Below are 57,671 nucleotides of genomic sequence, written 5' to 3'. Positions count from 1 at the left end.
CAGACCGCGGCGGGCCTCTTCGTCGAATGCGATGGTCTTGGCCATGAGTGCATGTCCTTTCTGGACGTCACGTTCCTTGCTGGTGGCTGACCCGCACCGATGCCCGCGACGGACGGCCCGGAACGGGGCCTCACCGATGGACAGGTCCTCCTCCACGGGGGTGCCGGCCGGGGTACGACTGGCAGTCCCACCTTCGGAGTGCTAACCCCATTATGAGCACTCTCCCCGGGAGAGTGCAAAAGGCTGGGGCGTCGTCCGCCCGCATCCGCACCGGGCGGACGACACGAGGACGGCGCGCGGGTCCGGATGCACGCGACCCCCGTGGGCGCCGTCCCCTCAGGGGGTGGCGCCCACGGGGGTCGCACAGCGTCGGCGGACGCGCCGCCGACGGGGTCAGCCGGTGACGACGACGGCGACGCCGTCGACCTGCAGGTTCGGGCTCTGGACGACGGGGAGGCCCAGCTCGCGGCCGACGGCCTCGGCGGCGGCCTTGTCCCCGGAGCGGTTGTACATCACGGTGGAGGCGCCCACGCGGGGGCCGCTCCAGTTCTGGGCGGACACCGACGTGAAGCCGGCGTTCTTGAGCTCCTGCGCGTTGCGGGCGGCCAGGCGGTTGATGCGGGTTGCGTTGTACACCGTCACACGGGTGCTCTTCGCCGCTGCGGCGGCACGGGAGGCCTCGGCCTTGCGGGACGCCTCGGCGGCCTGCGAGCGCGACGCCTCGGCGGCCTGCGAGCGGGAGGCCTCGGCAGCCTGGGAGCGCGATGCCTCGGCAGCCTGGGAACGCGATGCCTCGGCAGCCTGGGAGCGCGATGCCTCGGCGGCGCGGGCGGCCTCGGCCGACGCGGCGGCGGAGCGGGAGGCCTCCGCGTCACGGGACGCCTGGGCGGCGGACTCCTGCGCGGCACGGGAGGACTCGGCGGCCTGCGCGGCAGCGGAGGACTGCTCGGCGGCGCGGGAGGCCTCCGCGTCACGGGACGCCTGGGCGGCGGACTCCTGCGCGGCACGGGAGGACTCGGCGGCCGGGGCGGGCCCGGTGCTCGACGCGTCCGTGGTCGCGGAGGGCGGGGCAGGCTCGGTCGAGGACGCGGCGGCCTCGGAGGAGGAGGCCGGGGCCTCGGTCGTGCTGTCCGTGGGCGCCGAGGAGGACGAGGAGTCCGCCGCGCCGGCCGTCGGGCGGTCGTCCCCGCCGGTGAGCCACGGCAGGATCACACCCAGGAACAGGCCCGCGAGCAGCACGAGCCCGGCGAGCAGCAGCAGCGGGCGGAGAGCGCCCCCGCCTGCGCCGCTGGACGCGGCGGTGGCGCCGGCGGCGGCCGGTGCGAAGGACGCGCGGTGCGCGCCGCGCTGGTCGGTGTACTCGGGGACGTCGTCGAAGCGGTCGGGCCGGTATGCCATCGGTCAGTTCTCCTGGCGGGGGGAAGCGGGAGCGGTGGACGAGGGAGTCACGGGCCTCCTGATCGCCCGTCGCCGGGTGCCGCGCGTGCGCAGCAGGCGACGGACGAGGAGGGGGCGGTAGGCCAGGGCGGCCTCGCGATCCAGCAGTCCGTTCAACACCTGATAGTAGGCGGTCGGCGCCAGTCCGAGGCGCTCCCGGATCGCGTGGTCCTTCGCGCCGGTGTGCCGCCAGGTCGCGGCCTCGAGGTCGAGGACGGCCCGTTCCTGCTCCGTGAGACCGCCGAGGGGCGCGCGGGAGGCGCGCGCGGCGGCGTCGTCGGGGCGGAGATCCGGCTGAGGCATGACGGCCACTGTAGTGACCGTCGCGGCCGTCGGCGCGCGGATACGCTCGGAGCATGGATCTCCTCGCACCCCTGGACCCCGGATGGGAGAGGGCGCTGGCCGCGCAGTCGGACGCCTTCGAGCACGTCGGCGCCGCCCTGCGCGCGCGCCGCGACGCCGGCGAGCACGTCCTGCCCGCACCGGAGGACATCCTCCGAGCCTTCCGCCAGCCCTTCGACGACGTGCGCGTGCTGGTGCTGGGCCAGGACCCCTACCCGACGCCGGGACACCCGATCGGGATGTGCTTCGCGGTGGACCGCCGTGTGCGTCCGCTGCCGCGCTCCCTGGCCAACATCTACCGGGAGCTCCACGACGACGTCGGCGTCACGCCGCCCGAGCACGGCGACCTGACCGCCTGGACGGACCAGGGGGTGCTCCTGCTCAACCGCGTCCTCACGGTGCGCGCGGGCGCGCCGGCGAGCCACCGCGGGATGGGCTGGGAGCAGATCACCGAGGCCGCCGTGCGGGCGCTGGCAGGGCGCGGCACCCCCCTCGTGGGCCTGCTGTGGGGCGCCGATGCCCGGCGCATGGCTCCGGTGCTGCGCGAGGCGGGGTGCGGCGTCGTGGAGTCCCCGCACCCCTCCCCCCTGAGCGCGCAGCGGGGCTTCTTCGGCTCGCGGCCGTTCAGCCGGGTCAACGCCCTCCTCGCCGAGGCGGGCGCGGAGCCGGTGGACTGGCGCCTCCCGGCCTGAGTCGGTCCCGCCCGCCCCGACGACGCCGGGCGGGTCCCGTCAGCGCAGGCGTGGCGGCAGCGCGCGGGGCGAGGAGTCCCGCAGGCGGTCCGTGACGGGCTTGGCCACCGTGTTGCCCAGGGCCACGCCGGCGGCGATCGCGGCGACGATGACGATCGCGTCGACGATCCCGACGATCCCGAGCATCTCCGACTGGGACTCCACGGTGAATCCGTAGAGGGAGCGGAAGATGGTCAGGCCGGGGAGCAGGAAGAGCACGCTGGGCAGCGCGACCACGAGGGCGGGAGCACCGATCCGCTCCGCCACGATCCGCGCCGTGAAGCCGATCGCGGCCGCCGCGATCGCCGGGGCGAGCCGACCGCTCGTGCCCGCCGCGGTGACCGCCGTGAAGACGAGGTAGCCCACCGCGGAGACCGCCCCGCTCGCGAGGATGGCACGACTGCGGTTCTGCTCCACCACCGCGTCGGACATGGACGCCACCGCCACGAGGGCCAGCAGGAGCAGGAACGGGTGGCTCTCCTGCGAGGTCTCGGCGAGGTCCAGCGGCGGCAGCCCGACCATCTCCGCCACCCCCACCGCGAGCATGATCCCTCCCATGATCCCCGCGTAGACGAGCAGGGCGGAGATGAAGCGGCCGGCGGCCGTGACGGGGAACCCGTTGATCGCGTCCTGGGTGGCCGTCACGAACCGCACCGTCGGCAGGAGCATCATGATGCCGCCCGCGGTCACCACGGCGGGGTTGACGGGCACCCGGAGGGCGAACGCCACCAGGGCGATGACCGTGGCGAGGAAGGCGGCGAACATGGCGGAGAAGATCTCGGGGAAGCGGGCCCTGTCCGCCTGGACCTTGAGCCAGAACACCAGCCACGTGGAGACCATGCCCAGCAGAGCGCCCTCCCAGGAGCCGCCGATGAACGGGACGAAGCAGCCCGCGAACACGCCCGCGAACAGGACCTCGAAGAAGGGCGGGAACGGCTTGGGCCGGTGGCGGATCTCCACGAGACGGCGCTGCGCCTCGGAGCGCTCGACCTTCCCCTCGGAGATCTGCTCCACGAGCCGGTGGACGGCCACGAGGCCGTCGAAGTGCGTGGACGAGGAGCGCACCACGCGCTGCAGCGTGTACGGCACCTCGCCGCGGGAGGAGTCGGGCGCGTAGTTGAGGGAGATGGCCTGGTTGGTCAGGTCCACCTCGGTCTCCTGGATGCCGTAGGCCTGGGTCACCACGATGATCGAGGTCTCCACGTCCAGCGAGGTGGCCCCGAAGCTGAACATCGTCTCCCCCAGCTTGAGGGCGAAGTCCAGGGTGGTCCGCGCCTCGACGGAATGGTGCTCGACGTCCCTGCGCTGCTGGAGGGTGGAGCGCATCCTGCGCCCGTACGGCGAGCTCTGCAGACGCTCCACCATGGCGAGGGTCTGCGTGGGCAGGGCCTCCTCGAACACGGCGCGGTCCTGGCGCCCCCGCCGCCCTCGGCGCCGGCCCTTCTTCTCCGGCGGGCCGTGCGGAACCACCGGGTCCGGGACGGTGACGTCCGGTTCGGGGATCACGGCCGGCGCGGGCAGGGCGCCGTCGGCGTCCGCCGGGGAGAGCACCGAGGTGGGCACCTGCTCCGAGAGCGGCGGCTCGGTCAGGGGCGAGTCGGCGGCCGGGGTGGGAGTGGCGTCCTCCGCCCCGTCCGCCTGGACGACGCCCTGGTCCGGGTGCAGGCCGGGGTCTGCCGCGAGCCCGGTCTCGTTGACGGCGTCCTCGTCCAGCAGCAGCGGGTCCAGGTCCACCGCCGAGTCCGGGCTGAGCATCACCGGGGGCGCCGGCCGCCCGGGGGACTCCGCGGCGGCCGCGGGGCGGATCACGGGGATCAGGGTGGGCTCCGCGGCGGGCTCGGGGATGCGCGGGTCGAAGCGCTCCGCCTCCTGGGGGCCGTCCGGGTCCACGCCGTCCACCGTGTCCTTCCTGCGCTCTGCGCCTGGCTGCTCCTCGATCGCGGCTGGTCGCCGGTGACATCCAATCACGCCGGACGCACCTTCGGGCACGCAGAAGGGCCCTCCCGAAGGAGGGCCCCGCTGCGGTGGATCTTACTGGACTCGAACCAGCGACCTCTCGCGTGTGAAGCGAACGCTCTAACCAACTGAGCTAAAGATCCGCGCGCGTCCCGTTCCGCCGTGGCGGACCGGACAACTCGCAGAACTCTACCGGATCCCCCCGGCGGGGGCAAGTCCGCGCGACGGCGGGAGGGCCGGCCGGCCCTCCTGCCGCTCGCCTCACTTCGCGGAGAGCGCGAGGTCGTCGAGGCTGAAGGCCGTCCAGGCGGACGAGTCCTCCACGCCCCGGAACTGCAGGGTCACCGTCCTGCCCGCGAAGCGGGAGACGTCCACGGTGTGCTGCACCCAGCCGCGACCCTTCTCCACGTTGGAGTGGGTCTTGAGGGTGTACGTGCCGTATGCGCCGTCGCGGACCTGCACGGACAGCTTGTCGTACGCGGTGGACGAGCTGGTCTCGGCCGAGTCGACGCGCACCCAGTAGGACAGCGTCGTGGTCGTGCCGGCGGGCACGGCCACGGTCTGCGAGAGGGTCGCGGTGTTCGCGTAGCCGAGGTTGTTGAGCACGCCGTGGTAGACCCCCGAGTGCGGGGAGACGGACTCGTACCGCGACCGGCCGGTGCCGCTCCAGCCGGTGGCCCCCGACTCGAAGCCCGGGTTCACCAGCAGGTTGCCGGAGGGCGCGGGGGCCGGCTCCACGGGAGCAGTCGGGTCGGTCGGCGCCGTCCCGCCGACGGCGGCGACGGCCGCGGTGGCGTCGGCCAGGCCGGCGCCGCAGCCCTCGGAGCAGGTCACGGGCATGGCGCGGGCGGTCGACTTCAGGGTGGACTCGACCTGTGCCGGGGTCAGGCCGGGCTGCTTCGTGAGCATGAGCGCGGTCAGGCCCGCCACGTGCGGGGTGGCCATCGAGGTGCCGTTGTAGGAGGCGTAGCCCGCGCCGGACGGCCGGGTGGTGCCCGTGTTGACCGTGGAGATGATGGAGCTGCCCGGCGCCGTCACGTCCACGGCGCTGCCGTAGTTGGAGAAGGAGGAGCGGCGGCCGGAGGAGTCGGACGCGGCCACGGTGATGGTGTTCTGGCAGTTGGCGGGGCGGGCGTTGGCGGCAGGCTGGTTCTCGTTGCCGGCGGCCACGACGACGGGCACCCCGCGACCCACGGCCGCGTTGATGGCGTTCTGGTAGGTGGTCCCGCAGGTGCCGGAGCCGCCGAGGGACATGTTGATCACGTCGGCCGGGGTGGCGTTCAGGGGGGCGCCGGGCACGGAGCCGCCCGCGGACCACACGATCGCATCGGCGATGTCGGCGAGCGAGCCGCCGCACTTGCCCAGCACGCGCACCGGCTGGATCTTCGCGTTCGGGGCCACGCCCACGACGCCCACCGTGTTCGCCGCGGCCGCCACGGTGCCGGCCACGTGCGTGCCGTGCCAGGAGGAGTTCGACGGGTTGGGATCGCCGCACTCGCCGGCGAGGTACCAGTCGCCCTCGTCGGCGGGGTTGGCGTCACGGCCGTTGCCGTCACGCGAGGAGGTGGTGTTGGAGATGAAGTCGTAGCCGGCCACCACGTTGGCGTTGAGATCCGCATGGGAGGTGATGCCGGTGTCGATCACGGCGACGATCGAGCCGGTGCCCGTGGTGCTGTCCCACGCCCCCGGCACGCGCATGCCGTTCACCCCGGTGAAGCCCCACTGCTGCCCGTAGGACGGATCGGCGGGGGTGAGGCCGCTCGCGGTCATGATGGCGTTCGGCTCCACGGCCTCCACCAGGCTCGAGGCCTTCAGGTCCGCCATGAACGCGGCGGACGCGGAGGGGCTGAGCTTCTCGTCCGTGGCGATCACGTGGGAGCCGAGCGCGGTCTCGCGCAGCTCCTTCACGGACACGCCCGCCTCCTTCGCCGCCTTGCCCCACGCGAGGGCCCTGCCCGTCGGGCGGGAGACGGACGCGGTCTCCTTGTAGGTGACGATGAAGGAGTCGTAGCCGTCCGCGTTCGGGTCCGCGGCGGTGGACGCGGCCGTGCGCGCCGGGGCGGAGACCGCGGGGCGTGAGGCGTCGGGGGCGGCATCGACGGCGACGGCCGGCGAGGCGCCGAGGGCGCTGCCGGCCACGACGGCGGCGGCGAGCAGGGCGCCGAGACGACGCGTGCGGGAGGGGGGAGAGGGCGTCATCGTGCTGCTCCTCGAGGGGACGGGCCACCGCCTGCGGTGGAGTCCGAGGGATCGGGCACCGGGGGTGACGCGGCTCACACTAGGGCACGACGCGCGGAGTTGACCAGCACGGATGCAGAGGTCGTCGCGAGCCCCCTACCGGATTCGAACCGGTGACCCTCTGTTTACAAGGCAGATGCTCTGGCCAGCTGAGCTAAGGGGGCGGGCAGGGGGCCGGGTCCGCGCGGGCGCGGCACCGACCCCCTGAAGGATACCGGGATCAGCCCTCGATCTTGGCGGACGCCCAGTCGCCGAAGGAGTCCTCGGCGCCGTCGATGGCCCAGTTCTTGCCGTCCATGAGGACGGTCGGCGTGCCGCCGACGCCGGCGGCCTTGGCCTTGGCGGTCGCGTACGCCACGGCGGGCCGGTAGGCGTCGTCCTTCACGCAGGAGGAGATGTCCGCGCCGAGCTCCTCGGCGCGGTCCACGAGCTCGTCGTCGGAGATGCCCTTGCCCCCGTGCTGCTGGTAGGCCGCGAACAGACCCTCGACGAAGGCGTTGTAGGCCTCGGGCTTCTGCTCGGCCACGCAGTACGCGGCGTTCGCGGCGCGCGCCGAGTAGTTCTGGTTGCCCGGGGTGCTGAGGAAGTCGACGATCCGGTACTCGACGGTCGCCTTGCCCTCGTCGAGCCACGTGTTCAGCTGCTCGGCGTTGCTCATCTCGAACTCGGCGCAGTGCACGCAGTTGAAGTCGGCGTACACCACCACGTGGTGGGGCTCCCCGTCCGCGGGCGCCTCGGCGCCCGGGACGCTCTCCGGCTGGCCGCCGGCGCCCTCGGGGACCTGCACGTCGGCGGCCTTGACCTCGCCGACGTCCTCCCCGCCGTCGGCGAGCGCGGTGGTGGAGGTGAGGGCCACGCCGCCCTCGGTGTTCGCGACGGCGGGCAGGGGCCCGGCCTCGGCGGCGGCGTCGCGGCCCTGGTTCACCACGAGCGCCACCACGAGGGCGGCCGCGAGCGCGGCGGCGAGCACGGCGCCCCAGATCCAGAGGGAGCGGCGGCGGCGGTCCCTGCGCTGCTGCTCCTCCTGCATGCGGCGGGCGCGCGCTCGGGCGTCGGTCGACGGCGTCGAGGCTCTGCTGCTGGCCAAGGGTCCTCCTGGGGTCGAAGTGTGCGTCCCGGTGCGCTCCGGGCGGCGGGCGCGGGCACCTGCCGGGGCCGGGCTCGCGATGCGCGAGGTGAGCATATCCGCCCAGTCTGGGAGGATCGGCGGCATGGCCCCCCCGGAGACGAACGCCCCCTCCCCCGCCGACCGCCTGACCGTCACCGGCGCCCCGTCCGGCGACGCGACCGAGGACCCCGCGACGGCCCTGCTCGCGCTGCCGTGGTCCACGCCGCTCGAGGAGTGGCCGGAGGACGTCCTCGCCGCCCTGCCACGCGGCATCTCGCGGCACGTGGTGCGCTTCGCCCACGTGGGCGGGAGCATCGTGGCCGTCAAGGAGACCACGGAGGAGCTCGCCTTCCGCGAATATCGGCTGCTGCGCCGCCTCGCGGACCGCCCGCCGCCCTCGGTGGAGCCCGTCGCGGTCGTCACCGGACGCACCCGCGACCACGGCACGCCCCTGCCCGCGGCACTGGTCACCCGGCACCTGCGCTTCTCCCTGCCCTACCGCGCCGTGTTCTCCGAGCGGCTGCAGCGGCCGACCCTCGTGCGGCTCATGGAGGCGCTGGCGACCCTGCTGGTGGAGCTCCACCTGGAGGGGTTCTTCTGGGGCGACGTCTCGCTCTCCAACGTGCTGTTCCGCCGGGACGCGGGCGGATTCGCGGCGCACCTGGTGGACGCGGAGACCGGCGAGCTGCGGGAACGGCTCTCCACGGGCCAGCGCGAGCACGATCTCGAAGTGGCCCGCGTGAACGTGGGCGGTGAGCTGCTGGACCTGCTGGCCAGCGGGCTCGCCGACCCGGACGTGGACCCCGCGGCCACCCCCGACCTCATGGTGGACTCGTACCGCCGGCTGTGGGAGGAGCTGACCGCTCCGGTCGCCTTCCCCCGTGCCGAGCCGTGGCGCATGGACCGCCGATTCCGCCGCCTCGGCGAGCTCGGCTTCGAGGTGGAGGAGTACTCCCTGCGGGCGGCGGAGGCCCCCGGCATGATGACGGCCCGGCCCACGGAGGTCCTCGCAGGGTTCCACCGGCGCCGCCTCGAGCGGCTCACGGGCCTGCACGTGCAAGAGAACCAGGCCCGACGCCTGCTCGTGGACATCGACGCGGCCCGGCGGGCCTGGGACCCGTACCTGGACATGGAGGGGGCCGCCCATCGCTGGGTCGTGGAGGTCTTCGATCCCGTGGTGCACTCCGTCCCACTCGAGCTGCGCGCCAAGCTCGAGCCTGCCGAGATCATGCACCAGCTTCTCGAGCACCGCTGGTACCTCTCCGAGGCGCGGGGCGCGGCCGTGCCCCTCCAGGAGGCCGTGGACTCCTACGTGGACACGATCCTGCGCGCCCGCAGGGACGAGGACGCGCTCGCCCTGCACCCCACCACCACGATGCTGCGGGCCGTGCCCGACCTGGAGCCCGGCGCGAGCTGAGCCGGCTCAGCGCCGCAGCAGCAGGAAGCCCGGCGCGGCCACCTCCACCGGCGCGGCGGCGGGCGCCTCCGCGTCCGCGGCGAGCGGGCCGGCGTCGGTGTGGCCGGCGAGCACGTGCGCGCCCCGCAGGTCCTCCGGGACGGTGAGCGGGAGGTCGCCGAGGGCGGCGAGGAGCACGACGTCGCCGCACGCCGCCTGCTCGGCCCGTCCGCGCTCGAGGCGCACGTGCCGTCGCTCGGGGTCCACCCACGCGCGGGTGAGCGAGCGCCGCGGCTCCGTGAGTGCCGGCAGGGTGCGGCGCAGCCCGATGAGGCGGCGGTACGTCTCCTGCACGCGGGCCCCGCGGCCCTGCCCCGGCTCGGCCCAGTCGAGCACCGCGGAGTCGCGGGTGACCCGGTCCTGGGGGTCGGGCACGTCGGCCGGGTCCCAGCCGTGCGCGCCGAACTCGCGACGCCTGCCCTGGCGCACCGCCTCGCCCAGGTCCTCGTCCGGGAACGAGGTGAAGAACGCCCACGGTGTGCTCGCCGCGAACTCCTCGCCCATGAAGAGCAGGGGCACGTTCGGGCCGGTGAGCAGGAGGGCCGCCTCCGCGGCCAGCGACCCCTCGCTCAGAGTCGCCCCGGTGCGGTCCCCGGCGGCGCGGTTGCCCACCTGGTCGTGGTTCTGGATGCTCACGATGAACGCCTCGTTCGGCACGTCCGCCGGAACGGGACGCCCGTGGTCCCGTCCGCGGAACGTCGAGCGGGTGCCGTCGTGGAAGTACGCCCGCTCCATCACCTTGGCCACCGCCTCCAGGGGCGCGAAGTCCGCGTAGTAGCCGCCCGTCTCCCCCGTCGTCGCGACGTGCAGGGCGTGATGGACGTCGTCGTTCCACGCGGCGGCCAGCCCCAGCCCGCCGGCGGAGCGCGGGAGCACGAGCCGGGGGTCGTTGAGGTCGGACTCCGCCATGAGCGGCACGGGGCGGCCCGCGCGGGCCGCGGCCTCGTCCGCGAGCGCGGCCATCTCCTCGAGGAGGTGCACGGCGCGGGTGTCCCGCAGGGCATGCACGGCGTCCAGGCGCAGCCCGTCCACGTGGAACTCCTCGATCCACATGCGCACGTTGTCCAGGATGTGGCGGCGCACCTCGTCCGAGTCCGGACCGTCCAGGTTGACGCCCTCGCCCCAGCCGGTGTCCCCCGCGGTGAGGTACGGGCCGAAGGCCCCGAGGTAGTTCCCGGCGGGGCCGAGGTGGTTGTAGACCACGTCCTGCACCACGCCGAGCCCCGCGGCGTGCGCGGCGTCCACGAAGCGCCGGTACGCCTGAGGGCCGCCGTAGGACTCGTCCACCGCGAACCACGCGACGCCGTCGTAGCCCCAGTTGCGGGGGCCGTTGAAGGAGTTCACGGGCAGCAGCTCGAGATGGGTCACGCCCAGCTCGACGAGATGGGGAAGCCGCTCGATCGCGGCCTCGAGCGTCCCCTCCGCCGTGAAGGTCCCCACGTGCAGCTCGTACAGCACCGCGCCGCGCAGCCCCCCGCCCTGCGGGGCGGCCGGATCCGCGGGCACGCCGGCCGGCCCGCGCCAGTCCGCGTCCGTCCACGCGAAGTCCGCGCCCTCGACGTCGCGGCGGGAGGGCCCGTGCACCGTGTCCGGCTGGCGGCGCGAGCGCGGATCCGGCACGGGGTCGCCGCCGTCCACGCGGTAGCCGTAGCCGGGGTCGGCGGGGGCCGGGGTGCCGAGCACGGCCGCCGGGTCCTGCGACGGCGTCCACCACCCGCCGGTCGCGCGGTCCATGGCCACCGCGCGGGCGCCCGCCCAGCGGTCCTGCGCGTCGTGCCGCGACCCGGGCACGGCGTCCACGAGCACGAGTTCGACGGTCTGCGCGTGCGGAGCCCAGACCGCGTAGGGGGTGCGCCGCGCCTGGGCCGCGGCCTCCGGCTCCGCACCGGTGGGGTCCACCGGATCGGCCCCGATGCGGCGCAGGCCGAGGCCCGCATCCGGCACGGGGGCGGCGACGACGCCCGCGGCGGCCTGCGGCGCGCGGGAAGGGGCGGTGTCGGGGGCGGTGTGGTCGCGCATGGCGGGTCTCCTGGGGTGGACGGATCGGTCAGGCGGCGGGCACGAGCAGCGCCACCGGGAGGTCGTGCAGCAGCTCGGCGAGCCGCACGGCGCCCCGCTCGTCCGGTTCGACGCGGCGGCCCGTCACGGCGTCCTCCCACGCCCCGGCGGGGACGGTCACGGTGGTCTCCCCCCAGCCGCCGCGCTCGGTGAGCGTGGCGGGCCAGCGGGTGGCCACGGCGAGGGCGCCGCCGCGGCTGAAGGCCACGGCGTGCTCGGCGGCCGGACCGGAGACGTCCAGCGGGCGGTATCCCGTGAACAGCTCCGGTCGGTCGCGGCGGGTGCGCAGCGCCGCGGCGACCACGGCGAGCTTGGCCGCGTCGGGGTCCTGGCGCGTGGGGCGCCACCCCGTGTCGAGGCGGTCGAGGAGGGCGGCGCGGGCCGCGAAGTCCACCGGGCGGCGGTTGTCCGGGTCCACGAGCGAGGGGAACGGGAGCTCGGTGCCCTGGTAGACGTCCGGGACGCCCGGCGCCGTGAGCTGCACGAGCTTGTGGCCCAGCTGCACCGCGAGCCCGGCCTCGGAGATCCGGTCCGCCACCGCCTGCACGAGGCCGCGCGCGGGGCCGTCCGCCGCCGTGACGGCGTGGGCCAGCTCCGCGAGGCGGGCCTCGTAGTCGGCATCCTGGTCCGTCCACGTGGTGTGGACGGCGGCCTCGCGCGCCGCCTTCTGGAGGAAGCCGAGCACGCGCTCGGCGTCCGGCGCGGTGCCGTCCGTGGGCCACACGCCCACGATGGACTCCCACACCAGGCGCGCGGCGTCCGGCTCTCCCAACGGGTGGAGGGCGCACAGCTGCGTCAGATCGGCCGCCCAGCGCTCGGGGTCCTCGGCCAGCACGGCGATGCGGGCGCGCACGTCCTCGCTGCGCTTCGTGTCATGCGTGGTGAGTGTGGTCATGGAGGAGGGCCAGGACGCCTGCCGTGCCTGCTGCGCGGCGTGGAACCCGCTCAGGGTGAGGGCGACGTGCGCGGGATCCCCGCCCACCTCGTTGAGGTTGGCCCACCGGGCATACCGGTAGAAGGAGCGGTCCTCCACGCCCTTGGCCATCACCATGCCGGAGGTCTGCTGGAAGCGTCGGGCCACCGGGGACTCCGGGTCCGAGAGCACCGCGAAGAGGTCCGCGAGCACGGGTGCGAGCTCCGGTCGCTCCACGGCGGCCGCCTCGACGGCCGCCTCGAGGTGGCCCTGTCCCACGGGGAGGTAGGTGCGGTACACGGGCAGCTGGGCGAGCACCTCCGCCAGGCCCGCGGTGAGGGCTTCGTCGTCGTGGGCGCCGAGGACGCCGGCCGCGCGGGCCTCCCGCACGAGGCGCCCGGTCTCGGCCGCGAGCGAGCCGGTGGCCACGTCCTCCTTGGCCTCGGCGATCAGCTCGTGCCATTCCGCGCGGCGGGCCGCGTCCTCCTCGGGCGTCCCCCCAGCGGCGCGGGGCATGAACACGCGCTCGACCTCGCCCAGGGCGTCGTAGCCGGTGGTCCCGTCCGCGTCCCACGCCGCAGGCAGGAGCTCGCCGGGCTCCAGGATCTTCTCCACGACGAGCCAGCCCTGCGGCAGCACGCGTCGACGCAGGAGGCGGAGGTAGCCGGCCGGGTCCGCCAAGCCGTCCGGATGGTCCACGCGCAGCCCCGAGACGAGCCCCTCGCGCACCCATCGGGCGATCTCCGCGTGGGTGGCGTCGAAGACCTCCGGGTCCTCGACGCGGACGCCCGCGAGGGTGGTCACGGTGAAGAAGCGCCGGTAGTTCAGCCCGGCGTCCCCGCGGCGCCACCCGATGAGGCGGTAGTGCTGCAGCTCGTGCACGGCGTGGGCCAGTCGGGCGCGCTCGGGGGTCGGATCGTCCTCGGGGCGGGCGCCGGCGAACACCTCAGCGGCGCGCAGGCCGGTGGCGGCCTCGGCACGCTCGAGCGAGCCGGGGGCCAGCGGATAGGCGGTGTCCCAGTGCAGGAGCCGGCCGGCGTCCGGCCCCTCGCCCGGGACCACCACCAGGCGCTCGATCGCGGCGTCGTCCCCGCGATCGTCTCCCTCAGGACCGTCTTCCAGGACGGGAATGAGCACACGGCCGTCCCCGGCCCCCCAGTCCACGTCGAACCACGCGGCGTGCTGCGCTTCCCGGCCGTGCGCCAGCAGGTCCCACCACGCCGGGTTCGCCTCGGGCGTGGCCACACCCACGTGGTTGGGGACGATGTCCACGAGGACCTTCATCCCCACCTCGTGCGCGGCGCGCGCCACCTCGGCGAGGCCCTCGGCGCCTCCGCGGGCGGGGTCCACGCGGCTGGGGTCCACGACGTCGTAGCCGTGGTCCGAGCCCGGCTCCGCGGCGAGCAGCGGGGAGAGGTAGAGCCAGTCCACGCCGAGCCGGTGCAGGTACGGCACGAGCTCGGCCACGGAGGGCAACGGGAGGTCCGGGCTGACCTGGAGCCGATAGGTGGACGCGGGCACGGGACGCTCTGCGGGGATCACTCCGCCGACGCTAACAGAGGCTCCGGACGCGGCAGGAGGACCGGACGGCGCCGCCCGCGCCGAGGGGGCTCAGCGCCCCCCGGGCACGTCGTCGAAGATGTCCTCCCCCACCAGGGGCTCCCCCGTGGGCTCGAGGAGCACCAGCTCGTCCTCCAGCACCGTGCCGTCCGCGGTGGTGAGGTCGGCCATGAAGCCGCTGCCGGACTGCCGGATGCCCTCCACGGCCGTGTAGCCGTACTTCCGCACGAGGTTCTCCCGGAGGGCGGCGAGCCCGCTGAGGTGCAGCCAGACGCCGAGCCCCAGCAGCAGCCCCGTCACTGCGAGGAATCCCATGCCCACGCGGCGCTGCGTGCGGGTGTCCCGCAGCAGCCTTACGTCCTGGTTGCGCCCCGTCGACGCCGCGAACCGGCGGTGCCGGTGCGCGCGCCACGCCCCCGCGACCACGAGGGCGACGCCCGCCACGGCCGCGACCGCGGCCGCCCAGTAGAGGATCCAGGGCGTCCAGAGGTCCACACGCGAGAAGTCCATGGCTCCATTGTGGGCCATGTCACATCGAGTGCTCGTGCCGCGGGCGCGGACTCACCCGCCCCGGACGGCGGGGTCAGGGCAGGTTCTCGCCTCGCGCGGCGGTCCAGAGCCGATGCCACTGCGCCGCATCCATCGCGGCGGCCACCTCGGGCGCTGCGGCGCACGCCGCAAGTCGGGCGGGGTCCTGGCTTCCCACCACGGGGCGCACGCCCCACGGCAGCTTGAGCAGCCAGGCGAGGACCACGGCCTCCCGCCCCGCGCCCAGCTCCTGCGCCACCTTCGCCACGACGGCTGCCGGCCCGCCCGCCGAGGCCAGTGCGGCGGCCTCGGCGGGGTCGGTGGGCACCGAGCCGTCCGAGCCCGGGGTGAAGCGGCCCTGGCCGAGCGGACCCCAGGCCTGAAGCTCGATCCCCTCCTCGGCGCACACCCGCCCCAGGTCCGCCGCGCCGGCGGTGGCCGGGGCCGCGCCGTGATTGGCGAGGACCTCGGCCTCCACGAGGGTGCGGTGGTGCAGGCCCAGCTCGAGCTGCGCGCAGGCCAGGCCCGTGCCGTCTGCGGCGAGGCGGCCGAGGGCGCGCTGGAACGACAGGAGGCGACCGGTGCCGAGGTTGGACACCCCGAGCCGGCGCACCAGCCCGGCCTCCCGCGCGTCGAGGAACGCCCGCACCGTGTCCTCCACGGGAGTGAGCACGTCCGGGCGGTGGATGATCAGCGTCTCCACCGCGCCCGCGCCCAGGCGGCTCAGCGAGCCTTCGAGGGCGCGGCGCACGTGCGCCGGAGAGGAGTCGTAGCGCGTGGCGCCGCCTCCCGCGGGGTCCTGCCCGGGGAGCACGATCCCGGCCTTCGTCTGCACACGCAGGCGCCCCCGCTCGGCCGGGTCCAGCTCGGCCAGCAGGGCCCCCGTCGTCGACTCGGAGAGGCCGCCGCCGTAGATGTCCGCGGTGTCCAGCACCGTGATGCCGGCCTCGAGGCCAGCGCGCAGCGCGCCGCGCGCCCGCGCCAGGGCGACGTCGGCGCCGGCGCCGGGGCCTGCGCTGTGGGGACCCTCGCCGTCGTCGACGGGGACGCCCCATCCCATGGTGCCCAGGATCAGCGGGGACGCGGCGGCGTGCTCGGCTGTGCTCATGCCCTCAGCGTCTCATGGGGCCCTGTGGTGAGATGGGCGCATGAAGCTCGCCACGTTCCGCCAGCCCGACTCCGACGCCGCCTACCCCGGGGACACCTTCGCCGCCGTCATCACCTCGGTGCACCCGGATGACCCCGAGGTCGCGGTGCGCGCCGTGGCCCTCCCCGGCTGCCGCGACGTCGGCGAGCACCTGACCTCGACGCCGCAGGAGCAGAAGGAGCGCGTGGAGCAGGCACTGCGCGCCGCCAAGGAGGACCACTCCCTCCTGCTGGACACCACGCAGCTGGTGTACGACACGCTCATCCCGTTCCCCACGAAGGTGATCTGCGTGGGGCTGAACTACACGGACCACATCGCGGAGACGGGCCAGCAGCGCCCCGAGCATCCCACGCTGTTCGCGAAGTTCGCGCAGTCGCTCACGGGCGCGCTGGACCCGATCGAGGTCCCCGAGGAGGACCACCGCGTGGACTACGAGGGCGAGCTGTGCATCGTGATCGGCGAGCCCGGGCGGCGCATCGCGGTCGAGGACGCGCGCGCGCACATCGCCGGGTTCGCCGTGGCCGACGACGTCTCGATGCGCGGCTTCCAGGGCCGCACCTCCGAGTGGCTCCAGGGGAAGGTCTGGGAGGCCTCCACCCCCGTGGGCCCGTGGCTCGTCACCCCGGACGAGCTGTCCAAGGGCGCCCGCATCCTGACCCACGTGAACGGGGAGGTGCGGCAGGAGAGCCACGTGGCCGACGTCGTGTTCTCCCCCGAGCAGCTCGTGGCCTACGCCTCGCAGCTGATCACGCTGAACCCGGGCGACCTCATCCTCACCGGCACCCCGGCCGGCGTCGCGCTGGCCCGCAAGGACGAGGAGGGCCGCCGCCCGTGGCTGCGCGCCGGCGACGTCGTGGAGGTGGAGATCACCGGGCTGGGCCGGCAGCGCAACGAGCTCTGCTGATCCGCGCAGACGGCGACGAGCCCTGCGTCGTCGCGCCTGTCCGCGGCGGACAGGCGCGACGACGCAGGGCTCGTCTGGAGCTGAGGGGCCTCAGAGCTTGCCGGGCGCCTTCACGTCCACCCAGGTGAGGCGGTGGTCGGAGGTGGGGAACGGATACTCGCCGGTCAGCTCGGAGCCGGGCTGGCCCTTCTCGGGCCAGAAGACGCCAGCGCCGCGCAGCGGGAGGTTCTTGGACGGCAGCGCCAGGTCCACGCGGAGGTTGCCCGGGGCCGGGCTGTCGTTGAAGTCGGCCGTGTCGAGGCTCGGGTCGCCCTCGTGCGTCAGATTGGCGCCGCCCTGCAGCACGGACGCCTCGGCGCCGCCCGCGGAGGTGGGCTTCGGGTCGCGGATGCGGGAGTGCAAGAGCAGCTGGTCGATCGCGCCGTCCCACGAGTCGCCGTCCACCGGGTCGGCGTTGTAGTCGCCCAGGATGACGAAGCGCTCGCCACGGTCCAGGCCGCCGTGCACGCCGGCGTCGTCGTAGAGGTACTCGGCGGTCTTGCCGCCGGTGACGTAGTCGGCCCACAGGCGGATCTCGTCGTGGTTGCGGCGCTTGTTGCGCATCTCCGGGCCGTCGAAGGACGGCGGGGTGGGGTGCGCGGCGAGGAGGTGCAGCGTCGTGGTGCCGACCTGCACGGGCACGTCCCAGTGGGACTTCGAGGACAGGCGCAGCTGCTCCTGCTCCTCGGGGCTGTAGAAGTCGGTGGGCATGACGTTGCCCGGCATGTCCTGCCAGCGGATGTCCTGGAAGGTGCGGATCTCGTCCTCGAGGATGGGGTGCTGAGAGTAGACGACCATGCCGTACTGGCCCGGGAACAGGCCGAAGCCCCACGCGTCGTCCGGGCCGCCGACCGTGCCGTCGTTGTTCAGGTCCAGGCCCGAGGGGACGCCCGTGTTCACGGGAGCGGTGTAGCGGTACGCGTACTCGATGGGCTCGTGGCCGTTCTGGCCCACGGAGAGGTAGTTCTCCTGGAACAGGCGGGCGCCCTCACCGGCGGCGTCGAAGTCGAACTCGTTGACCAGCAGGATCTCGGGGCGCGTGGTCTGCACGACCTCGGCGATGTTCTGGGCCTGCGCGTTGTCCAGCGTGGAGAGGTCGCGGACCAGCTGGCCCTCGGCGCCGCGGTTCAGGGACGCGTTGTACGTGGCGATGCGCACGTCGTGCTTGGTGCGGGCCTCGACGGCCTTCGCCGGTCCGGCCTCGACGGCGGCGCGGGCCTTGGCGTGCGGGGCGGGAGCCGCGCCGGAGGCGACGGCGCCGGTCACCGCGAGCGCGCCGACGGCGATCGCGGCACTGAGGGTGCGGAGGGGACGCATGGGGAGACTCCTTCGGGAGGGGACGACGACGGCGGCCACGGTACGGCGCGCAGACGCCGGGCCGGTGGCGCGGCGGTGAACAGTCGGTGCGGGGCGGGACCACCTGAGAGACGAGCCCTGGGCTGTGGGGCCCATCGGCGCCGGACGTGGACGACGACGCAGGGCTCGTTCCCTCCTCCCGTGATGGGATGGTCCCATGAGCCCGACGTCCGTGGACCCCGCCCTCCCCCGGTTCCCGCATCTCCCGTCGACCGTCGGGATCCTGGGGGCCGGCCGCGCCGGCACCGCGCTCGCCCGCGCCCTCGCGCGCATCCCCCGGCTCCATCCCTGGATCGCCGCGCCTGACGTCGTCATGGCCGCCACGCGCCGGCCCGCGGCGGTGCAGCGCCACCTCGGCATCTACGCCCCGGAGGCGGTGGCGGTCGCCCCGGAGGACCTCGCTCAGGCGGAGCTGACCGTGGTCGCCGTCCCGCGCGAGGCCCTCGACGACGTCGACCCCGCCTGGTTCGCCGGGCCCGCCACCCGGGCGGTGGTGGACATGACCAACACCTGGGAGGCCGAGCCCCTGCCGGACTGGATGGACCCGCACGACGGCGACCCACGACTCGGCACGGAGCGCCTCGCCGCGCGCTGGGCGGCGGCCGGGCTCACGGCGCCCCTGGTCCGCGCGTTCTCCGAGATCTCGCACCACGACCTGGGCGTCGCAGGCCGCACCGAGGCACCGCGCTGGGCGCTCGCCATCGGCACGGAGCGGCACACCGACGGCGGGGGGCATGCCCTCCCCGGCGGACGGGAGCGGCTGCGCGCCCGGGACACGGTGATCGACCTCGTCCACGCGATGGGCTTCGACGCGGTCGTGTACCAGGGGTTCGAGGAGGGAGTCCGGCTCGAGCCCGGCGGCCCCGCGTTCGGCTCAGGCGGAGACCTCGAGGAGCTGTCCCGCCGCATGAGCTCTTCTCCGGAGTGGCCGGATGCGCGACCGGACGCGTGGCCGCGGGAATGACGCCGACGCCGCCCGCGCCTGTGCGTAGGCTGTCATCGACTGATCACCCGGACCCCGAGAGGACCGCCATGACCCGGCCGACGCCCGACGCTCCGCTCTCCTCCCCGCGCTGCTCGGGCCCGCACCGCACCGCACCTCGCGCGGCCGCCCTGGCCCTGGCTGCCGCCGCGGTGGCCGGTGCGGGGACTCCCGCCCTGACCGCGGGGGCCGTCGCCGGGACGTCCGCGGCCGCGGCCCTCACCCTCGCGCCTGCCGCGAGCGCCGTCCCGGCCGAGAAGGTGGACCTCGCGGACACCGCGGGGATCCTCGACCGGAACCAGCTGCTGCGCGACCTCGCGGAGATCGAGTTCCGCGAGCCCACGCGCGTCGCCGTCTTCACCGAGCGCGGCCCGGACATCCGGGACCTCGACGAGGACCGCCGGTCCCAGGCCTTCAACGGGCGCGTCCTCGACCACGCCCGCACGCAGCGGCCCGACTGGCTGAGCGCGGACGGGCAGAAGTGGGCGGACGGGCTCGTGATCGTCGCCGTGGACCCGGACAACCGGATGCTCGGCGTGTACCAGGGCGAGGACCGCAGGCTCAGCACGGACACACAGGCGGCCGTCCGCGACGACGGCAAGGACGCGGCCCGCGACGCGCGGTGGACGGACGCCGTCGTGGACATCGTGGACTCGGCGGCCTCCCACATCGGGCGGCCGCTGCACGAGGAGCCGGGCCTGTGGTTCGGCGCGGGCGGCGTCGCGGTCGGAGGGGCGGCCGCGGCCGCGGCGGTGATCGCCACCCGGCGATCCCAGCGCCGGAAGGCCGAGGCCGACCTCGACGCGGCCCGCACCCACCTCACCAGCGTGACGATGGACTGGGACGCCACGGAGGTGAACGCCTCCACCGTGCCGACCGACGACCCGTTCGGCGCACGCCTGATGGAGCGGTTCCGGGGCTTCCACCAGTCCACCCTCGACGCGACGCGGCGGCTCGAGGACCTCGACGCCGTGCCGCCGGGCCGCCGTCACGCGAAGTCCTTCAGGAAGGACGCCGGCAGCCTGCGCGACGACGTCGCGGAGCTCGACCGCCTCGACGACGCGATCGCCGATGCGAACACGTTCCTCAACCGCCTCCCCGGCTGGGAGGACGCCTGGGACCGCCAGGCCGGGCCCCTGCGCTCGGACCTGGACCACGTCGGCGACCTGCGCGAGCACCTCGACGGGGTCGCGGGCGCGGCGGCCCCGCTGGGCGCACTCGAGTCCTTCCGCACCGAGGCCCTGGGCGAGCTCGAGTCGACCGGTGCCGGCCTGACCGAGCGGAGGGTCACCCCGCAGGCGGCGCTCGAGTCGCTCGACCGCCTCCGCCGCCGGCTCACCGACCTCCTGGAGCAGGTCGCCCAGGCGGTCTCGCTCGCCCAGGACGACTCGGACGACATCCGGCTCATGGAGGAGGGGCTGGACGAACACCGCCGTCGTCCGCGGGACGCGCGCGGCTCGATCCTCGACGCCGGCGACGGCTGGCGGACGTACTGGACGATCACCTCGTTCGACGCCGGCTACCGCGCCGGCGTCTCCTCCGTGGAGTCGTCCCACCAGAGCTCGACGGGCTCGGGCACCGGCTACGGCTCCTCCGGCGGCTCGTTCTCGGGCTCCGGTTCGTCGGGCAGCTTCTGAGCGGGGCGCCGGCGCCTGCTCCGCCGGGCCTGGCCTGCCTCAGGCGCGGGCGCCGACGTCGTCGCCCTCAGGGACCCACTCCAGCAGATCTCCCGGCTGGCACTGCAGGACCTCGCACATCCGATCGAGGGTGGTCAACCGCACCGCCTTGGCCCGCCCGTTCTTCAGCACCGCCACGTTGGCCGGCGTGATGCCCACCCGCTCGGCGAACTCCCCCACGGACATCTTGCGGCGGGCCAGTTCGACGTCGATCCTCACCACGATGGGCATCAGATCACCTCGTCCATCTCGGTGCGCAGCCGCGTGGCGCGCACCAGGAGGGCCCGCATCACGAGCATGAGCAGCGCCATGGCCAGGCCCGTGGCGACACCGGCGAACAGCAGGAGGAGCCACAGCGGCGGGCCGGCGACGGTGGCGGACTGATAGGTGAGCGTGGCCGCGCACACGAGAGCGCCGCCGAGGAAGGCGCCCACGATGGCGTTCACCCATGGCAGCGCACGGGAGGTGAAGATGCGGTCCGACCGGGTCAGGGCCAACAGGCGGATGGTGCACACGATCCCGCCCTGGACGCACGCCAGGCCGAGGATCGCGAGAACGGTGATGGGCCAGCGCATGTGGGCCTCGGCGGGGAGCTCTCGAGCCATCTCCGCGCCCAGGGCCGGCAGGCCGATCACCTGCAGGAGGAGGATGAGCACCCCGACGGCCGCGAGCAGCGCCTGGAGCACCCAGGTGGTGAGGCGATGTGTCATGACCCGAGTTTCGACTGGAACCTATTGACAGTCAATACCTTTCCGCCGCGCCCCTCAGAGCCACGGCCCCGCCATCCGGATCCTCCCCACGGCCTGCTCAGAGCGGCGCACACCCCCAACGGCACCACACCCCACGCCCTCCGCGTCCTTGTCAGGCGCTGGAAGTGCCCTCACGGCCGGGCCGTCGTCGACCGTTCACCTTCCCGTGGCCGAACGATCGAATCGTCGTCGCCCACGACTGGAACAGTGCGGAAGTCACCCGTCCGTCACCCGAAGGATCACCCATGGCTCCCCTGCCCCACGGATCACGTCAGCTCGTCGCCCTGACGGCTGCCGCCGCCCTCGTGGCCTCGCCGCTCGCGGCCTCGCCCGCCAGCGCCGCGCCCACCTTGCCGGCGCTGATGATCACCGAGATCGCCCCGGACACCGCGGGCTCCGACCACTTCGAGTTCATCGAGGTCCGGAACACCGGCGACACCGCCGTCGACCTGTCGCAGGCCGGTCTCGCCTACATCTACGCGGACAGCGACGACACGTCCCGCGACGTCGCCCTGAAGGTGCCGTCGGGCACGCTGGTGCAGCCGGGCGAGACGGTCGTGCTGTGGCTCTCCTACACGAGCAGCACCGTCGACAGCTTCGCCCGCACCGAGCAGGACTTCCGCGACTACTGGGCCACCGAGGGCGCCGGGACCGACTACCGCCTCGTGCGCGTGGAGGGCCAGCCCGGCATGGCCAACGGCGGTGAGCGGGGCGTTCGCCTCACCCTGCCCGACGGCACGACGACGTGGTCCTTCTATCCCGCGGGCTCGACCTCGGCGGGCCGCAGCGCACAGTTCCGCGTGGACGACGACGGCGACGCCGGAACCGCGCTGCTGGAGGGGCCGGCCGTCCCGACCCCGGGCCAGGTCTCGTCCGACGCGCTCGCCTCCCCGACCCCGGAGCCCGATCCCGGGGAGCCGGCGCCGGTGCCGGATCCCTCGCTGGCCACGGCGCCGCTGCAGATCACCGAGGTCACTCCTGACACGGCGAACGTCGACGGCGCAGACGGCTACGAGTTCATCGAGGTCTACAACGCGACCTCCGAACCGGTGGACTTCGGCGACTACACGCTCGACTACCTCTACCCCGCGGACGATCTGACCAACAACAACGTCGTCACGTGGCCGGCAGATCCCGCCTCCTTCCTCATTCAGCCGGGCGAGACCGTCGTGTTCTGGATCAAGAACGGCAAGAACGACCACCTCACATCGGACGACTTCAACACCCACTTCGGCACCGACCTCGCGGCCGGAACCGAGCTGGTGGAGATCCACACCGGCGGCATGGCCAACGGCAGCCCGCGTGGCCTGCAGATCGTCACGAACACCGGCTTCCCGGTGAACACGGCCTACTACAACCTGAACGGCGCGGACGACGCGATCGCCGACCAGGGCATCCAGTACGCCGTCGACCCGGCTGACCCGAACCGGCAGACCCTCGTCGGCACCGCCCCCGCCTCCCCCGGCAGCGTCACCACCGAGCAGGTCCCCGCCGGCCTCATGCTTCCCGCCGCGGACGCCGCCGGACCCGTCATCGAGGACCGGACCGCCACCGAGGTCGACCCGGCGACGGACTTCCCCATCGAGCTGCACATCGCTGACGACGTCCAGGTCAAGACGGTCACCGTGGCGGTGCGGACCTCCGGCATGGCCGAGCCCGTCACGCACACCCTGCGGGCTGCCGAAGGCGACCTCTACCGGCACGTCATCAACGCAGTCGACCTCACCGGTCAGCGGTGGGTCGAGTACTCCGTCGTGGCCTCCGACGGCACGCACACCACGGAGCTGGAGACCCACCGTGTGCCGGTCGCGGGCGTCGATCAGAGTGGCGTCCGCCTGTCCGTGGCCGAGGGCGAGGTCGTCTCCGGCCGCGAACGGATCACCGCCGGCGGCGACGCCTACCCCTCCACGACCACCGTCGCGGTGGACGGCGTGCGTGTGGAGGGCACCGAGGCCGCACTCGAAGGTCGCCCGGTGTTCGCCTTCGAGGCCACCAGCACCGACGCCTTCTTCCGCAACGGCGTGCTCGTCGGTGACGAGGTGCTGCACATCTTCGACGAGGGCTTCTACGACCGAGAGGTCACCGTGCCCGTCGACGTGCCGCTCGAGCACATCACCGCCGGGGAGCCGCTGACGCTCAGCGTCTATGCGGGCACCAAGGCCCGGCCGAAGATCGACCCGGACGAGAACAACGACGACTTCCAGATCCGCAACCTGCGCCTCGTCCTGCCGGACGGCCGCACCCTGCGCCCGGCAGGCCTCGAGGACGGCACGCAGTGGATCCCCATGGGCGACTCCGCGGGCAAGAACGACTACGTCGACGCCGCCTTCGACCTGCCCCAGGACGCCTTCTCCGCGACCGCGTTCGACTGGGACACCACCACGGTGGCCGACGGCGAGCACACCGTGACGGCGACGGACGGCACCACGACGGTCACCCGGACCGTCACCGTGGACAACACGAGACCGGAGATCAGCACCGACCTGGCCGACGGCGCGGAGGTCCGCGGCGCCCACACCCTTCAGGCCACTGCCTCCGATGCCGGGGCCGGCGTGGACGTCCTCACCGCCGAGCTGGACGGCACGCCCGTCGAGCTTCCCCATGAGATCAGCTCGCTGAGCCTGCCGGCGGGCGAGCACCGGCTCGTGCTCACCGCGCGGGACCTGGCCGGCAACACCTCGACCCGGACGATCACGTTCACGACTCCGGTCGAGCAGCCCGGGGCGACGCCGGTGTCACCGGCGGACGGCGCAGCCGTCGACGGCCCGGACGTGGAGCTGTCCGCGACCGTCACGGACCCCAGCGGCGATGCGCTCGACGTCGACTTCTACGCGGGCCGGGAGGTCGTTCCGGGCGAGGAGGGCCTCGACGTGTGGACCGGTGAGACCACCGTGGCCGCGGCCACCGAGCGGGACGGCAAGGTCGTGGCCGACGCCGCGGCGCTCGAGCTGATGGGTGCCGACGACGGCCGTGAGCACGTCGTGAGCTCGGACGACGCATTCCCGTACCAGCTCCTCGAGGTCCCCGTCGACGACGTCACCGCCGAGGGGAAGGTGCGCGTCACCTGGGACGGCAGCGCCAATCCGGACGCCAAGGTGATCCTCTCGGTGCTGAACACCGCCACCGGTCGCTGGGAGGAGCTCGACCGCGCCCTGACGACCGGGGACAACCCGACGGAGTTCACGCTCGAGGGCCTCGTCGACGTCGCAGACCACGTGCGCGACGGCAGCGTCCAGCTGCTCGTCCAGCACTCGGAGGGCTTCGCCCACACCGACCTGAGCACCCGCGAGTCCGCGGTGGCCGGCGGCCACCCGGAGGACGTGCCCCGCTCCGAGTACGACTTCACCCTCGGCTGGGAGTCGGACACGCAGTACTACAACGAGACCTGGTACGAGCATCAGCTCGCGATCCACGAGTACTTCCTCCAGGCGCGCGAGCGGCTCAACCTGGCCTACGTCTTCCACACGGGCGACATCGTGGACGAGTGGGACAAGCCGGAGCAGTGGGAGCGCGCCGACGACGCCTACCGGATGCTCGACGAAGCCGGTCTGCCGTATGGAGTCCTGGCCGGCAACCACGACGTGGGGCACGCCCTTGAGGACTACGGGCCCTACGGCACGTTCTTCGGCGCGGAGCGGTTCGACGGCAACCCCTGGTACGGCGGGTCGTACGAGGACAACCGGGGCCACTACGACCTCATCACGGTCGACGGCGTGGACTTCATCATGCTGTACCAGGGGTGGGGGGCCGGCGACGAGGAGATCGCCTGGATGAACGAGGTGCTGGCCCAGTACCCCGAGCGCACCGCGGTCCTCAACCTCCACGAGTACATGCTGACGACCGGCGGCCTCGGACCGATCCCGCAGCGGATCTACGACGAGGTCGTGGCGACCAACCCGAACGTCTCCCTGGTGTTCTCGGGTCACTACCACGACGCCTTCACCCGCGTCGACGGGTTCGACGACGACGGGGACGGGGTCGACGACCGTCAGGTCACGCAGGTTCTCTTCGACTACCAGGGCCTCGCGGAGGGCGGCCTGGGATACCTGCGCCTGCTGCACTTCGACAACGAGGGGCAGCGGATGCTCGCCCGGACCTACTCGCCGTCCCTGCAGGACTACAACGCCGATGATCCGTCCCTGGAGCCGCAGCAGCAGGAGTTCGAGGTGTCCTACGCCCAGCTCGGCATCGAGTCGCGGACCAAGACCCTCGGGACCGACGCCGTCACCGTCGAGGTGCTGACCGGCAAGCTCATCGACCAGCAGGCCGACGTGGCCTCCGGCTCCACCGTGAGCTCGACCTGGGCAGGCCTGACGCCCGGCGAGTACGGCTGGTACATCCGCACCGAGGACCCGTACGGCGCCGTCGACCTCAGCGCCGTGCGTGAGTTCGTCGTCGTGTCCCCCACCGAGCCGCCCGTCGAGGTGGAGCCGGGACCTGCCCCCTGGCATCCCGGCAAGGGCAAGAGCATCAAGGACGGCGTCCCCCCGGGACACCGCGACGGCCACCCCGGCAAGGGCAAGGGCCTCAAGGACGGCGTCCCCCCGGGACACCGCGACGGCCACCCCGGCAAGGGCAACGGTCGTCCCTGACGGCCTCAGAACGGGAGGGGCGGGACGCGCGTCCCGCCCCTCCCGCTTGTTCGAGCAGGCAGGCGCGGCCCGGTGGGGCACCGCCGGCCGCCGTGTGGTCGGCACCGTCCACGGCAACGGGGATGACGACGGCTGCTCGGCACCTTGACGGTGCCGACGACGAAGGCCCCCGCTCAGCTGAGCGGGGGCCTTCCCTGTGGTCGGGGTGACAGGATTTGAACCTGCGGCCTCGTCGTCCCGAACGACGCGCGCTACCAAGCTGCGCCACACCCCGTTGGCGGTCGAAGACCGGAATCCAACAGGGAGCCACACTACCACGGTGGAGTGACGGAGCCAAATCAGCCCATGCCCCCGCTCGTCAGGCAGGATGGTCACGACGCCGCCGCCGCAGGTGACAGCAGAGGAGGAGAGATGCACTGGCCGCCCTGGAGGCACTCCTCCCGCGCCGACATGCCCGCTCGCGCCGAGGACCGGCCGCGAGGCGTCCGTGAGAGCCTGGCCCCGAGGGAGGACCTCAAGGCCGCCGCCGACGGCCTCCGCGAGCTGCTGACGCGGGAGAGTGACCGTCTGCGCCCGGACACGTGGAGGGAACTGTGGGACCTCCATGCCGGGGTGGAGGCACTACTTCCCGCCTGGGATCGGATGGCCGCCGCGCGCGCAGCGGAGGCTCTCGACGTGCTCGACGTCCTGCAGCGGCACCTCCCCCGAGCCGTGGACGCGTTCCTCGCCATCCCAGACGACCAGAAGCCCTGGCACGCCGACAAGTTCGCTCGGCAGATCGAGGTCCTGGGCCGGCGGGTCGAAGGATCACGGCGCCGGCTCACGCGTGTCCTGACCTCAGCCCTGGAGGCCCAGGGAGAGCTGCTGGAGGACTGAGGGTTCGGGGCTTCCCCGTGCTCGCCGTGGTGGAATAGAGCGGAGAAGACCCCTGAACGCAGCAAAGGCCCCGCACGAATGCGGGGCCTTTGCCTCAAAAGATGTCCGGCGGCGACCTACTCTCCCACAACCTCCCGGTTGCAGTACCATCGGCGCTGTGGGCCTTAGCTTCCGGGTTCGGAATGGAACCGGGCGTTTCCCCCACGCTATGACCGCCGTAACCCTAACCCCACCTACACACCCAAACAGGCGCAGCGGGAAACCATCGGGTCACACAACAGTGACACACTCTTCAATTCTCAACCCCACCCCCACAAGGGACAGGACCGGTTGCAATCAGACAACCGCACAGTGGACGCAAGCACCATCACCCCTCCCGCTTGAAGCAGCAGAAGGAACATGTGTGTAAAAATCATCGGCCTATTAGTACTGGTCAGCTCCACGAGTCTTCAGTCCTCGCTTCCACATCCAGCCTATCAACCCAGTGTTCTCGCTGGGGGCCTCACACCCTCAAGGGGCAAGGAAATCTCATCTCGAAGCCGGCTTCCCGCTTAGATGCTTTCAGCGGTTATCCATCCCGAACGTAGCTAATCAGCCATGCACCTGGCGGTACAACTGACATACCAGAGGTTCGTCCGTCCCGGTCCTCTCGTACTAAGGACAGACCTTCTCAAATTTCCAACGCGCGCAGAGGATAGGGACCGAACTGTCTCACGACGTTCTGAACCCAGCTCGCGTACCGCTTTAATGGGCGAACAGCCCAACCCTTGGGACCTACTCCAGCCCCAGGATGCGACGAGCCGACATCGAGGTGCCAAACCATGCCGTCGATATGGACTCTTGGGCAAGATCAGCCTGTTATCCCCGAGGTACCTTTTATCCGTTGAGCGACGGCCGTTCCACAACGAGCCGCCGGATCACTAGTCCCGACTTTCGTCCCTGCTCGAGCTGCCACTCTCACAGTCAAGCTCCCTTGTGCACTTGCACTCGACACCTGATTGCCAACCAGGCTGAGGGAACCTTTGGGCGCCTCCGTTACATTTTGGGAGGCAACCGCCCCAGTTAAACTACCCATCAGGCACTGTCCCTGACCCGGATCACGGGCCGAAGTTAGATATCCAGAGTGACCAGAGTGGTATTTCAACGATGACTCCACGAACACTGGCGTGCCCGCTTCAAAGTCTCCCACCTATCCTACACAAGCCACACCGAACACCAATACCAAACTATAGTAAAGGTCACGGGGTCTTTCCGTCCTTCTGCGCGTAACGAGCATCTTTACTCGTAATGCAATTTCGCCGAGTTCACGGTTGAGACAGCGGGGAAGTCGTTACTCCATTCGTGCAGGTCGGAACTTACCCGACAAGGAATTTCGCTACCTTAGGATGGTTATAGTTACCACCGCCGTTTACTGGGGCTTAAATTCTCCGCTTCGCCGAAGCTAACGGGTCCTCTTAACCTTCCAGCACCGGGCAGGAGTCAGTCCGTATACATCGTCTTACGACTTCGCACGGACCTGTGTTTTTGATAAACAGTCGCTTCCCCCTGGTCTCTGCGGCCCCGATCCCCTCACACCAGCAAGTGATGCTCAAGGTTGGGGCCCCCCTTCTCCCGAAGTTACGGGGGCATTTTGCCGAGTTCCTTAACCATGATTCTCTCGATCGCCTTAGTATTCTCTACCTGACTACCTGTGTCGGTTTAGGGTACGGGCAGTTTGAACCTCGCGCCGATGCTTTTCTAGGCAGCATAGGATCACCGGATCACCCACCAAGTGGGCGCCCATCAGGTCTCAAGCACAAAGCTGGCGGATTTACCTACCAGCAGCCCTACACCCTTAGACCAGGTCGATTCCATTGCCTGGCCCGGCTACCTTCCTGCGTCACACCTGTTAATACGCTTGCCTCCCCGGTTCAGGTCCCGCGCTCCCCACCACCATCCTGATCAAAGACCAGGTTTGGGATGGTTCGGGCGGTTAGTATCACCGGCTCAGCAGGGACGGTTCTTCACTGGTACGGGAATATCAACCCGTTGTCCATCGACTACGCCTGTCGGCCTCGCCTTAGGTCCCGACTTACCCAGGGCAGATTAGCTTGACCCTGGAACCCTTAGTCATCCGGCGGACGGGTTTCTCACCCGTCTTTCGCTACTCATGCCTGCATTCTCACTCGTCCACAATCCACCAGAAATCACTCGCTGGCTTCACCTCGTGAACGACGCTCCCCTACCCATCCAACAAAAGCTGAATGCCACGGTTTCGGCGGTGTACTTGAGCCCCGCTACATTGTCGGCGCGGAATCACTTGACCAGTGAGCTATTACGCACTCTTTCAAGGGTGGCTGCTTCTAAGCCAACCTCCTGGTTGTCTCAGCAACTCCACATCCTTTCCCACTTAGCACACGCTTAGGGGCCTTAACCGGTGGTCTGGGCTGTTTCCCTCTCGACTATGAAGCTTATCCCCCACAGTCTCACTGCCACGCTCTCACTTCCCGGCATTCGGAGTTTGGCTGAAGTCAGTAACCTTGTAGGGCCCATCGTCCATCCAGTAGCTCTACCTCCGGGAAGAAACACGTGACGCTGCACCTAAATGCATTTCGGGGAGAACCAGCTATCACGGAGTTTGATTGGCCTTTCACCCCTACCCACAGCTCATCCCCTCCATTTTCAACTGAAGTGGGTTCGGTCCTCCACGCGCTCTTACACGCGCTTCAACCTGGCCATGGGTAGATCACTCCGCTTCGGGTCTAGGACACGCGACTCAATCGCCCTATTCAGACTCGCTTTCGCTACGGCTTCCCCACACGGGTTAACCTCGCCACGTATCACTAACTCGCAGGCTCATTCTTCAAAAGGCACGCCGTCACCCCTACAAGGAGGCTCCGACGGTTTGTAGGCACATGGTTTCAGGTACTATTTCACTCCCCTCCCGGGGTACTTTTCACCATTCCCTCACGGTACTTATCCGCTATCGGTCAACAGGTAGTATTCAGGCTTACCAGGTGGTCCTGGCAGATTCACACGGGATTTCTCGGGCCCCGTGCTACTCGGGCAACCCTCCAACGGCGGCGGAATGCATTTCGACTACGGGACTCTCACCCTCTACGGTCCGCCATCCAAAGCGGTTCGTCTATACACCCGCACCTCACCGCGCCATGCCGGCAGACATGACAAGGAGGGGCCCACAACACCGCACGTGCAACCCCTGCCGGGTATCACACACATACGGTTTAGCCCCATCCGCGTTCGCTCGCCACTACTAACGGAATCACTTTTGTTTTCTCTTCCTGTGGGTACTGAGATGTTTCACTTCCCCACGTTCCCTCCAACCCGTCTATGTGTTCAACGGGCGGTCACACGACACGTCGTGCGGGGTTTCCCCATTCGGAAATCCTGGTCTCAACGTCCGGTTATCGACTCCACCAGGCTTATCGCAGATTCCCACGTCCTTCTTCGGCTCCTGTTGCCAAGGCATCCACCATGCGCCCTTAGAAACTTTCACACACATGAAAGCCCTAAAATGAGCAAATATAACTAAGATGTCATTCTCGGCGTCACCACACCTCACACCACGTCCCCAGGGGGAAACACGGCGATCAACAGTGCAGCAACAAAAATAAGATGCTCGCGTCCACTATGCAGTTCTCAAACAACAACCCCCACACCCGCTCACCACACCACAACGATGCGACTCACCAAGCAAGGGAAACAGAAACAACACCACCCAACAACCCCAAAAGGCTGCCAGGCGCCTGCTGTCCCAGGACCCAACAGTGTGCCAACACCAGAAACCATCACCAGCCCCAACCATTCCAACCAGCTGCAAACAGCCGGCGTACTCAGCCAGAACCAGGACACTCCCCAGCACCATTCGTTGATGTTCCACCCATGAGCAACCCGCCATCACACACGCGGTGATGCAACGGGCACTAATGCTCCTTAGAAAGGAGGTGATCCAGCCGCACCTTCCGGTACGGCTACCTTGTTACGACTTAGTCCCAATCGCTGGTCCCACCTTCGACGGCTCCCTCCACAAGGGTTAGGCCACCGGCTTCGGGTGTTACCGACTTTCGTGACTTGACGGGCGGTGTGTACAAGGCCCGGGAACGTATTCACCGCAGCGTTGCTGATCTGCGATTACTAGCGACTCCGACTTCATGGGGTCGAGTTGCAGACCCCAATCCGAACTGAGACCGGCTTTTTGGGATTAGCTCCACCTCACAGTATCGCAACCCATTGTACCGGCCATTGTAGCATGCGTGAAGCCCAAGACATAAGGGGCATGATGATTTGACGTCGTCCCCACCTTCCTCCGAGTTGACCCCGGCAGTCTCCCATGAGTCCCCACCCGAAGTGCTGGCAACATGGAACGAGGGTTGCGCTCGTTGCGGGACTTAACCCAACATCTCACGACACGAGCTGACGACAACCATGCACCACCTGTGAACCCGCCCCAAAGGGGAAACCGTATCTCTACGGCGATCGAGAACATGTCAAGCCTTGGTAAGGTTCTTCGCGTTGCATCGAATTAATCCGCATGCTCCGCCGCTTGTGCGGGCCCCCGTCAATTCCTTTGAGTTTTAGCCTTGCGGCCGTACTCCCCAGGCGGGGCACTTAATGCGTTAGCTGCGGCGCGGAAAACGTGGAATGTTCCCCACACCTAGTGCCCAACGTTTACGGCATGGACTACCAGGGTATCTAATCCTGTTCGCTCCCCATGCTTTCGCTCCTCAGCGTCAGTTACAGCCCAGAGACCTGCCTTCGCCATCGGTGTTCCTCCTGATATCTGCGCATTCCACCGCTACACCAGGAATTCCAGTCTCCCCTACTGCACTCTAGTCTGCCCGTACCCACCGCAGATCCGGGGTTAAGCCCCGGACTTTCACGACAGACGCGACAAACCGCCTACGAGCTCTTTACGCCCAATAATTCCGGATAACGCTCGCACCCTACGTATTACCGCGGCTGCTGGCACGTAGTTAGCCGGTGCTTCTTCTGCAGGTACCGTCACTTTCGCTTCTTCCCTACTGAAAGAGGTTTACAACCCGAAGGCCGTCATCCCTCACGCGGCGTCGCTGCATCAGGCTTTCGCCCATTGTGCAATATTCCCCACTGCTGCCTCCCGTAGGAGTCTGGGCCGTGTCTCAGTCCCAGTGTGGCCGGTCACCCTCTCAGGCCGGCTACCCGTCGTCGCCTTGGTGAGCCATTACCTCACCAACAAGCTGATAGGCCGCGAGTCCATCCATGACCGAAATTCTTTCCAACATCCACCATGCGGTAGACGTTCCTATCCAGTATTAGACCCAGTTTCCCGGGCTTATCCTAGAGTCAAGGGCAGGTTACTCACGTGTTACTCACCCGTTCGCCACTAATCCACCCAGCAAGCTGGGCTTCATCGTTCGACTTGCATGTGTTAAGCACGCCGCCAGCGTTCATCCTGAGCCAGGATCAAACTCTCCGTAAAAAAATTACAGAACGACCTCACAACACCCGGAAATAAGTGTCATGACATCAATTCAATCGCTGGCAGACCACCACCACTCACACGGGGGTGCGGGGTGTATGGTCAACCAATGTGTTAAAACAATTGGCATCAACAAACTTGGCACACTATTGAGTTCTCAAACAACAGGCGCTTCCAGACTCACCATCCCGCCTCGCGGAACGTTTCGCTCTGGAGCAACTTCTCCATCCTAGACCATCCGATCAGACCCTGTCAACCCCGTTTCCGAAGTCTTCAGCAGCTGTTCACGTGATCCGGTTTCGCAACCTTACCACACGATCAGTTCCTGTCAACTCCGTCATTCGACGTCGTCACCCAGTGAAATTTCATGAAGAAGGCTACAAAAGCCTACCACACGATCACCAGCAGTCAAACCAGATCATCTCTTCAGGAATACCAGCATCCCCTCACAGGAACACTGCACACTGTGTGAGCACATCCGCCCTGGACCTGCCATTCTCGGCAAGAATCCGCGGATTCCATGTTCTTCACCCGGCCGTCCGATTCCTCGAACCGCGCCTCAGCACGAGATGGAACTCTACACACACCACGACCCCCACGCAAAATCGGGGGCCGTGCACCGCGTGCACCGCCCCCGATCACCTTCCACCCGCATGATCACGGGGGTTCCGCAGCGTTCATCCGACGTTCACCCCACTCAGGCGTGCCGGCGCTCCGCCATGGCCTGCCTCACATTCGGCGGGCGGCCTCGGAACGGTCGGACGGGTGAGGCTCCGTCACCGGCTCCTGGGCCTGCGGGTCGACCACCGGGGTCCCCGCCACGTCCGGCTCCCCCGTGACCGTGCCGTGCGCCATGGGCTCGTCGCCCGTGCCCGGGCGAGGCTGCAGCCAGAGGGTGCTCAGCGCCGGCACGTTCACCGTGAGGTGGGCCGGCTGCCCCTGCCACTTGCCCGGCTCGGCGACGGGGGACTCGATCTGGCCGGTCTGCTCGCGCCATCCGTCCCCGTGGAAGTCGGCGTCGTCGGTGTCCAGCACCACCGTCCACTCCCCCGCACTCGGCACGCCGACGCGCAGACCCTGGCGCGCGGAGCCGGAGAGGTTCGTGATGCACAACAGGGGGGACGCCCCGGCCTGGCCCTCGCCGCCCGCAGGACGGCGCAGGAACACGAGGGTGTTCCCGTCCGCGTCCCCGCCGTCCACCCACGCGAACCCCTCGGGGCTGTGGTCCGCGGACCACAGCGCGGGCTTCACGCGGTAGAGCGCGTTGAGCTCGCGCACCGTGAGCTGCACCCCGCGGTGGGCCTCGTCCCAGGAGACGGGCCAGTCCAGCCCGTTCCCCTCGGACCACTCGGAGGGCTGGGCGAACTCCGCGCCCATGAAGACCAGCTGCTTGCCCGGGTGCGCCCACATGTACGCGAAGTACGCGCGCAGGGTGGCCAGCTGCTGGCGGCGGTCGCCGGGGACCTTCTGCAGGAGCGATCCCTTGCCGTGCACCACCTCGTCGTGGGACAGCGGCAGCACGTAGTTCTCGGAGTACGCGTAGACCATGGAGAACGTCCACTGGCCGTGGTGCCAGCGGCGGTTCACCGGGTCCTCGGAGAGGTACGCCAGGGTGTCGTGCATCCAGCCCATGTTCCACTTCTTGCCGAAGCCCAGGCCGCCCGCGCTCACGGGAGCGCTCACACCGCTGAACGCCGTGGACTCCTCCGCGATCATGTGCACCCCCGGGTGCAGCCGGTAGGCCGCGGAGTTCGCCTCCTGCAGGAAGCCGATCGCCTCGAGGTTGTGGTTGCCCCCGTGGATGTTGGGCTCCCACTCGCCGTCCTCGCGGGAGTAGTCCAGGTAGAGCATCGAGGCGACGGCGTCCACGCGCAGCCCGTCCACGTGGAACTCGCCCAGCCAGTAGAGGGCGTTGGCCACGAGGAAGTTGCGCACCTCCGTACGGCCGAAGTCGAACACGTACGTGCCCCAGTCCGGATGCTCGCCGCGGCGCGGGTCCGGGTGCTCGTACAGGGGCGTGCCGTCGAACCGTGCCAGCGCCCACTCGTCCTTGGGGAAGTGGGCCGGCACCCAGTCCACGATCACGCCGATCCCGGCCTCGTGCAGGGCGTTCACCAGGTGCTTGAACTCGTCCGGGGTGCCGAAGCGCGACGTCGGCGCGTAGTAGCCGGTGACCTGGTAGCCCCACGAGCCGCCGAACGGGTGCTCGGCCACGGGCATGAGCTCCACGTGGGTGAAGCCCAGCCACTGCACGTACTCGACGAGCTGCTCGGCGAGCTGCCGGTAGTCCAGCCCGGGGCGCCACGAGCCGAGGTGCACCTCGTAGATGCTCAGGGGCTGCTCGTGCGGATCGGTCGCGCGGCGCCGCTCCATCCAGGCGTCGTCGGTGAACGTGTAGGTGGAGTCCAGCACCCGCGAGGCCGTGGCCGGCGGCACCTCGGTCCAGCGGGCCATGGGGTCCGCCTTCTGACGCCAGAGCCCGTCCGGGCCGAGGATCTCGAACTTGTAGCGCGCGCCGTGGCCCACGCCGGGGACGAGCAGCTCCCACACGCCTGAGGAGCCCAGGGAGCGCATCGCGTGGGTGCGCCCCTGCCAGCCGTTGTGCTCGCCCACCACGCGCACCGCCCGGGCGTTGGGCGCCCACACCGCGAACGCGGTGCCGATGGCCTCGCCCGCCGCGTCCCGGTGCACGCGGGCGCCGAGCACCTCCCACAGCCGCTCGTGCCGGCCCTCGCCGATCAGGTACAGGTCCAGATCGCCCAGCGTCGGCAGGTGCCGGTAGGGGTCGTCCCACGCCTCCACGGCGTCGGCCTCGCCCTCCGCGCCCGGATAGGCGACCTCGAGCCGGTACTCGCCCACGGCTCCGGGGCCTGCCGCGGTCAGGGGCCCGGCGCCGACGAACACCCCGTCGTGCTCGTGCTCCAGCTCGACGCGTGAGCCGTCGGCCGCGCGGACCGCCGTCACCGTCCGCGCGAAGGGGCGCAGCGCACGGTAGGTGACCCCGGCGCCGTCGGGGTGGAGATGCACCCCGAGCACGCTGTGCGGGTCATGGTGGCGGCCCTCCGCGACGGCGGCCAGCACCTCCGGGTCGACGGGGAGGGGGGCGACGGTGCGGGGGGCCATGGGATCTTCCTGTTCAGGGGTCACGGTCGGGGTCGGCGGGGGTGCGCCGGGAGGGCGGCTCAGCCGCGGCGGACGACGCGCAGCACGTGTGCCGGCGCTTCGGGGTCGAGGCGGACGTAGGGCTCGGCGCCCCAGTGCCAGCGCTGCCCGGTCAGCAGCTCCTCCACCTCGAAGCGGCCCTCCTCGTCCCGGTCCTCGGCCCGGACCTGCAGCGCGTCCAGGTCCAGGCGCAGCGTCGCCTCGGTGACCCCGTGGGGGTCCGTGGTGACGACCACGATCACGGTGTCCTCGGCGGGACCGGCATCGGTCACCGCGGCGGCGTCGCGGTGCGCGCCCTCCGGGGCGGCCGATCGCGTCTTGGAGAAGACCAGCAGGTCCTCGTGGGTGGAGCCGTGCAGCGTGAGGTTCTGCAGGTCCCGCAGGGACGGATGCGCGGCCCGGATCTCGTTGAGACGGGTCAGATAGGGCGCGAGCGAGGCGCCGGCGGCCTCCGCCCCCTGCCAGTCGCGCGGGCGGTACTCGTACTTCTCGTTGTCGATGTACTCCTCCGCGCCCGGGCGCGGCACGTGCTCGAAGAGCTCGAAGCCCGCGTAGACGCCCCAGAGCGGGTTGGACGTCGCGGCGATCGCGGCGCGGATGCGGAACGCCCCGGGGCCGCCCGTCTGGAGATACTCCGTGAGGATGTCCGGGGTGTTCACGAAGAAGTTCGGGCGGTAGAAGCCGGCGGTCTCATGGCTGATCTCCGCGAGGTACTCGGCGAGCTCCTCGCGGGTGTTCCGCCACGTGAAGTAGCCGTAGGACTGCTGGAAGCCGACCTGGCCGAGCCCGTGCATCATGGCGGGGCGCGTGAACGCCTCGGCGAGGAACACCGCGCGCGGCTCCACCTCGCGCACCTCGCGGATGAGCCACTCCCAGAACCACAGGGGCTTGGTGTGCGGGTTGTCCACGCGGAAGATGTGCACGCCGCGCCGCACCCAGCCGAGGACGACGTCGAGCACCGCGGCGGAGAGGCCGTCCGGGTCGTTGTCGAAGTTCAGCGGGTAGATGTCCTGGTACTTCTTCGGCGGGTTCTCCGCGTAGGCGATGGTGCCGTCCACGCGGGTGGTGAACCACTCGGGGTGGGTGGCCACCCACGGGTGGTCCGGGGCGCACTGCAGGGCGAGGTCCAGGGCCACCTCGAGGTCCAGCTCCGCGGCCGCGGCCACGAACGCCTCGAAGTCCTCGAGCGTGCCCAGGTCCGGGTGGACGGCGTCGTGCCCGCCCTCGGCCGCGCCGATCGCCCACGGCGAGCCCGGATCCTGCGGGCCGGCGGTGAGGGTGTTGTTCGGGCCCTTGCGGTGCGCGCGGCCGATCGGGTGGATCGGCGGCAGGTAGACCACCTGGAAGCCCATCGCGGCGACCCCGGGGAGGCGGCGGGCCGCCGTTGCGAAGGTGCCCGAGTGCCACGTGCCCGTGGACTCGTCGAACCGTGCCCCCTCGGAGCGCGGGAAGAACTCGTACCACGCGCCGCGGCCGGCGAGCTCGCGCTGCACGTCCAGCGGGTAGAGCTCGGATCTGGTGACGTGCTCACGGATCGGACGGGCGTCCAGGGCCGCGGCGACGTCGGCGGACTCGGCGGCGGCGAGGCGCTGCGCGGGCGTGAGGGCGGCGTCGGACAGCCCGCGGACGGCGGCCTCGAAGGCGGCGCGGTCCTCGGCGGGGCGCTCGGCATCCTGCGCCGCGCGGCCGAACAGGGCGGCGCCCTCCGCCAGCATGAGCTCCACGTCCACGTCCGCGGCGATCTTCACCGTGGCGGCGTGACGCCATGTGCCCACGGGATCGTGCCAGCCCTCGACGACGAAGTGGTGCAGGCCCGTCTCGGCGGGACGCAGGGTGCCGAGCACCTCGTCCAGGCCCGGGCGACCGGGGCGCATCGGCACCCGCTGCACCTCGGCTCCGTCCGGATCGAGGAGACGGACGGTGGCGCGGACGGCGTCGTGGCCCTCCCGGAACACCGTCGCGCGGACGGGGACGTCCTCCCCCACCACGGCCTTGGCCGGGAAGCGGCCGTCCAGCACCACCGGCTGGACGGCGGTCACCGGGATGCGGCCCGTGACGGTGGAGAGGCGGACGTCGCTGACGGGGGCGCTCTTCGAGGTGCTCACGCGCCCGACGCTACCGCGACCGGGCGCCCGAATGAATGCCTGGCCGGTCCCGGGCGGGTCCGACCCGCCCGGGACCGGGGCATCAGGAGAGCATCGTCTTGTCATCCACCACGGCGCCCTTGATCTTGCCGAACTCCGCGAGGAGGTCGGCGGGGGTCATGCGAGCCTTCTGGGCCGCATCCAGCTCGAGGATCACCTGACCGTCGTGCATCATGATCAGCCGGTCGCCCACCTCGAGCGCCTGCGACATGTTGTGCGTGACCATGAGCGTGGTGAGCGAGCGCTCCGCAACCACCTGCCGGGTCAGGCGGGTGACGAGCTCGGCACGGGACGGATCCAGCGCGGCCGTGTGCTCGTCCAGCAGCAGGATCTTCGGCCCGGAGAACGTGGCCATGAGCAGGCTGAGCGCCTGGCGCTGGCCGCCCGAGAGCAGGCCCACCTTCGAGGTGAGGCGGTCCTCGAGACCGAGCTCGAGCTTGGTGAGCTCCTCCCGGAACACCGCACGGCGGGACGCGGTCACGCCACGGGAGAGGCCGCGGGTGTGGCCGCGGCGCCACGCGAGCGCCATGTTCTCCTCGATGCTCAGCGAGGGCGCGGTGCCGGCCGTCGGGTCCTGGAACACGCGGCCGATCCAGGAGGCGCGTCGATGGTCGGGCATCCGGGTGACGTCCCGGCCGCCCACGCTCACGGTGCCGGAGTCCGGCGTCAGCTTGCCTGCGATGGTGTTGAGGATGGTCGACTTGCCGGCGCCGTTGGAGCCGATGACCGTGACGAAGTCGCCCTCCGCCAGACGCAGGTCGATGCCCCGCAGGGCACGGCGCTCGTTGACGGTGCCCGGGAAGAAGGTCTTCGAGACGTCGTGGATCTCAAGCACGGGGTGCCTCCTTCGGGGCGGATGCGTACGCGGCGGCGCCCTCGGCCACCGCGTCGTCGGCCGGCGTCGGGGCGCCGGTCCGCTGCGAGACGGGCTCGGCCGTGGTGTGCCGCGAGCGCAGGCTCAGCCGCTTCGCGAACCCGAACCGCGGCAGGAGGAGCGCAAGGACCACGAGCAGGGCGGAGATGAGCTTCATGTCATTGGGGTTCAGGCCCGCGTTGAGCGCGAGCTGGATGATGATGCGGTAGAGCACGGCGCCCACGATCACGGCGAGCGTGGCCATGAAGACCGTGCGCTGGCCGAAGATCGCCTGGCCCACGATCACGGACGCGAGGCCCACGAGGATCAGGCCGATGCCCATGCTGATGTCCGCGAAGCCCTGGTACATGGCCAGCAGCGCGCCGCACAGGCCCACGAGGCCGTTGGAGAGCATGAGGCCGAGGATCTTCATCCGGTCCGTGGAGACGCCGTAGGAGCGGATCATCTCCTCGTTGTCGCCCGTGGCCTGCAGCGCGAGGCCCAGGTCCGTGTGCAGGAACCAGTCGATGACCAGCTTGAGCACGAACACGCCGAGGAACAGGACCACGATGGAGCCGATGCTCCGCGCCAGGCCCATGTCCGCGAGCCAGGTGAACAGCGTGTCCTGGCCGAGCAGCGGGATGTTGGCCTTGCCCATGATCCGGAGGTTGATCGAGTACAGCGCGATCATGGTGAGGATGCCGGCGAGGAGCCCGTCGATCCGGCCCTTCGTGTGCAGCAGGCCCGTCACGAGGCCCGCGAGGCAGCCGACGACGAACGCGGCGAGCAGGGCGAGGGCGACGGGCACGTCGTTCGTGATCAGGACGGCCGCCGTGGCGGCGCCCGTGGTGAACGAGCCGTCCACCGTGAGGTCGGGGAAGTCGAGGATGCGGAAGGTCAGGTACACGCCGAGTGCCATGACGGCGTAGATCAGACCGAGCTCCACTGCGGTGATCATGGGGGGCCTTTCGGAGGCGGGGCCGGGAGGGGAAGAGACGCGGGATCCGCGCATCGGCCCCGGACACGGGCGCGTCCGGGGCCGACCGGGATCACCGGAGGAGGGCGGTCAGCCGCCGATCACCTCGTCGGCCCTGCCGAGCAGCTCCTGGGGGAGCTCGACGCCGAAGGACGTCGCGGCCTCCTTGTTCAGGACCAGCTCGAGGGAGGCGGGGTCGGCGAAGCCGACCGGGGTGGACTCCGGCTTGGCGCCGTCCCGGAGGATCTTCACCGCCATCTCGCCGGCCTGCTTGCCGTGCTCCTTGTAGTCGATGCCGAAGGTGCCCAGGGCGCCCTTCTCCACCGAGTCGGTGTCCGCGGAGATCACGGGCGCCTTCTTGTCCTTGCCGTAGGACAGGACGGTCTCGAGCGCGGAGACCACGGCGTTGTCCGTGGGGACGTAGATGCCGTCCACGTCGCCGAGCGCCTGGACGCCCTGCTGGACCTCGGACGAGTTGGTGATCGTGGCCTCCTTCACCTCGAGGCCCAGCTCCTTGCCGGCAGCCTTGGCCTGGTCCACCTGGACCTTGGAGTTGACCTCGCCCGAGTTGTAGACGATGCCCACGGTCTTGGCATCCGGCTTGACGTCCTTGAGCAGCTGCAGCTGCTCCTTCACCGGGTTGCGGTCGGAGACGCCGGTGACGTTGCCGCCCGGGGCGTCGTCCGCCTTCACGAGCTCGGCGGCCTTCGGGTCCGTGACGGCCATGAACACGACCGGCTTGTCCTTCACGGCGGAGGCGGTGCCCTGGGCAGCCGGGGTGGCGATCGCGGCCACGAGGTCGACGTCCGACGCGGACGCGAAGGTGGAGGCGATGGAGGTGACGGTCGCCTGGTCGCCCTGGGCGTTCTGCTCGTCGAACTCCACCTTCAGGCCGGCGTCGGCGAAGGCCTCCTTGAAGCCCTCACGCGTGGCGTCGAGGGCCGGGTGGGTGGTCAGCTGGTTGATGCCCACGGTGTACTCCTCGACCGCAGCGGAGGAGCCCCCGGCGGAGCCCGCCGCCGAGGACGAGGCGGAGTCGGCCGAGCCGGACCCGCCGCACGCGGTGAGCCCGAGGGCGACGGCGGCGAGGGCGGCGGTGATGCGAAGGGAGCGGTGGTTCATGGGACGAGGACCTCGTTCTGCAGGCAGGGTGCGTCAGGGGGGCTGCGCCCGCGGGGGTGGCCGCGTGGTCACAGTGACCATCACTGTGCAGCGTGAACTGCATCACGCGCAATATGACCCATGAAAATGTGGACATTGTGACGTCGACCACGCGTCGCGGGGAACGGATGTCCTCGGCACAGAGGCGTCCGGCCCGGACGACATCAGCCCTGACGCCGACGGCCCCCGCGCATCCTCGGGAGGGGATCCGCGGGGGCCGGCGGCCGGACAGGCACCGCTGGGGGTTCAGCGCGCGCCGGCGCGGCGCGTCGAGATCTCGTAGAGGGAGATGCCCACGGCCATCGAGGCGTTGAGGGACTCCATGGTCGAGTCGATCGGGATCGAGACGATCTGCTGGCAGTGCTCGCGCACGAGGCGGGACAGGCCCTTGCCCTCGGCGCCCACCACGAGCACGAGGGGCTCGGTGGCGAGCTCGAGGCCGGGCAGGGAGACGTCGCCGTCGCCGTCGAGGCCGAGCACGAAGTAGCCCATGCGGTGCAGCTCCGCGAGGGTGTTGTTGAGGTTGCCCGCCTGGGCCACAGGCACGCGGGCCGCCGCGCCCGCGGAGGTGCGCCACGCCGTCGCCGTGACACCCACGGAGCGGCGCTCCGGGACGATCACGCCGTCCGCGCCGAACGCGGAGCCGGCACGGATGATGGCGCCCAGGTTGCGGGGGTCGGTGATGCCGTCGAGGGCGATCAGCAGCGGCGCGGTGCGCAGGTGCCCCTTCTCGCCCTTCTCGAGGGTCTCTCGGGCCAGGTCGAGCGCGTCCGCGTACTCGTACGGCGGGATCTGCAGGACGAGGCCCTGGTGGATCGCGTCGGCGGAGAGGCGGTCCAGCTCGGGCTTGGTGTTCTCCATGACCGGCACGCCCTGCTCGGCGCACAGGCGCAGGGCCTCGCGGACGCGGTCGTCCACCTCGATCCGCACCGCCACGTGCAGCGCCTTGGCGGGGATGCCGGCGCGCAGGGCCTCGACCACGGGGTTGCGCCCGGAGACCGTCTCGTCGGAGAGCTTGGGGCGGGCGGCGCGCTGCGGGCCGGCGCCGGGGCGCTTCGCGGCGGAGCGCTCAGCCAGCTGCTTCGAGCGGTGCGCCTTGTGGTACGTGCGGTCCTCCGCCTTGGGCGTGGGGCCGCGGCCCTCGAGGGCCTTGCGGCCGTGGCCGCCGGTGCCCTTCAGCGGGCCCTTCTTGCCCTGGGGCTTGCGGGATCCGCCGGAGCGGGGTGCGGTGGACATGAGGGGACTCCTGCGGTGGGTGGGGCTGGGCTCGGCCGCGCCGCGGGGCGCGCCGGATCGGCCTCCAGTCTAGGTGTCAGCCCGCCAGCCGCCACGTGGCGCCCTCGGCGCCGTCCTCCACCACGACGCCGGCCGCGGCGAGGGCGTCCCGGATCCGGTCGGCGGCGGCCCAGTCCTTCGCCGCGCGCGCCTCGGCCCGCGCGGCGATCTGCGAGCGGACGAGGGAGTCCAGGGCGTCGGCCACGGGGCCGGATGCAGCGTCCGACGCCTCGGGAACATCTTCTAGACCCAGGATGGTAGTCATCGTCTTGACAGTTGCTTCATAGTGAAAAACGAATTTATGCGCTCCGCCCATTATTGCTTTGTTCCCCAGCCTGACGTGTTCATGAAGCACCGAGAGCGCCTGCGGCACGTTGAGGTCGTTTTCCATCGCCTCTCGAAAATCCGGGGGGATGACGTATTCCTCGGGCGTCAGCGATCCAATACCACCACCAAAAATTTTAGTGGCGGTCAAAAAGCGTTCGATGCGCGCCACGGCCGCCTCGGCCTCCTCGAGGGCGCCGGGGCGGTAGTCGAGCTGGGAGCGGTAGTGGGCCTGGCCCAGGAAGTACCGCACGGCGGTGGGGCGGGCCATGCCCAGCATCTCCTCCGGGGAGATGGTGTTGCCCACGGACTTGGACATCTTCTCGCCCCCGTAGGTCACGAGGCCGTTGTGCAGCCAGAAGCGCGCGAAGCCGTCCCCGGCCGCGGCGGACTGGGCCAGCTCGTTCTCGTGGTGCGGGAAGCGCAGGTCCAGGCCGCCGCCGTGGATGTCGAACTCGCCGCCCAGGTACTTCGTGGACATGGCGGAGCACTCGAGGTGCCAGCCGGGGCGGCCCGCGCCCCACGGGGACTCCCACACCGCAGTGGCGGGCTCGCCGTCCTTGGCACCCTTCCAGAGGGCGAAGTCGCGGGGGTCGCGCTTGCCGCGCGGGTCGGCGTCGGGGGCCTCCTGCATGTCCTCCACGCGCTGGCGGGTCAGCTCGCCGTAGCGCTCCCAGGAGCGGACGTCGAAGTAGACGTCGCCCGAGCCGTCCTGCGCGGCGTACGCGTGGCCGCGGTCCATGAGCCGCCGGATGAGGGCGAACATCTCGGGGATGTGGCCCGTGGCGCGGGGCTCGTAGGTGGGACGGCGGACGCCCAGGGCGAGGTAGGCGGCGTCGAACGCGTTCTCGAACCGGAAGGCCAGGGCCCACCAGGGCTCCTGCGCCGGGTAGAGCGCGGACGGCTCGAAGCCCGGGGCGTGCGAGGCGGCAGAGCGGTCGAGGATCTTGTCGTCGATGTCCGTCACGTTGCGCACGGAGGTGACCGTCAGCCCCGTGGCCTCGAGCCAGCGGGTCAGCACGTCGAACACGATCGCGCTGCGGACATGGCCCACGTGCGGCATCCCCTGCACCGTGGCCCCGCAGTAGTACACCGACGCGCGGCCGGGCACGAGCGGGGTGAACTCCCGGATCTGCGCGGAGCGGGTGTCGTAGAAGCGCTGGGCCATGGGGGCGCCGTCCTTCCGGGACGTTAATGTCACTGTGTCTAGGGGCGAGGGCCCCCCTAGCTTAGTGCTCAGTAGTCTTCCCCCGTGCGAGAGAGGGGTCCGATTGCCACCTCCGGAAACGCATATCAACGATAGATAGCAATAACACTCATGGCAACGCCAGGGCCTTCCATCCAAATATCCCCCTGTGACTCCTCGTCACCGCCCGGCTTTTTACGAGAGATCTCTCTTCGCTCCTTGCGGCTCATCAAATTGATCCCGGGAAGATCCATGAGCGTGCGACGTTCCCCCTCAGGCCACTTCCCCTCCACCTTTCCTAGGACATTCAGGTCCGCTTCTAGGCCCTCGAGGCCATTTCGGAGATAGGCCGCTTCAATTCTGAATGCAAATCTAGGAAATGATTCTTGCAGAAACCCCTCAGCGACAAACTTGTCGCCGCTTACGCGCGTGGACAGTGCTTCAATTTGACCCAATATATTGTTGTCCAAGCCTGGAACAGAACTCCCAAAGCTTTTTGCAAGGTTCGCAAAATCACGAATTTGGTCTAGCTGGCCCAACATCCGCGATACACTGGGGATTGTGACCTCGCATTCCAGGTCGAGGAAGTCACCCTTCTTAACGGTGTTCCACGGATTGGCCCCACTGGAGTCCAAGGGCGTGGCCCCTAGAGCGTCGTAAAGACGATTAAATCGTGCTTCCGGAGTCTCCCGAAATGTTCGCTCTGTTTCTAGCGCATCCGACTGAGACCCGCCCACTCCAGCCTCCGCCCCAGAAATCCTAATTCCCAACTTGGCGTCGTATCCCGCTGCGCCCGTTGTTTTCAGACGGCTCTCCTCAAAGAGTCCCCCCTCGAGTTGAGCTAGGTAGTTATCTACCAGCCGCGTATCTAAGTACAGGAATTCACGAAGGGTCGCCATGCGTCACATCTGACCACGTGCCGCATCAGCCAGCAAGGGCTCCCCCTCAGCGGACTGGAACGACCAGGGCCGTGGCGAGCCCGACGAGCCCGTCGCCCCGGCCGATGAACCCGAGCCCGTCCGTGGTCGCGGCGCTGACGGAGACCGGGGCGCCGCCGAGGCCCGCCGAGAGCGCCGCCTCCATCTCCGCGCGTCGCGTGCCCACCTTCGGGCGCGGGGCGATGAGCTGCACCGCGACGTTGCCGATGCGGAATCCGGCCTCCGTCAGCAGGCGCAGCACCTCCTGGAGCATGCTCTCCCCGGTCGCGTCCTTCATCTCCCAGCGGTCGGTGCCGAAGACGGCGCCGAGGTCACCCAGGCCCGCGGCGGAGAGCAGCGCGTTGCAGATGGCGTGGGCCGCGACGTCGCCGTTGGACGTGGCGGCGACGCCGCGCTCGCCGGGCCAGTGGATCCCGCCGAGCCACAGCGGGCGCGGGGCGTCCTCGGGTGCCCACTGGTGGATGTCCGTGCCGATGCCGGTGCGGGGCAGCACGGGGAGGGCGGGGGTCTGGGTGGCGGTGGCGTCGGCCATGGCGGTCCTCTCGTCGGGCGTGCGGTCGGCGGGGCGGCGCGCGAGGAGCGCGGCCGCCAGGTCCAGGTCCACCGGGGTGGTCACCTTGAACGCCTCGGCGTGGCCGGGCACCACCGCGACGGCATGGCCCGCGGCCTCCATCACCATGGCGTCGTCCGTGAGGGCGGCGGCGTCCCGGGCGGGATCGGCGCGGACGGCCTCGTGGGCGGCGAGCAGCGCGTCCAGGTCGAAGCCCTGCGGGGTCTGGACGGCGCGCAGTCCGCCGCGGGGCGGGGTGCCGCGCACCGTGAGGCGCAGGGTCCGCTCGCCCGGCGCCGCTCCTGCGTCCGCCAGCACGACCTCCTTCACCGTGTCCGTCAGCGGGACTCCGGGGATCGCGGCGACGGCGCCGGCGTCCAGCGCCTCCTGCACCGCGGCGAACACGGCCGGCGGCGTGAGTGCGCGGGCGGCGTCGTGCACGAGGACGTGGCGCGGACCGGGCACCCCGCGCCCCAGGGCGCGGTCGGCGGCGGCGAGCCCGGAGCGCACGGAGTCCGCCCGTTCGGCGCCGCCGGGCACGCAGGCCACGGGCACCCCGAGCCGGGCCCGCCCCTCGGCGACGACCGCGCGGACCCGCGCACCGCCGTCGGGGTCCGCGGGGACCAGCACGACGACGGCGTCCAGCGACGTTCCGGCGTCCCGGGCCGCGGCGACGGCGTCCAGGCAGTGGGCGAGGAGGGCACGCCCGTCCGCGAGCGGGGCGAGGGCCTTGGGCATCCCCGCGCCGAGGCGGGTGCCGGAGCCGGCGGCGGCGATCACGAGCGCGGTGGGCATGGCCCCCATCCTAGGGACGGCCCGCACTGCAGGACCTGCAGACATGGACAGGACCTGCGTCTCCGACGCAGATCCTGTCCATGTCTTCCGATCCGTCCGCGACGGCGGAGGGTCAGCCCTCGAGCACCTTGTCCAGCATGCCCTCGGCCTCCTCCTCGGAGGTCTTCTTGGCGAGCGCGAGCTCGGACACCAGCACCTGGCGCGCCTTGGAGAGCATGCGCTTCTCCCCGGCCGACAGCCCGCGGTCCTGGTCGCGGCGCCACAGGTCGCGGACGACCTCGGCGACCTTGTTGACGTCACCGCTGGCGAGCTTCTCCAGGTTCGCCTTGTACCGGCGGGACCAGTTGGTGGGCTCCTCGACGTGCTCGGCCTGCAGCACCTCGATCACGTGGTCCAGACCCTCGGAGTCCACGACGTCACGCACTCCCACGAGGTCCACGTTCTCCGCCGGGACCTCGATGGTCAGGTCACCCTGCGCCACCTTGAGCTTGAGATACATCTTCTCTTCACCCCTGATGGTGCGCATCTTGATCTCCTCGATCCGCGCAGCACCGTGGTGGGGGTAGACGACGGTCTCTCCGACCTCAAAAACCATGTGATGTGCCCCTTTCCAGACGGCTCATTCTACCACGGATAAGCCATTTCCCCGCGCGCGTCCCCCCTCTCCAGGCCGCTCCCTGTGGTAGTGGGGCCGCCGGAGCGATCAGGGGGCGGCATCCGGCCATGCGGTACCCTGACGGGTGAGGCCCCGACCGGGCCCCTCCGCCCTCGCACCTGTAGGAGAACCCCGTGAAGTTCGCCGCCACCCGGCCCGCCCGGCGCCGCCTCGCCGCGGGCGCCGTCGCCGCCGCCGCCGCCCTCCTGGGCGTCACCGGCTGCTCCGCCGTGAGCCCCGTCGCCACCGGCATCCAGTACTCCGCCTCCGACGGCGTCAACGGCAGTGCGGAGGGGTTCATCCGCTACTCCAACCTCCTCCTCGTGGGCGCAGGGGACTCGGGTCCGGCGCGCCTGATCGGCTCCCTGGAGAACCCCTCGGACCAGGACATGGCGTACACCTTCACCACGCCGACGGGCGGCTCCGCCACCGTCGACGTGCCCGCCGGTGAGACGGTCGTCCTCGAAGACCAGGACATCGCCCTGGAGCGCAAGGACGCCTGGGTCGGCGAGCTGCTCCCCGTGGTCATCAAGGGCCAGGGCTTCGAGACCGAGGCCCGGGTGCCGCTGATGTCCGCCACGCAGGAGCAGTACCGCGACCTGCTGCCCGAGGGCGTCAGCCCCTCGGACGAGGAGCTCGAGGGCCACCTCCACGAGGAGAGCCTGCACTACGGCGAGGGCCACTGAGCCCAGCACCGCCACGTCGGCCCCGCATCCTCCTCGCCGGAGGTGCGGGGCCGACGTCGTCCCGCGCGGAGGCCGGCCGGTCTCAGGCCTCGAACTTGTACCCCAGGCCGCGGACGGTCACCAGATGCCGCGGGCTCGAGGGGTCCGGCTCGATCTTGGAGCGCAGGCGCTTGACGTGGACGTCGAGGGTCTTGGTGTCCCCCACGTAGTCCGAGCCCCACACGCGGTCGATGAGCTGGCCGCGGGTGAGGACGCGGCCGGCGTTGCGCAGCAGCATCTCGAGCAGCTCGAACTCCTTGAGCGGCAGGGAGACCTGCTGGCCGTCCACCGCCACCACGTGCCGCTCGATGTCCATGCGCACCGGGCCGGCGGCCACGGCGGAGGCCACGAGCTCCTCGGGCTCCCCCTGGCGGGGCATGACCGCGCGCCCGCGGGCCACGAGCTCACGGGAGGAGTAGGGCTTGGTGACGTAGTCGTCCGCCCCGATCTCCAGGCCCACGACCTTGTCGATCTCCGAGTCCTTGGCGGTCAGCATGATGACCGGGACGTTGGAGCGCTGGCGCACCTGGCGGCAGACCTCCGTCCCGGACATCCCCGGGAGCATGAGGTCCAGCAGGATGAGGTCCGCACCGGAGCGCTCGAACTCCGCGAGCGCCTCGTTGCCGTCCGCGGCCACCGTGACCTCGAAGCCCTCCTTGTTGAGGAGGTAGGACAGCGGGTCGCTGAACGACTCCTCGTCCTCCACGATCAAGATGCGGCTCATGCGCTGATCTCCTTCCGGGGTGCGGCCGATGCGGTCACTCGATGACCGCGGCGTTGCGTGACATGGGTGCCGGCCTGCCCGCCGACGACGGGGCTGCCGTCGTCCTCCCACTCGGGCAGCCGGATGGTGAAGGTGGAGCCGCGTCCCGGCTGGGACCACAGCGTGACCTCGCCGCCGTGGTTGATCACCACGTGCTTGACGATGCTCAGGCCCAGGCCCGTGCCGCCGGTCTGGCGGGAGCGGGCCGCGTCCACGCGGTAGAAGCGCTCGAACACGCGCTCCTGGTCCTCCGGGCTGATGCCCATGCCCTGGTCCGTGACGGTCACCTGGGCCAGCCCGTCGTGCGCGCTCAGCCCGATGCCCACGGTGGTGCCGTCCGGGGAGTAGCGCACCGCGTTGTCGATGAGGTTGCGCACCGCCGTCATCAGCTGGTCCGGGTCCCCGTGGACCATGGCGTCCATGCGGCCGCCGACCTTCAGGGTGATGACGCGGGCCTCCGCCGTGAGGCGCAGGCGGTCCACGGCCTCGAGGACCACGGTCCGCAGGTCGACGGCGCGGCCCTCCTGGACCACGTCCTTGGCCTGGAGCCGGGAGAACTCGATGATGTCCTGCACGAGGGCGGTGAGCCGCTTCGACTCGATGCCCAGGCGCATCGCGAAGCGGCGCACGGCCTCCTCGTCCTCCGCCGCGTCCCCGATGGCCTCCGAGAGCAGGGAGATGGCACCCACGGGCGTCTTCAGCTCGTGGGACACGTTGACCACGAAGTCGTGGCGCATGGCCTCCGTGCGGGTCAGGTCCGTGCGATCGTCGGCGAGGATGAGGATGTACTCCTCGTCCAGCGGGGCCACCCGCAGCTCCACCACGAGGCTCGAGGGGGCCAGCGGGCCGCGCGAGAGCTCGATCCGCCGCTCGAGGATCACGCCGTCCGAGCGGACGGCGCCCGTGAACTCGCGCAGCTGCTCGTGGACGAGGGAGTGGCCCCGCACGAGGCCGAAGGCGTAGGCGGACGGATTGGCGCGCACCACGCCGTCGACGGCGTCCACCACCACGTAGGCACGGCCAATGACGGAGAGAACCTCCGCGGTGCCGGGAGCGAGAGTGGGCTCCTCGACGGCCAGGTCCACCGTGCGCGAGCGCTCGGATGCCCGGAAGGCCAGCATGGAGGCCACTCCGATGAGCAGTCCGACCAGTCCGCAGAGGAGGCCGATGATGACGGGATCCACGCGCCCAGCCTAGCCTGCGGCACGGGGCGACCGGGCGGCCAGGAGAGCGTCGATCCGCCGCCGGGCGCCGTTCATGCCGTGTTCACCTCCACCTGACATGGTGAATGCTTCATTGAAGGGGCGCAGCACGGCAGGAAGCACGGCAGACGGTGCGCCCGCACGCGGAGAGGACGTCATGAGGGAGCTGTACCGCGCCAACCTCGACCGGTTGGGACGCGACCTCGTGGAGATCGCCCGCCTCGTCCACCGCGCCGCCCTCGACGGGCGCACGGCGCTCGAGACCGCGGACGTGCACGGAGCGGAGCGGGTCATCTCCGAGGACGCCCGCATCGACATGCTCCAGGAGTCCCTCGACGATCAGGCCGTCCGTCTCCTGTCCCTCCAGGCCCCGGTGGCCACGGACCTGCGCACCGTCGTCGCCTCGCTGCGGATGAGCTCCTCGCTGGAGCGCATGGGCGACCTCGCCCGGCACATCGCCCAGCTCACCCGGCTGCGGTACCCGGAGCACGTGATCCCGGAGGCCGTGCGCCCCGTCTTCACGCAGCTGGCGGACGCCGCCGTCGAGGTGGCCGAGGAGGCCGTCCTCCTGCTCGAGACCCAGGACCTGGCCCACGCGGACCGCATCCACGCCCTGAACGTGGACGTGAACGCCCTGCACCTGTCCGTGTTCCGGGCCATCGCGTCACCCGACTGGACAGCCTCGCCCTCCACGACCACCGACGTCACCCTGGCCTCGCGATACTTCGAGCGGTTCACCGACCACGGTCTCGCCGTCGCGCTGAAGGTCCGCTACCTGGTGACGGGCGAATGCCACCACCGCGGCGCGGACGCCAACGGCGCCTGACTCCTCCTGCACCACGCGCCGGGCCCCCTCCTCGCAGGAGGGGGCCCGGCCCGTCGTCGCGCGTGGGGACGTCAGTGCTTCTGACCCTGCGCGGCCACGGCGGCGGCACCGGCGGCGGCGGCCTCCGGGTCCAGGTAGCGGCCGTGCGGGGTGACGGGCTTGAGGTCCTCGTCCAGCTCGTACACGAGCGGGATGCCGGTGGGGATGTTCAGGCCGGCGATGTCCTCGTCGGAGATCCCGTCCAGGTGCTTCACGAGCGCGCGCAGCGAGTTGCCGTGGGCGGCCACGAGCACCGTCTTCCCGGCCTTGAGGTCCGGCACGATCTCGGCCTCCCAGTAGGGCAGGAGGCGGTCGATGACGTTCTTCAGGGCCTCGGTGCGCGGGGCGTCGTCGCCCAGCTCGGCGTAGCGCTCCTCCCCGGCCTGAGAGAACTCGGACGAGTCGTCGAGTGCGGGCGGCGGGGTGTCGAACGAGCGGCGCCACACCATGAACTGCTCCTCGCCGAACTCCTCCTTCACCTGGGCCTTGTCCTTGCCCTGGAGGGCGCCGTAGTGGCGCTCGTTCAGGCGCCAGTCGCGCTTGACCGGGATCCACTGGCGGTCCGCGGCCTCGAGCGCGAGGTTGGCGGTGGTGATGGCGCGCTTCAGCAGGGAGGTGTGCAGCACGTCCGGGGCGATGCCCTCGGCCGCCATGAGCTCACCGCCGCGGGTCGCCTCGGCCCGACCCTTCTCGGTGAGCGGCACGTCCACCCAGCCGGTGAAGAGGTTCTTCTCGTTCCAGTCGCTCTGGCCGTGCCGCAGCAGGACCAGCGTGTAAGTGGTGTTCGCCATGGCCCCATGATAGGCGGGGCCCCCTCGCGCCGGGCCAGGGACGGCCCCCGCTGCGGCCCGCCTCCGACGTCCGCCGGCGGCCGGAGCGCTCGCCTAGGCTGGCGGCCATGGTGGAGAAGGCCCGGCGGCTGCGCGCGCCCGTGACGGCGGCCCGCGGCGTGGCGCGCGGGCCCCAGGGGCACGTCACGCGGGGCACGACCTTCGCCCAGCGCATGCGCCGGGTCGACCGCTGGCTCGCCGACGTCCATGGCCCCCTGCTGCGCCGCACCCCGAGGCCCCTCGTGGTGGACCTCGGCTTCGGCGCCGAGCCCGTGACCGCCGTCGAGATGTTCCACCGCCTGCGCGCCGTGAACCCGGAGCTCGAGCTGACGGGCCTGGAGATCGACCCGGCACGCGTGGCCCGTGCCCGTGAGCGCGCAGCCGGCGTCCCCGGGCTGACATGGGAGGTGGGCGGCTTCGAACTGGCGGTCCCCCGCGCGCCGACGGTGGTGCGGGCCTTCAACGTGCTGCGCCAGTACCGCGAGGAGGACGTGCCCGACGTGTGGGCCATGATGCGGTCCCGCCTCGCCGAGGGCGGCGTGCTCGTGGAGGGCACGTGCTCCGAGGACGGGCGGCGGGCGGCGTGGGTGGACCTGCGCCCGGAGGGGCCTCACTCGCTCACGGTGGCGATGCGCTTCGGCGCCTTCGCCCGGCCCAGCGACGTCGCCGAGCGCCTCCCCAAGGCCCTCATCCACCGGCACGTGCCCGGCGAGCCCGTGCACCGGTTCCTCGCCGCCGCCGACGCGGCGTGGGAGCGCTTCGCCCCGCTCGCGCCCTACGGGCCGAGGCAGCGCTGGATCGCGACGGCGGACGCTCTGCGGACCGAGGGGTGGCCGGTGCTGGGGCGCGCGCACCAGTGGCGGCGCGGGGAGCTGAGCGTGCGCTGGGACGCGGTGGCGCCGTCGGCGTGATGCGGGCGGGAGCGGCGCGGAGCCGCAGCCCTCAGCGGCCGAGCAGGCGGAGCGTTCAGCGGCTGTAGAGGCGCAGCTCTCCGCGCGGACCGGCGAGGTAGACGGCGGCCACGCAGACCGCAGCGATGCTGAACATGCCGAGGCCGGCGCCCATGAGCAGGCCCATCGCGCCCACCGCGAGCGCGATGCCGGTGAGCAGCAGCCAGAAGCTGCGGTCCCGCTGGCCGGCACGCAGGAATTCGGCGGGGCCGCGGCGGAGCACGTCCGCGAACGCCCAGATCTCGACGCCCACGGCCACGAGCGCCATCGCCTGGAACAGCCAGTGCTCGAACGTGAGGGCGAAGACCATGGGAGCGCTCATGCCCGCCAGTCTAGAGGCAGGGGGGCGCCGGGCGGCGTCGTCCACAGGGTGCCTCGGCGTCCACCCCTCCGTCTAGGCTCGGGGGGTGAGCACCTCGCCCGAGCACCCCGGAGCAGCGCATCCCGGCCTGTTCGTCGCCCTCGAAGGCACGGACGGCTCCGGGAAGTCGACGCAGGCGCGCGCCCTCGCTGAGGCCCTGCGCGCGGCCGGACGGGACGTGCTGCTCACCCGCGAGCCCGGCGGATCGGACCTGGGCGAGCTCCTCCGGGCGCTCATCCTGGATCCGGCGCACGCCCCCGTGGATCCGCGCACGGAGGCCCTGCTCTTCGCGGCGGCCCGCTCCGCCCACGTGGAGCGCACGCTGCGCCCCGCTCTCGCGGCCGGGCGCGTCGTGATCACGGACCGGTACGTGGACTCCTCGATCGCCTATCAGGGGGCCGTGCGCGGCCTGGGCGCGCCGCGGATCGCCGAGCTGAACGCGTGGGCCACGGACGGGCTCGTCCCGGACCTCACCGTGCTGCTGGACGCGGAACCGGAGACGGCCGCCGGTCGCCGCACCGGGCGCGAGCGCGCCGGGGGCGGTGCCCCGGACCGGATGGAGCAGGAGACGGCCTCGGCCCACGGCACCCTGCGCGCCGCGTTCCTGGCCCGCGCCCACCAGGAGCCCGCGCGCTACCTCGTGCTGGACGCGGCGCGCCCGCCGGAGGAGCTGACCCGCCGCATCGTGGAGCACGTCCTGACGGCGGCGGCCCGATGATCGGGGAGACGGCGCCGGAGACCGCCGGCGTGTTCGCCGACCTCGCGGGCCAGGACGCGGTCGTGGCCCAGCTGCGGCGCGCCGCGGCCGAGGAGCGCCCCACGCATGCGTGGCTCTTCACCGGCCCTCCCGGCTCCGGGCGCTCGACGGCGGCGCGCGCCTTCGCCGCCGCCCTGCAGTGCGAGTCCCCCGATCCCCTGCAGCGCGGCTGCGGGCGGTGCCACGCGTGCCGCACCGCCCTGGCGGGGACGCATCCGGACGTCACCGTGCTGGCCACGGAGGGCGTGAGCTACCGGATCGAGGACGTGCGCGCCCTCGTGGAGACCGGCCAGTCCACCCCCGCCACGGGCCGGTGGCGGATCTTCCTCATGGAGGACGCGGACCGCATGACCGAGCGGGCCACCAACGTGCTGCTCAAGGCCATCGAGGAGCCCCCGGAGCGGACCGTCTGGATGCTCTGCTCGCCCTCCCCGGCGGACGTGCTGCCCACCATCCGCTCCCGCTGCCGGCTCGTGACCCTGCGGATCCCGGCCGTCGAGGACGTGGCCGCGCTGCTGCACCGCCGGGACGGGCTGGACACGGACACCGCGCTCCTCACCGCCCGGATCTCGCAGTCCCACGTGGGCATGGCCCGGCGCCTGGCCCGGGACCCCGAGGCGCTGCGCCGCCGGGAGGCCGTCCTCTCCCTGCCCCTGCGGGCCACCGCGGTCTCCGATGCGATGGCGACGGCGGCCGAGCTGGCCGAGGTCTCCCGCGCCGAGGCGGAGTCCTCCTCGGCCGCGCGCGACGCGGAGGAGCTGGCCGGGCTGCGCCGCGCGCTCGGCATCGAGGGCTCGGAGGCCGTGCCGCCCAAGCTGCGCCATCACGTCAAGCGCCTCGAGGAGGAGCAGACCCGGCGCCGCAAGCGCTCCGTGCGGGACGCGCTGGACCGAGCGATGATCGACGTGATCGGCCTCTTCCGGGACGTGCTGCGCGTGCAGCTGGGCGCGGAGGGCGAGCTGATCAACGAGCACCGCCGCGCGGAGATCGAGGCGTACGCACGCGGGGCCGCGGGCTCCTCGGCGGACGTGGTGGCCCGGATCGACGCCGTGGCCCAGGCCCGGACCCGGCTCGCCGGCAACGTGCCGGAGCAGCTGGCCCTGGAGGCCATGATGCTCGCGCTCCTGCCGCGCCGGGCCCGTTCCGGCGCTCGCGGCTGAGTCAGCCGCGGACCTCGACGAGCCCGGGGACCTGGCCGAGCGAGTCGACCACATGGTCGGCGCCGGCCTCCCACAGCTGCCCGGCGTCGCCCTCCCCCGAGCGCACGCCCACCACCAGCCCCGCGCCCGCGCGGCGCCCCGCCCGGATGTCGGCGGCCGTGTCCCCCACCGTGAGCACGCTGCGCACGTCCTCGTGGTCGAGGGCGAGCAGGGCCGTGAGCGTCATGTCCGGGTAGGGCACGCCGCGGCCCGCGTCGTCGGGAGAGAGGCTGAGGTCCGCGAGGCCCATCCAGCCCAGGGACTCGAGGATCATGTTCTGCGTGTGGCGGGCGTATCCGGTGCACAGGCACAGGTCCAGGCCGAGCTCCCTCAGGCGCGTGAGCGCCTCCTCCGCCCCCGGCACGGCCCGCACGCCGTGCTCGGCGAGCAGCCGGTCGAAGGCGGTCTCGAAGGAGCGGGTGGCGGCCAGCGCGGCCGCGCGCTCGGGGAACACCTCTCGGAACACCGCGCTGCGGGAGGTGCCCCGCTGCTGCTCGAAGGTGCGGACCGCCCGATCGTGCTCGGGCGTCCCAGGCGTCACGCCGTGTGCCGCGAGGGCCTCGGAGAACGCGGTGTCCTGCAGCCCTCCCTCCACGATCGAGGTCCCGGACATGTCCACCACGGCCAGGCGCAGCGGGACGTCCGAGGGGCGCGGAGACCGGGCGGGGACGGCGGACGGCTCGGCGGGCCCCCCGCCCACGGCCCGGGGAACGGTGTGGCCTGGGCCGAGACGGACGGGGGCGGCGGGGTGCAGGCGCATGGGACGGCTCCAAGGGTGGGATCGGCTGGACCCCAGTCCATCCCGGCCAGCTGACGGGCGCATGGCGGCCGGGTGAACGCCGCCGGAGGATCCGGTCACGATCGCATATCGGGTGCCGGTGGAATCGGCGCTCCGAACCGGGTAGGATGGACTGCCGTGGCCGTTGCCGGTCACGTGCCTCCTTAGCTCAGCTGGCCAGAGCAGCTCCCTCGTAAAGAGCAGGTCGCCGGTTCGAATCCGGCAGGGGGCTCCCACGGACCCCGTCACCTCCTCGAGGCGGCGGGGTCCTTCCCGTTCCGGGACCGGCGCGGGCGTGCGCCCGGGCGGATCACCCCCGGGACGCCAGCTCCTCCGCGCGTGCCACGTGCCCGAGCGTCCGCTCCGCGTGGCGGCTCACGGCGTCCGCCGTCCCCTGGCCCAGCCGGAACATCGCGGCGGCCTGGGCCGTGGCGGCGAGCTCGTGGGAGGCCCGGGAGAGCTCCCGGTGCACCTCGGACACCGCGGTGGGGATGTGCTCGCCGTCGCCGGGGTGGGTCTCCTGCAGTCGCACGCACAGCGCCCGCACGGCGGGGACGCGGTCCGCGAGCACGTTGCCGGCGTGGACGACGCCGTTGTGCTCCTCCGGCGTGAGCGCGCTGGGGCTGCGCGCGTCCTGGACCACCTGCCAGTAGCGGTCCATCGCGCGCACGAAGCGGTCGTGGCTGCGTCGCCACAGGCCGGTGCCCAGCTCCCGGTCGTCGCTGCGCCCCTGCCGGAAGCGGGCGAAGGGCCCCCTCACGCGCGGGCCTCCGCGGCGCCGTCGCCGGGCTCGCCAGGCGCGTGATCCGCGTCGGCGGGGTCCGTCACGAGCAGGACCTTGCCCGCACGCGCGGCGTGGTCGAACCACTCCTGCGCGGCGGCCGCCTCGGCCAACGGGAAGCGCGCCGCCACGGACAGGTCGATCCGCCCCGCGGCCACGAGCGGGGACACGGCCCTCTCCGTCCCCGCCACGATCCGCGCCTTCTCCACCACCGGCCGTGAGCGCAGCGTGGCGCCCGTGAGCCACCCGCGCTTGGCCACGAGCCGCATGAGGTTGAACCCCTCGGCCTTGACCCCGCCCTGCGCGGCGATCACGACGATCCGGCCCTCCTCCGCCAGGCACCGCACGTTCGCGTCCAGGTAGGGCCCGCCGACGACGTCGAGGATCACGTCCGCCCCGCGCCCGCCCGTGCGCTCGAGCACCCACTCCGCGAACGCGCCCGGCTCGGCGGCCCGGTGGTCGAAGACGTCCTCGGCCCCGAGCGCGCGGACGCGCTCGCACTTCTGCGGCCCGCCCGCCGTGGAGAGGACGCGCCCGCCGATCGCCGCGAGGTATTGGACGGCGAACGAGCCGATCCCGCCGGAGCCCCCGTGCACGAGCACGACGTCGCCCGCGCGCACGCCGCCTCGCTCGGACATCGTGGACCACACCGTGCACGCCACCTCCGGAAGGGCGGCCGCGTCCACCAGGTCCACCCCGTCCGGCACCGCCATGAGCTGGCCCGCGGGGACGGCCACGTACTCCGCGTACCCGCCGCCGGCGAGCAGCGCGCACACCTCGTCGCCCACGGCGAACCGGCCCTCCCCCGGCAGCCCGGCCGCCGGGCCGACCTCCACGACGGTGCCCGACACCTCGAGGCCGGGGATCTCCGAGGCGCCCGACGGCGGCGGATACACCCCGGCGCGCTGCATCAGGTCCGCCCGGTTCAGCCCCGCGGCGGCCACGCGGACGAGCACCTCCCCCGGCCCGACGGCGGGGCGCGCCTCGCGCGCGGCCCGGATCCCGGCGTCGCCCTCCCCGCCCGTGTACCGCACCGCGAGCATCTCCCCTTGCCCGGCCTCTGCACTCGTCCCGTGCTCGTCCATGACGTCTCCTCGCCTCGTTCCGCGCCCTGACTCCTCCTCCTATCATCTCCCCGCCCGCGGCGCGGCAGCCACCGGGCCCGAGCCTCCCGCGGGGCGAGTCGGTAGAGTTGCCCGAGCGGTTCGAGAGCGGACCGCGGTCGAGGATGGTTGTCCGAGCGGCCGAAGGACCCGGTCTTGAAAACCGGTGTGCAGCAACCCTGCACCGTGGGTTCGAATCCCACACCATCCGCGCCGTCCCGGGCGGCGGCGGCCCGCACAGGCCGCCGCCGCCCGGCGCTGGCCCCACTCACCCGTCATTCTCTCCCCACCCGGCGTTCATCCGGAGGTCACCTCACGGTGCTGTGATCGGGGTGATGCGCCACGCACCGCGCGGCACCGCCTCATCACCACGCACCCCGGGGAGAACCATGTCCAGCCTGTTCAGCCGCCGCACCGCGGCCACCGTCGTCTGCACCACCCTGATCCTCGCGCCCGCGAGCGCCATGCCCGCCCTCGCCGTCGAGACGTCCGCGGCGGACGAGAAGACCATCTCGATCCTCTCGTTCAACGACTTCCACGGCGCCCTCTCCTCCGGCTACTCGGGCACCCAGTTCGCCGACACCGTGGAGGACTACCGCACCGCGTTCGAGGCCGAGCACGGCGCGGACTCGGTGCTGCTCACCTCCGCGGGCGACCTGATCGGCGGCTCCGCCTCGGTCTCCAACGTGCAGCAGGACAACCCCACGATCGACATCATGAACGCCCTGGGCCTGGAGGCCCTCGCCGCGGGCAACCACGAGTTCGACAAGGGCCTGGACGACCTCCAGGGCCGCGTCGCCGAGCGCGCCGACTTCCCGGTGCTCTCCGCCAACTTCGTGGACCCGACCTCCAAGGAGCCCGTCCTCACCTCCCACGTGATCCGCGAGGTCAACGGCGTGCGCGTGGCCGTGATCGGCGCCTCCCCGAACGAGCTGTACGCCACCACCACGGGCGCCGGCCTCGAGGGCAACCTGGTCATCGACATGGTGGACGCCGTCAACGCGGTGGCCACGCAGATCGAGAACGAGGGCTCCGCGGACGTGATCGTGGCCTCGTACCACGACGGCGCCGCCGGCAGCGGAGACCTGGCCTCCGAGCTCGCCGACCGCGAGGTCTTCCAGCGCATGGTGGAGGACACCGTCCCCGCCGTGGACGTCATCTTCAACGGCCACACCCACCAGCTCTACCAGTACTCCACCGAGAACGGCGGCGTGGCCCGCCCCGTGATGCAG

The 57,671-nt window shown here is 71.4% G+C and carries 43 protein-coding genes, 5 tRNA genes and 3 rRNA genes (2 of these 51 cut by a window edge); 15 read left to right on the top strand and 36 right to left on the bottom strand.

Annotated elements, in window-relative coordinates; all coding sequences use genetic code 11:
- The 3 genes from groL to AAG742_RS02120 all read right to left on the bottom strand — a co-directional run.
- Positions 1–45, bottom strand: the 5' end (the start) of a protein-coding gene (groL, locus tag AAG742_RS02130) for a chaperonin GroEL (protein ID WP_298713897.1). 1,590 nt of this gene lie to the left of the window's left edge; the window shows 45 of its 1,635 coding nt (coding positions 1–45); it begins with the start codon at positions 43–45; the stop codon falls past the left edge of the window.
- A 348-nt stretch (positions 46–393) separates the two neighbouring features.
- A complete protein-coding gene (locus AAG742_RS02125; protein ID WP_298713894.1) occupies positions 394–1,398 on the bottom strand; it encodes a LytR C-terminal domain-containing protein in 1,005 nt (334 codons plus the stop codon).
- 3 nt (positions 1,399–1,401) lie between these two features.
- Positions 1,402–1,740 carry a DUF3263 domain-containing protein gene (locus AAG742_RS02120; RefSeq protein WP_248115345.1) on the bottom strand — a complete coding sequence of 113 codons (339 nt, stop codon included), beginning with the start codon at positions 1,738–1,740 and terminating at the stop codon, positions 1,402–1,404.
- Positions 1,741–1,793: 53 nt separating this feature from the next.
- Between AAG742_RS02120 and AAG742_RS02115 the strand changes: the two genes are divergently transcribed.
- Complete coding sequence (locus AAG742_RS02115) at positions 1,794–2,471, top strand: uracil-DNA glycosylase (protein WP_298713892.1); 678 nt, start codon at positions 1,794–1,796, stop codon at positions 2,469–2,471.
- Positions 2,472–2,510: 39 nt separating this feature from the next.
- On the opposite strand, the gene AAG742_RS02110 is transcribed toward AAG742_RS02115, so the two are convergent.
- The 5 genes from AAG742_RS02110 to AAG742_RS02090 form a co-directional block, all read right to left on the bottom strand.
- Complete coding sequence (locus AAG742_RS02110) at positions 2,511–4,499, bottom strand: threonine/serine exporter family protein (RefSeq protein ID WP_343282230.1); 1,989 nt, start codon at positions 4,497–4,499, stop codon at positions 2,511–2,513.
- 36 nt (positions 4,500–4,535) lie between these two features.
- Positions 4,536–4,609 (bottom strand) — tRNA-Val (locus tag AAG742_RS02105).
- A gap of 118 nt (positions 4,610–4,727) precedes the next feature.
- Entirely contained in the window at positions 4,728–6,665 is a 1,938-nt protein-coding gene (locus AAG742_RS02100; protein ID WP_298713886.1) for a S8 family serine peptidase, read from the bottom strand.
- A 129-nt stretch (positions 6,666–6,794) separates the two neighbouring features.
- Positions 6,795–6,868: transfer RNA gene (locus AAG742_RS02095), tRNA-Thr, on the bottom strand.
- Between the two features lie 56 nt (positions 6,869–6,924).
- The gene (locus AAG742_RS02090) at positions 6,925–7,791 is read right to left on the bottom strand and encodes a thioredoxin domain-containing protein (protein WP_298713884.1); all 867 of its coding nucleotides are present in this window, start codon (positions 7,789–7,791) and stop codon (positions 6,925–6,927) included.
- 124 nt (positions 7,792–7,915) lie between these two features.
- Between AAG742_RS02090 and AAG742_RS02085 the strand changes: the two genes are divergently transcribed.
- Positions 7,916–9,229, top strand: a complete 1,314-nt coding sequence (locus tag AAG742_RS02085; RefSeq protein WP_298713880.1) for a DUF4032 domain-containing protein — start codon at positions 7,916–7,918, stop codon at positions 9,227–9,229.
- Positions 9,230–9,235: 6 nt separating this feature from the next.
- Here the strand turns inward: AAG742_RS02085 and treZ are convergent, their stop codons facing one another.
- The 4 genes from treZ to AAG742_RS02065 all read right to left on the bottom strand — a co-directional run bounded on the left by treZ (position 9,236) and on the right by AAG742_RS02065 (position 15,435).
- A complete protein-coding gene (gene treZ, locus AAG742_RS02080) occupies positions 9,236–11,287 on the bottom strand; it encodes a malto-oligosyltrehalose trehalohydrolase (protein WP_298713878.1) in 2,052 nt (683 codons plus the stop codon).
- A 28-nt stretch (positions 11,288–11,315) separates the two neighbouring features.
- Positions 11,316–13,781 (bottom strand): malto-oligosyltrehalose synthase, encoded by a 2,466-nt coding sequence (gene treY / locus AAG742_RS02075; RefSeq protein WP_298713876.1) that lies wholly within the window; start codon positions 13,779–13,781, stop codon positions 11,316–11,318.
- Positions 13,782–13,850: 69 nt separating this feature from the next.
- Positions 13,851–14,309: a hypothetical protein gene (locus tag AAG742_RS02070; RefSeq protein ID WP_298713874.1), complete on the bottom strand. Its 459-nt coding sequence runs from the start codon at positions 14,307–14,309 to the stop codon at positions 13,851–13,853.
- A gap of 73 nt (positions 14,310–14,382) precedes the next feature.
- Entirely contained in the window at positions 14,383–15,435 is a 1,053-nt protein-coding gene (locus tag AAG742_RS02065; protein WP_298713869.1) for an aldo/keto reductase, read from the bottom strand.
- A 40-nt stretch (positions 15,436–15,475) separates the two neighbouring features.
- Between AAG742_RS02065 and AAG742_RS02060 the strand changes: the two genes are divergently transcribed.
- Positions 15,476–16,378, top strand: a complete 903-nt coding sequence (locus AAG742_RS02060; RefSeq protein ID WP_298713866.1) for a fumarylacetoacetate hydrolase family protein — start codon at positions 15,476–15,478, stop codon at positions 16,376–16,378.
- 90 nt (positions 16,379–16,468) lie between these two features.
- On the opposite strand, the gene AAG742_RS02055 is transcribed toward AAG742_RS02060, so the two are convergent.
- Positions 16,469–17,734, bottom strand: a complete 1,266-nt coding sequence (locus AAG742_RS02055; protein WP_298713863.1) for an endonuclease/exonuclease/phosphatase family protein — start codon at positions 17,732–17,734, stop codon at positions 16,469–16,471.
- 196 nt (positions 17,735–17,930) lie between these two features.
- Between AAG742_RS02055 and AAG742_RS02050 the strand changes: the two genes are divergently transcribed.
- Both AAG742_RS02050 and AAG742_RS02045 read left to right on the top strand, forming a co-directional pair.
- A complete protein-coding gene (locus AAG742_RS02050) occupies positions 17,931–18,737 on the top strand; it encodes an NAD(P)-binding domain-containing protein (protein ID WP_298713860.1) in 807 nt (268 codons plus the stop codon).
- 68 nt (positions 18,738–18,805) lie between these two features.
- A complete protein-coding gene (locus AAG742_RS02045) occupies positions 18,806–20,392 on the top strand; it encodes a DUF5129 domain-containing protein (RefSeq protein WP_298713857.1) in 1,587 nt (528 codons plus the stop codon).
- A 39-nt stretch (positions 20,393–20,431) separates the two neighbouring features.
- Here AAG742_RS02045 and AAG742_RS02040 read toward each other — a convergent pair whose 3' ends face one another.
- Positions 20,432–20,662 (bottom strand): helix-turn-helix transcriptional regulator, encoded by a 231-nt coding sequence (locus AAG742_RS02040; protein WP_248115332.1) that lies wholly within the window; start codon positions 20,660–20,662, stop codon positions 20,432–20,434.
- Complete coding sequence (locus AAG742_RS02035; RefSeq protein WP_298713854.1) at positions 20,662–21,141, bottom strand: DUF2975 domain-containing protein; 480 nt, start codon at positions 21,139–21,141, stop codon at positions 20,662–20,664. Before AAG742_RS02035 ends, AAG742_RS02040 begins: the two co-directional genes overlap by 1 nt.
- A 284-nt stretch (positions 21,142–21,425) precedes the next feature.
- Between AAG742_RS02035 and AAG742_RS02030 the strand changes: the two genes are divergently transcribed.
- A complete protein-coding gene (locus tag AAG742_RS02030; protein WP_298713851.1) occupies positions 21,426–25,772 on the top strand; it encodes a lamin tail domain-containing protein in 4,347 nt (1,448 codons plus the stop codon).
- A gap of 197 nt (positions 25,773–25,969) precedes the next feature.
- Here AAG742_RS02030 and AAG742_RS02025 read toward each other — a convergent pair.
- A tRNA-Pro gene (locus AAG742_RS02025) sits at positions 25,970–26,046 on the bottom strand.
- 137 nt (positions 26,047–26,183) lie between these two features.
- Here AAG742_RS02025 and AAG742_RS02020 point away from each other — a divergent pair.
- The gene (locus AAG742_RS02020) at positions 26,184–26,648 is read left to right on the top strand and encodes a hypothetical protein (RefSeq protein ID WP_298713849.1); all 465 of its coding nucleotides are present in this window, start codon (positions 26,184–26,186) and stop codon (positions 26,646–26,648) included.
- Between the two features lie 103 nt (positions 26,649–26,751).
- Here AAG742_RS02020 and rrf read toward each other — a convergent pair.
- The 13 genes from rrf to AAG742_RS01955 form a co-directional block, all read right to left on the bottom strand.
- A 5S ribosomal RNA gene (rrf, locus tag AAG742_RS02015) occupies positions 26,752–26,868 on the bottom strand.
- Between the two features lie 183 nt (positions 26,869–27,051).
- Positions 27,052–30,144 (bottom strand): 23S ribosomal RNA (locus tag AAG742_RS02010).
- A 441-nt stretch (positions 30,145–30,585) separates the two neighbouring features.
- Positions 30,586–32,106, bottom strand: a 16S ribosomal RNA gene (locus AAG742_RS02005).
- The 16S, 23S and 5S rRNA genes sit together here, the layout of an rRNA operon.
- Positions 32,107–32,835: 729 nt before the next feature.
- The gene (gene glgB, locus AAG742_RS02000) at positions 32,836–35,229 is read right to left on the bottom strand and encodes a 1,4-alpha-glucan branching protein GlgB (RefSeq protein WP_298713487.1); all 2,394 of its coding nucleotides are present in this window, start codon (positions 35,227–35,229) and stop codon (positions 32,836–32,838) included.
- Between the two features lie 59 nt (positions 35,230–35,288).
- Entirely contained in the window at positions 35,289–37,373 is a 2,085-nt protein-coding gene (locus tag AAG742_RS01995) for a maltotransferase domain-containing protein (RefSeq protein ID WP_298713490.1), read from the bottom strand.
- A gap of 82 nt (positions 37,374–37,455) precedes the next feature.
- Positions 37,456–38,247, bottom strand: a complete 792-nt coding sequence (locus AAG742_RS01990) for an ABC transporter ATP-binding protein (RefSeq protein WP_248118395.1) — start codon at positions 38,245–38,247, stop codon at positions 37,456–37,458.
- Positions 38,240–39,223, bottom strand: a complete 984-nt coding sequence (locus AAG742_RS01985; protein ID WP_298713493.1) for an ABC transporter permease — start codon at positions 39,221–39,223, stop codon at positions 38,240–38,242. The genes AAG742_RS01990 and AAG742_RS01985 overlap by 8 nt, the downstream gene beginning before the upstream one ends.
- A gap of 108 nt (positions 39,224–39,331) precedes the next feature.
- Positions 39,332–40,363 carry an ABC transporter substrate-binding protein gene (locus AAG742_RS01980; RefSeq protein WP_298713496.1) on the bottom strand — a complete coding sequence of 344 codons (1,032 nt, stop codon included), beginning with the start codon at positions 40,361–40,363 and terminating at the stop codon, positions 39,332–39,334.
- 285 nt (positions 40,364–40,648) lie between these two features.
- Positions 40,649–41,638, bottom strand: coding sequence for a 23S rRNA (guanosine(2251)-2'-O)-methyltransferase RlmB (rlmB, locus tag AAG742_RS01975; RefSeq protein ID WP_298713499.1), 990 nt, complete (start codon positions 41,636–41,638; stop codon positions 40,649–40,651).
- Positions 41,639–41,714: 76 nt separating this feature from the next.
- Positions 41,715–43,169, bottom strand: a complete 1,455-nt coding sequence (gene cysS / locus AAG742_RS01970; RefSeq protein ID WP_298713502.1) for a cysteine--tRNA ligase — start codon at positions 43,167–43,169, stop codon at positions 41,715–41,717.
- 125 nt (positions 43,170–43,294) lie between these two features.
- Positions 43,295–44,086 (bottom strand): hypothetical protein, encoded by a 792-nt coding sequence (locus tag AAG742_RS01965; protein WP_298713505.1) that lies wholly within the window; start codon positions 44,084–44,086, stop codon positions 43,295–43,297.
- 46 nt (positions 44,087–44,132) lie between these two features.
- Positions 44,133–45,470, bottom strand: a complete 1,338-nt coding sequence (gene ispF, locus AAG742_RS01960) for a 2-C-methyl-D-erythritol 2,4-cyclodiphosphate synthase (protein WP_298713508.1) — start codon at positions 45,468–45,470, stop codon at positions 44,133–44,135.
- 112 nt (positions 45,471–45,582) lie between these two features.
- On the bottom strand, positions 45,583–46,065 hold the full coding sequence (locus AAG742_RS01955; protein ID WP_248118377.1) for a CarD family transcriptional regulator: 483 nt from the start codon (positions 46,063–46,065) through the stop codon (positions 45,583–45,585).
- Between the two features lie 194 nt (positions 46,066–46,259).
- Here AAG742_RS01955 and AAG742_RS01950 point away from each other — a divergent pair, with 194 nt between their 5' ends.
- A complete protein-coding gene (locus AAG742_RS01950) occupies positions 46,260–46,811 on the top strand; it encodes a hypothetical protein (protein WP_298713511.1) in 552 nt (183 codons plus the stop codon).
- Positions 46,812–46,893: 82 nt separating this feature from the next.
- Here AAG742_RS01950 and AAG742_RS01945 read toward each other — a convergent pair whose 3' ends face one another.
- The gene (locus AAG742_RS01945) at positions 46,894–47,574 is read right to left on the bottom strand and encodes a response regulator transcription factor (protein ID WP_343282229.1); all 681 of its coding nucleotides are present in this window, start codon (positions 47,572–47,574) and stop codon (positions 46,894–46,896) included.
- Positions 47,571–48,797 (bottom strand): ATP-binding protein, encoded by a 1,227-nt coding sequence (locus tag AAG742_RS01940; RefSeq protein ID WP_298713513.1) that lies wholly within the window; start codon positions 48,795–48,797, stop codon positions 47,571–47,573. Before AAG742_RS01940 ends, AAG742_RS01945 begins: the two co-directional genes overlap by 4 nt.
- Before the next feature lie 175 nt (positions 48,798–48,972).
- Here AAG742_RS01940 and phoU point away from each other — a divergent pair, with 175 nt between their 5' ends.
- Positions 48,973–49,641 (top strand): phosphate signaling complex protein PhoU, encoded by a 669-nt coding sequence (gene phoU / locus AAG742_RS01935; protein ID WP_298713514.1) that lies wholly within the window; start codon positions 48,973–48,975, stop codon positions 49,639–49,641.
- 71 nt (positions 49,642–49,712) lie between these two features.
- On the opposite strand, the gene AAG742_RS01930 is transcribed toward phoU, so the two are convergent.
- Positions 49,713–50,471, bottom strand: coding sequence for a phosphoglyceromutase (locus tag AAG742_RS01930; protein ID WP_298713517.1), 759 nt, complete (start codon positions 50,469–50,471; stop codon positions 49,713–49,715).
- A gap of 107 nt (positions 50,472–50,578) precedes the next feature.
- Between AAG742_RS01930 and AAG742_RS01925 the strand changes: the two genes are divergently transcribed.
- A complete protein-coding gene (locus AAG742_RS01925) occupies positions 50,579–51,421 on the top strand; it encodes a class I SAM-dependent methyltransferase (RefSeq protein ID WP_248118365.1) in 843 nt (280 codons plus the stop codon).
- A 55-nt stretch (positions 51,422–51,476) separates the two neighbouring features.
- Here AAG742_RS01925 and AAG742_RS01920 read toward each other — a convergent pair whose 3' ends face one another.
- Positions 51,477–51,782 (bottom strand): DUF2516 family protein, encoded by a 306-nt coding sequence (locus tag AAG742_RS01920; RefSeq protein ID WP_248118363.1) that lies wholly within the window; start codon positions 51,780–51,782, stop codon positions 51,477–51,479.
- An 85-nt stretch (positions 51,783–51,867) separates the two neighbouring features.
- On the opposite strand from AAG742_RS01920, the gene tmk reads away from it, so the two are divergent.
- Together tmk and AAG742_RS01910 are read left to right on the top strand one after the other, a co-directional pair.
- A complete protein-coding gene (tmk, locus tag AAG742_RS01915; protein ID WP_298713520.1) occupies positions 51,868–52,539 on the top strand; it encodes a dTMP kinase in 672 nt (223 codons plus the stop codon).
- Positions 52,536–53,738: a DNA polymerase III subunit delta' gene (locus tag AAG742_RS01910; RefSeq protein WP_298713523.1), complete on the top strand. Its 1,203-nt coding sequence runs from the start codon at positions 52,536–52,538 to the stop codon at positions 53,736–53,738. The genes tmk and AAG742_RS01910 overlap by 4 nt, the downstream gene beginning before the upstream one ends.
- Before the next feature lies 1 nt (position 53,739).
- On the opposite strand, the gene AAG742_RS01905 is transcribed toward AAG742_RS01910, so the two are convergent.
- Positions 53,740–54,537 (bottom strand): HAD family hydrolase, encoded by a 798-nt coding sequence (locus tag AAG742_RS01905; RefSeq protein WP_298713526.1) that lies wholly within the window; start codon positions 54,535–54,537, stop codon positions 53,740–53,742.
- Between the two features lie 176 nt (positions 54,538–54,713).
- Here AAG742_RS01905 and AAG742_RS01900 point away from each other — a divergent pair.
- Positions 54,714–54,787 (top strand) — tRNA-Thr (locus AAG742_RS01900).
- 78 nt (positions 54,788–54,865) lie between these two features.
- Here the strand turns inward: AAG742_RS01900 and AAG742_RS01895 are convergent.
- Together AAG742_RS01895 and AAG742_RS01890 are read right to left on the bottom strand one after the other, a co-directional pair.
- Positions 54,866–55,315 carry a hypothetical protein gene (locus AAG742_RS01895; RefSeq protein ID WP_298713529.1) on the bottom strand — a complete coding sequence of 150 codons (450 nt, stop codon included), beginning with the start codon at positions 55,313–55,315 and terminating at the stop codon, positions 54,866–54,868.
- On the bottom strand, positions 55,312–56,421 hold the full coding sequence (locus tag AAG742_RS01890; protein ID WP_298713532.1) for an NAD(P)H-quinone oxidoreductase: 1,110 nt from the start codon (positions 56,419–56,421) through the stop codon (positions 55,312–55,314). The genes AAG742_RS01895 and AAG742_RS01890 overlap by 4 nt, the downstream gene beginning before the upstream one ends.
- 141 nt (positions 56,422–56,562) lie before the next feature.
- Between AAG742_RS01890 and AAG742_RS01885 the strand changes: the two genes are divergently transcribed.
- Positions 56,563–56,650, top strand: a tRNA-Ser gene (locus AAG742_RS01885).
- Between the two features lie 178 nt (positions 56,651–56,828).
- A protein-coding gene (locus AAG742_RS01880; RefSeq protein WP_298713534.1) for a 5'-nucleotidase C-terminal domain-containing protein crosses the window boundary here: on the top strand, positions 56,829–57,671 show its beginning. The gene runs 1,584 nt beyond the window's last position; 843 of the gene's 2,427 nt are visible here — the first part of the coding sequence; its start codon is at positions 56,829–56,831; the stop codon falls past the right edge of the window.

The organism is Micrococcus sp. 2A (genome assembly GCF_039519235.1).
Taxonomy (GTDB): domain Bacteria; phylum Actinomycetota; class Actinomycetes; order Actinomycetales; family Micrococcaceae; genus Micrococcus.
This window is presented reverse-complemented; position numbering and strand designations above follow the sequence as displayed.

Bases quoted from the DNA above. Each gene is read 5' to 3' on its own strand.
- AAG742_RS02125 (WP_298713894.1), bottom strand. From the start codon at position 1,398: ATGGCATACCGGCCCGACCGCTTCGACGACGTCCCCGAGTACACCGAC.
- AAG742_RS02120 (WP_248115345.1), bottom strand. From the start codon at position 1,740: ATGCCTCAGCCGGATCTCCGCCCCGACGACGCCGCCGCGCGCGCCTCC.
- AAG742_RS02115 (WP_298713892.1), top strand. From the start codon at position 1,794: ATGGATCTCCTCGCACCCCTGGACCCCGGATGGGAGAGGGCGCTGGCC.
- AAG742_RS02100 (WP_298713886.1), bottom strand. From the start codon at position 6,665: ATGACGCCCTCTCCCCCCTCCCGCACGCGTCGTCTCGGCGCCCTGCTC.
- AAG742_RS02085 (WP_298713880.1), top strand. From the start codon at position 7,916: ATGGCCCCCCCGGAGACGAACGCCCCCTCCCCCGCCGACCGCCTGACC.
- treZ (WP_298713878.1), bottom strand. From the start codon at position 11,287: ATGCGCGACCACACCGCCCCCGACACCGCCCCTTCCCGCGCGCCGCAG.
- AAG742_RS02070 (WP_298713874.1), bottom strand. From the start codon at position 14,309: ATGGACTTCTCGCGTGTGGACCTCTGGACGCCCTGGATCCTCTACTGG.
- AAG742_RS02065 (WP_298713869.1), bottom strand. From the start codon at position 15,435: ATGAGCACAGCCGAGCACGCCGCCGCGTCCCCGCTGATCCTGGGCACC.
- AAG742_RS02060 (WP_298713866.1), top strand. From the start codon at position 15,476: ATGAAGCTCGCCACGTTCCGCCAGCCCGACTCCGACGCCGCCTACCCC.
- AAG742_RS02055 (WP_298713863.1), bottom strand. From the start codon at position 17,734: ATGCGTCCCCTCCGCACCCTCAGTGCCGCGATCGCCGTCGGCGCGCTC.
- AAG742_RS02050 (WP_298713860.1), top strand. From the start codon at position 17,931: ATGAGCCCGACGTCCGTGGACCCCGCCCTCCCCCGGTTCCCGCATCTC.
- AAG742_RS02045 (WP_298713857.1), top strand. From the start codon at position 18,806: ATGACCCGGCCGACGCCCGACGCTCCGCTCTCCTCCCCGCGCTGCTCG.
- AAG742_RS02040 (WP_248115332.1), bottom strand. From the start codon at position 20,662: ATGCCCATCGTGGTGAGGATCGACGTCGAACTGGCCCGCCGCAAGATG.
- AAG742_RS02035 (WP_298713854.1), bottom strand. From the start codon at position 21,141: ATGACACATCGCCTCACCACCTGGGTGCTCCAGGCGCTGCTCGCGGCC.
- AAG742_RS02030 (WP_298713851.1), top strand. From the start codon at position 21,426: ATGGCTCCCCTGCCCCACGGATCACGTCAGCTCGTCGCCCTGACGGCT.
- AAG742_RS02020 (WP_298713849.1), top strand. From the start codon at position 26,184: ATGCACTGGCCGCCCTGGAGGCACTCCTCCCGCGCCGACATGCCCGCT.
- glgB (WP_298713487.1), bottom strand. From the start codon at position 35,229: ATGGCCCCCCGCACCGTCGCCCCCCTCCCCGTCGACCCGGAGGTGCTG.
- AAG742_RS01985 (WP_298713493.1), bottom strand. From the start codon at position 39,223: ATGATCACCGCAGTGGAGCTCGGTCTGATCTACGCCGTCATGGCACTC.
- AAG742_RS01980 (WP_298713496.1), bottom strand. From the start codon at position 40,363: ATGAACCACCGCTCCCTTCGCATCACCGCCGCCCTCGCCGCCGTCGCC.
- rlmB (WP_298713499.1), bottom strand. From the start codon at position 41,638: ATGTCCACCGCACCCCGCTCCGGCGGATCCCGCAAGCCCCAGGGCAAG.
- cysS (WP_298713502.1), bottom strand. From the start codon at position 43,169: ATGGCCCAGCGCTTCTACGACACCCGCTCCGCGCAGATCCGGGAGTTC.
- AAG742_RS01965 (WP_298713505.1), bottom strand. From the start codon at position 44,086: ATGGCGACCCTTCGTGAATTCCTGTACTTAGATACGCGGCTGGTAGAT.
- ispF (WP_298713508.1), bottom strand. From the start codon at position 45,470: ATGCCCACCGCGCTCGTGATCGCCGCCGCCGGCTCCGGCACCCGCCTC.
- AAG742_RS01955 (WP_248118377.1), bottom strand. From the start codon at position 46,065: ATGGTTTTTGAGGTCGGAGAGACCGTCGTCTACCCCCACCACGGTGCT.
- AAG742_RS01945 (WP_343282229.1), bottom strand. From the start codon at position 47,574: ATGAGCCGCATCTTGATCGTGGAGGACGAGGAGTCGTTCAGCGACCCG.
- phoU (WP_298713514.1), top strand. From the start codon at position 48,973: ATGAGGGAGCTGTACCGCGCCAACCTCGACCGGTTGGGACGCGACCTC.
- AAG742_RS01930 (WP_298713517.1), bottom strand. From the start codon at position 50,471: ATGGCGAACACCACTTACACGCTGGTCCTGCTGCGGCACGGCCAGAGC.
- AAG742_RS01925 (WP_248118365.1), top strand. From the start codon at position 50,579: ATGGTGGAGAAGGCCCGGCGGCTGCGCGCGCCCGTGACGGCGGCCCGC.
- AAG742_RS01920 (WP_248118363.1), bottom strand. From the start codon at position 51,782: ATGAGCGCTCCCATGGTCTTCGCCCTCACGTTCGAGCACTGGCTGTTC.
- AAG742_RS01910 (WP_298713523.1), top strand. From the start codon at position 52,536: ATGATCGGGGAGACGGCGCCGGAGACCGCCGGCGTGTTCGCCGACCTC.
- AAG742_RS01905 (WP_298713526.1), bottom strand. From the start codon at position 54,537: ATGCGCCTGCACCCCGCCGCCCCCGTCCGTCTCGGCCCAGGCCACACC.
- AAG742_RS01890 (WP_298713532.1), bottom strand. From the start codon at position 56,421: ATGGACGAGCACGGGACGAGTGCAGAGGCCGGGCAAGGGGAGATGCTC.